This is a genomic window from Pseudomonadota bacterium (assembly GCA_023229365.1).
Lineage (GTDB): Bacteria > Myxococcota_A > Polyangia > JAAYKL01 > JAAYKL01 > JALNZK01.
Genome location: JALNZK010000003.1, coordinates 1 through 54729, shown reverse-complemented (window position 1 = coordinate 54729; position 54729 = coordinate 1). Strand labels below are relative to the sequence as shown.

Here is a 54729-nt window from a genome sequence, read left to right as displayed (position 1 = left end):
AAACTGAAAATGTCCCGCATTTAAGAGATTTGTTTACGAGTAACGGGATGGATATAGAGTTTGAAGGAACGGTTTTGGATGGCGAAATTGTAGTTGGAGATCAAAGTCAAAGTACTCGCGTGTCAAAAATTATGGGAGCCCTCCCAGAAAAGGCTATAAGACTTCAAAATGAGAATATCTGGGTAGATTACCGAGTATTCGACATTTTATATTTCAAGGGTCAAGATCTACGAGACCGTTCATATGAAGAAAGGAGAAGTGTCTTGGTGGACAATTTCTCTGCCGCCGAGAGTAAACACTTTAGTATAGTTCCGGCGATCACCGAAGACAAGGAAGAATATTTTAATACAATCGTGGCTAATGGAGGAGAGGGTATAATTTTGAAAAATACCAAATCTCCATATGCGAAGGATTGGATTAAAATTAAAAAAGAGGCCACGCATGATTGCGTCATAATGGGTTTTGAAGATCCAACCAAGATTACAAAGAAATCTTCCGGGGAGGAATCAACATCTAGATTATACGATAATGGTTGGATTGGGGCCATTAAATTTGGGCAGTTTTACGACGAAAAACTAATAGAATTTGGCACTTGCTCGGGAATGGACGACGCTCTTAGGGAAGAGATCAGTAACAATAAAGAGAGGTATCTGGGAAAGGTTATCGAAATAAAGGCGAATGACAGATTTCCAACAGGGCGCTTTAGACATCCGCGCTTCTTGAGATTTAGGTCGGATAAGAATGCAATAGATTGTGTCTATAATCCTAACGAGAGTTGATCTCAAATGACCTGTCCTAAAGTCGATAGAATTTGTAGAGATTGTAGATGGGATAAACCGAATAGTTATAACTATGGTTCGTTAGACAAGTGTTCTAACCCAAAAGTTTTTTATAACGAAGGAGAGTATAAAGAGATCCCCGAATCTTGTTATGTTTCTGGGAAGTCAGGACGAAAATGCAAACAATCAAAACTTTCCGAATATTGCAGATCTCTGCGCGTGGGACTAGATTATGGGTACCACGTTCCGGGCGTAGATATTTGCGGAAAAGAAGGTCTTTGGTTCGAACCCAAACCCGCGAAGAAATGGTGGCAAATTTGGAGGTAACTTAAATGTACGCCAGAATAGTTCTTGTCTGTCAGGCTTGTAGATCGCCTGACATTGAAATTATTAAATATACGAGTGAGAAACCAACCACAGACGTAGAGATTAAATATTTTAAAATACATTGTCCTCACTGCCATAATTATACCCATAGTGCCACAATTCTTTCGGGTCTCGACATTGTGAAATTGGAAGCGTGTGCGAAGGAGATTTAAAACATGGACCTTTCCAAAGTAAATTCCATGACCAAGTATCCTTCCATCCTCACTTATCATAAAATAGGTGAGGATCGTGGAAGACTACTTGATGAAGTGCAGGTTCCGTTTGATGGCGCGACAGCAATTCTCACGGAAAAGATAGATGGGGTAAACGGAAGAATTATTATATTCCCCGACGGATTATACATTATTGGTAGTAGGGAAGAATTGTTGTATGCTAAAGGTGATCTTATAGGGAATCCACAATTAGGAATAGTGGAGACTTTGAAGCCAATTGCGGAGAGATTAGCCCCTCGTCTTTGGGTTACTATATTCTATTTTGAAGTATACGGGGGAAAAACAACTAAAAATGGGAAACAATATACCGGAACTGGATTGTTGGGTGCTCGACTATTTGATGTTGCCATGATTGCAAACTCAGACGAAATTCTTGAGATGCCTGTAGAAAAAATTGCATCTTGGAGAGATAACGGAGGGCAGAAATTTTATGATGAATTTCTATTACAAAGTCTAGGACTTCCTGTGACTCCAAGAATCGGTGAAGATTTGATTCCGACTGGATTAGTAGATACCTATGATTGGCTCAAGACTAAGATTTCTAGGACGCAGGCCGCGTTAGATGATGGTGGTGGCGGGAGACCAGAGGGAATTGTTGTCCGATCTGCGGATCGGTCTAGGATAGCTAAGATAAGATTTAAAGACTACGAGAGGAGTAATTAATATGCCAACCAACCAAGAAATAAAGGAAATATACGCCAAGAAAGGCGCTACAAAAAAATCTCTACACAAAATCAACGAAGATGTGTTGACTGCTCAAGCCGATCTTAAAAAGTTAAGGGCACGTATTATTAACACGACGGACAAAAAGAAGTTGGGAACCAACGATAAGGAAAGAGAGGCTTATATAATCGATCAGACCTTGGCTGAAGTCCTTGCCCTTGAATCTTTGGAGGCTAAAAAGAGGTCTTTAGACCTGGAATATTCATTGGTCTCCGACGAGATAGAATGCCTCCAGTGGCAAATAAGAAATGAACAAGCCGCAGCGGATTGTGAAGCGCAAAGATTGGGAGTGATTTAAAATGATAGACGAGTCTACAAAGAATCGAATTGATACCATGAATTATGAGCAAATGCTTAGAGCGTGGAGGTTCGCTCCCATAGGAGCCGTTTTGTTTCAGGGAGAAGTCGGAGATTATTTTGCGGAAAGAATGAAACTTAAGAAGTCTCAATTATCTGATAGTGAGCAGGTCCGAGCGAGTAAGACTGTGGGATGGGTGAGGTAGAGATGTTAAACGGTTTAATAGGCGACGGTAATATCAGTAATGGGACTCTAACAACTGTTACCGTAATTCCTCTAGACCGTTTAATGTTATACTTGTGGGCGTATGATGAACGTTATGAAGAATATCCAGAACATACATACGAGGGAGAATTCGTAAAGAATTGGATTTTAGAATGTGCCTTGGGAGATGATTTAATAAACAAAGAAGAATTTGATAAGTATTTTACTGAGTTAGATTTCTGAGCGACAAGTTTATAACATCGTAAAGCTATCTTGAAGGCTGCCCGAATTTGAGGACGATTTAATTTAATTTAATTTAATTTATAGAGGTTAATCATTATGGATAATATTTTTGTACGAACGTCTAGTGGCCTACATCGACCTTGGGACCGCGCCGCTATTTCTAATCAACTTATAAAGGAAACCGCCGCGCTTAAAGAGTTCTTTGAAATTGATGGAATTTCTAGAGAAGAAGCAGAAGGAATAGCGATAGAAGTAGAAAGGAGAATTAATTTCAAGAAACACTCAATAATAAATTCTTCGTTGGTCCGAGAAATTGCGAATCAAATTTTACTTGAAAAAAGCCAAAAATCTAAAAACAAAGAAGACATAATGAGATATGATTCCTACAGAAAAAGATCAACACGGGTAGGATTGCCGGTATACGACGCCTTCATGATCGATGTGGGAGACCAAAATTCATTTGAGCGGAACGAGAACGCCAACGTTCAGGGAAATCCTGAAACGAGCCACAAGAAGAAGGCCGACAAGGTTTCAAAGGAACAATATTTGTTGCTTATGCCGCCTCAGTTAGCGGACAAACATTTAGGCGGAGATCTACACATCCACGACCTTGAATATTTTGGCACAAGACCTTTTTGCGCTGACTGGGATTTGCGTTATTTCTTTAAGACGGGATTTCTTCCCGACGGAAAAGGTATTCGTGCCGCGGTAGCTGGTCCTGCAATGAAACCTTCCGTGGCTATTCTCCATGCAGTAAAAATACTTGCCGCGGGACAAACAAATTGCGCGGGCGGACAAGGATTTTATAATTTTATACCATTTATTGCTCCATACATGCGCGGGCTAGAGTATAAAGAAATAAAACAGCTTATGCAAGAATTAATCTACGAGACATCCCAGGTCCAGGTCGCTCGCGGTGGCCAGATAGTATTTTCTTCTCTACAACTGTCTCCTGGTATTCCGGAAATGTGGCGCGATATTTCTCCAGTTTATAAGGGAAAAATTTGGAACAATCAGACCTATGGAGATTTCGAGACTGAGGCTCAAACCACTTTTAGGGCTTTAATGGAAGTAATGTTGGAAGGGGACTATCTTGGGAAGCCGTTTAATTTCCCAAAACCCGAAATTAATATGGAACCATTTTTTATGAACAACTCGGAATATGATGATTTATATAGATTATCAATAGAGTTGGCAGCGAAATTTGGAACTCCATATTTCGATAACCAGATGCCGGAATACCGAGGAGCGGGGAAGGGAATTTCTTGCTATCAATGTTGCGCGTATCAATTCTCGGATAATGAGGAAACGGATAACGAATTTGAAGACAAGTTAAACTTTGTTGATGGAAAACATTTTTCAATGGGTTCGTGGCAGGTAGTTACCGTAAACGCCCCTAGAGCTTCCTATAAATCTAATGGAGATGACAATCTATTATTCGAGAACTTGAAATCGATAATGGACGATGCTATTAAGGTTTTTAAGATCAAACAATCTTGGATGAAAAGGATTTTACAGGCGGATCGGCTTCCATTCCTTACCCAAAAATCACTAGATCACGAAAGCGGAAAACGGTTTCCAGATGCATATTTGCTAAAAGACCTTGTTTATACGATTGGCGTCGTGGGAATTAATGAAATGGTAAAGCATCATACGGGGTTTGCCTTACATGAAAGCAAGGATGCATATAGATTAGCTATTCGCGCTCTTTTGGAGATGAAAAATTATGCTAGAGAGTTAGAGAAAGAGAGCGGGATCAAAATTGCGGTAGCAAGAACGCCTGCCGAATCAGTGGCACAACGATTTGCGGTGGCCGATCTTCTTAACGAAAAATACAGACCTTTTACACAAAATATTGTCCAGGGAGATGTAAATGGGGCGTTGTCTCGTATAAACAAGATGAACGATTTACCAATATATTATACGAATGGCACAATGCTACCGCCAAATGCCGACGTTTCTCTTGTTGAGCGGATGAATTATGAACAAACATTTTTCCCTATCCTCGACGGTGGGAATATTTTCCATATATTCCTTGGGGAGAAAGATCCCGATCCCGAAGCGCTCTATGATCTCGTAAACAAGACTGCTCGGAATACTCAAATTGGCTATTTTGATGTTACTAGAGATATGACAATTTGCTTGGACTGCTCAAAAACAAACAAGGGATTAAGGCATGTTTGCCCAAACTGCGGCTCTAAAAATGTAGATTTTATCAGCCGAGTTACGGGCTACCTGCAAGCTGTGAGCGGATGGAATGCAGGCAAGAAAGAAGAGTTGATGGACCGAAAGAGATATTCAATTTAAGAGGAGACTGAAATATGAAATATAAACTTTTTTTTACAAAGAATTGTCCAAAATGTTCGTTTTTGAAAGATATCCTAATGAGAGCGGGAGAGTCTTTTGAAGTAGTAGATATGGGAACCCCCGAATCGCAAACCGAGCTATACTCCAACGGAGTTTTTACTATGTCTGCTCCGGTTCTACAGGTTGATGACAAATTTTATACCGTAAATGATATGTTCGATGGAGAGAAATTTAGGGGAATTAAAGGAGTAATCGAGCGTGCTAGTTAATTTTGGAGGGTCCCAACTCTCATGTTCGGATTCCAATCATTCCTCATTAATTTTATTTTTCCGAGGTTGTCCTTATAAATGTTTTTATTGCCACAACAAAGAGTTACAATCTGGGGAAAGTTTCGTAGACATTAGAGATATAACGAAACAAATATTAGATAATTATTTGATTTCAGAGGTGATTTTCTCCGGCGGAGAAGCAATGCTCCAGCCTGCGGCTGTAGAAGAAATTGCTAAATTTTGTCACCTAATAGGATTCAAAGTGGGGTTGGAAACATCTGGATATAATTCGGGAAAATTAGATCTTTTAATGAGGGAGAAATTAATTGATGAAGTTTTCCTGGATATGAAAACTTATGGAGAAGAGAATTATTTTAAACTTACTGGTGTTGAGGATTCTTGGGAAAATGCGGAAAATGTAATTTTGTTGTGCAAATGGTATGATATTCCACTACAGATCCGCACAACGGTTTTTCCAGATTATCCAGATTTAGAAAGTTTGGACGAAATAAAAGGATTAGTGGAGAGAAACGGTTTAAACTGGAAGAAACAGGAGGGAAGAATATCACTTTAACCCTTGGCTCCCTCTTTTCTGGTATAGGTGGATTCGAACTTGGATTTCAGAGCACTTCTAACCTTTTTAAAACCATATGGCAAATAGAAAACGATCCATTTTGTATTTCTATATTAGAAAAGCACTATCCAAACACCAAAAGATATACTGATATTAAAGAAGTTGATATTAATGAACTTGAAAAACCCAACATTATCTGCGCAGGAATGCCGTGTCAACCCTATTCTTTCGCCGGAAGACGCAATGGATCAAGCGACGATAGATACTTGTGGCCCCAAACCTTTAACGTTATTTGCGGTCTTAGACCAGACTGGTTTATCCTGGAAAATGTTAGAGGGCTGCTTACCGCAGAAAAAGGGGAAATCTTCGGGAGAATCTTATCAGACTTGGCCTCCATCGGGTATAATGCAGAATGGGAAGTGCTTCCGGCGAGAGCCTTTGGTGCGCCTCACAAGAGGGATCGGATCTTTGTCGTTGCCTACCCCGTCAGCAAGGGACTACAGAGACCTTTCTTTGAAGGAGGCATATGCAGCGTCGAGAAACAGGCATCAACCGAGTTTGGCAACCGAAGTATTGCTTGCGGGTCTTGGTGGTTTAAGAATATCCCAAATATACGAATGGGCGATGGGGTTCCCTTACGGTTGGCTCGACATAGAGTAAAATCCTATGGAAACGCAGTTTGTCCACCTGTAATTGAATTTTTAGCCAATAGAATTTTAGAAGTTATGGAGAGATTGTAAATGGTAAACTTTGATAGTAAATTTAATTCTGTAAAACAAGATTGGGAGACGCCAGATGAACTTTTTAATAAATTGGATGAGGAGTTTCACTTTAATTGGGATTTGGCCGCGAGTGAGTCTAACAAGAAGTGTGATCTTTTTTATTCCGAGACAGATAACGCCCTAATACAAGAATGGAAAGGATCTTGTTGGTTAAACCCGCCTTATGGAGATAAAAACGGAAAACTAAAGGATTGGGTAATAAAGAGTTATAAAGAATCTCAGAAATATTGTACTACAACCATTGTGATGTTGATTCCCGCCAGGACAAATACCAATTGGTGGCATGAATATTGTATGAAGGCCAAAGAAATTAAGTTTATCCGTGGTCGTCCTAAATTTAGCGGAGCGACGCAGGGACTGCCTCAACCATTGGCTCTTGTCGTGTTTGAGAAACACAATGGAGAGACTAGAATTTCCACATTTGATCTTAAGGGAGTATAATTATGTTGTCCTCTTACGCCTCTCGTCTCTACCTCCGCATTCAAGAGAAAAACAAAAAAGGAATAGTAACCGCAGATTCCCTATATGAGAATAAAACATATAAAGCAACGGAAAAGCTCGCCAACGCTATCCGAGAACTTCAAGCGGAACATTTATTAACTATAAAATCTGTATTAGATCATGGAAAATTCGCGTCTGAACTCGTCACGGCAGAAAACTATATAGAACATAGCAGGATAAAAGGGACGTTGAGGAAAGAGGACGATTCAGAGGAAGACTCCTCTGAGATTGAAAATCTTGCACCAATAAAACGCAAATATAAGAAGAGAACAGTGAGGAGAAGTGCGGTATAATGCCACAAATTAATTCTGACGGGACAATTACTATTCCAAAAGAAATTGTGAAAAATATGGAAGGTAAACCCGGAGACAACCTAGTTTTTGAAGAGTGGTTGGAACCAGACCATCCTAACAAACCAATCGAGGATTCGAAAACTTTTGAAGTTTCCGTGATGCTCAGATCTGAATGGGATAAATCGCAGGAGAACAGAGCGCTTCCGTTAAGAAAATTGGAGGAATGAGACGACATGACCAACATGGAATTTAAGTGGGACCTTCCAAGAGATGTTCCTGAGAAGGTAGTGTATGAATGTGGAGACTACAAGCCATTTGTGGAGAACTACAGGGTTCTTATAAAAGCAGATGGAGTTCTACCAAAGGAACATCTTCCCGAAGAATATCTTAGAGGTTATCCCCGAGTTTATAAGTCTGGAGAAGTAATTCTCTTTATGGATAAGTCTAGTTATAATTGTGATCTCTTTGAGGAGTCTAATTTTGTTACTTACAAGATTAAAGTCTGCAAGGAGGACGTACCTGCCTTTAATGAAGCAATTTCTATTAGCGACATGGAAGATATGATGAATATTGCTTATAAAGCAGGGAAGAGATTGTCTGAGATAAACAGAAGATTTAGAGAGAAAGAGGCAGCGAATATTAGAGAACTAGAGATTACGACGTATAGGATCTGAGGAAGATGGCTATTCTTATTTATCTCTCGGATAAAACTTATTTTCGGGATATTAATTATGATTCGGTAGACGATTTTCTTAAACATATAGGATTAGGTCCCGTTAGATGGCACGAATTAGATGATGGTAGTATTATTAATATCTCGCAGATTACGAGAATTGAGGATTATATCCAATGAGACTCTGTTCTAAACTAGATTGTGATAGGAGACAAGGTAAAGGCTTTAAGTGCCTTGTCTCTGTTTTTGATTGTCCCGGAGAGCGCTCAGAAGCTATGTTACTTTCGGCTGGAGTTTCGACAAAAGATATTGAGAGGATGAAGGAAGAGGGGTTATTAAATGAGGCAAATTCTGGTTAAAATAGATACGAACGACGTTGAGTTGTGCGAAAACTGTCAGTCGCTAGGATATGTAGACTTATATGGAACGGGTAAATTTAAAGATCCGTCTTGCGGAGTATTTAACGAGGATTTAAGCCTAACATCGGCTGGCGGCGCATATAGATGTAAAACTTGTATAGATGCAGACCAGGCCAATTTAAGATGCAGCCATTGCGGTTCTGTCAGAGGGAATTTCTGGGTCGAGGAATGCAACAAACCTATAGCGAGATGGCACTGTAAAGACTGCTCAAAAACTACTACGTTTACTCAGGGCGAGTCAACATGAAACGCGCTCTATTCGTAACAACCTATAAAGACGAAATGATTAATTTTGCAGCAACACTAAAGGAACGTGGATTTGACGTAAGTTTCCTGTCAAAGGACTACGCTACAAAATCTGATATTATTTCCGAATTAGACAGAATGATCTCTAATGCTAGAGCAGGTGACTCTTTAATACTTAGTATTTCTGGATAGGTGGTTTCATGTCCCTTTCATCCGATGTTAAAAACTTGGAAGATATTTGCACCGCTTACGGGAAGATCTTCTCTATTTTAAGAGAAGAGCTAAAAAGTCGAAATTTTGATTACTTTGAAGATTCCATATTTCTTCCAAAGATAGAAATCTTTAGATCTCTTAAAATTAATAAGGCGTTTTCCTATTGCCCGTTTCCCGAAGATTGCCATTATTATGAATTATGCGCCGAAAAGAATTGCAACGCTGATTTATGTGACAATGGGCGCCCGAGGAAGGGGTATTGAGATGGAAATTGCCGAAGAAGAGTTAGAAGTAATCAAAAAGAGAAGTTATAACCTTGGGGTAATCAGCGCTTTGTTGGATAATACTACTTATTATCTTCAAAATTTAAATAACTCACTAGATAAATCCCGTGAGGAACTTGATAAATTTAAAAAGAAGTGGGAGGAAGTGGATGGTATGGAAGGAATTAATCCATGAAATAAAAACTAAACCTTGGTATGCCCTAGCGATGGTTTTAAGTATGAGTGGGGCGTATTTAACGTCAGACCCTACGGCGCTATTCAGGGCTATCGGTTTCGGTGTGTGGTTGATTTCCAATGGGATTATTGCTATTGGGTTTTACAAGGATAGAAATTGGTTTATGGTGGCCACATATGTTTTCTTTGAAGCGATGAATATCAGGGGAGTGTGGAATAATTGGTAACAAAATTTGTGGGTATGGCTAATGATAGTCCGCTTTGTACGGCAGATACATATGATGAGGCCTATAGAGGGGCGTATGATATCGCAAACAAACTAGGATGGTTAGCGCCGGGTTCTAGATATGATGTTAGAATCTGGGTAGAAGAGGTACCACATATTTCAAGCCAGAAGGAATAAATAGTATTAAAACGTATGCCCTATAAATTAAGGTGATTCTAAATGAGCTATATGAGACCCGTTAGCCCTCTCGATTGGTTTTATGGAATAACGAAATCATATGTTATCGGAACCAATAAACCAAATTCTGAAGACATCAAAATAGAAGACTGGGGAGACAAATATGAAGACGACATATCCTTTATAGAATTAATTGGTACATTTATAGAGCGAGAGTGTGGGGATTCGGAATACGCCGATAAAGTAGTACGAATTCTTTCTAAAAAGCTTGGATACGACCACCTTCTCAGACCACGGAAACTTTCTTGGAAAGAATTCGACGCGGAGCATAAAATTTTACACGAAACGTTAGAATTTGGCGAGGTTGCAGCGTGTTCGCTTGAAACAATAAATGATGGTATTAAGGAGAATTTGTCGGACTCGGAAATTATTGAACTTATGATAGAACAAAGGTGTTTTGTGGATGCGATAAAGTATTATAGGAACGCTCCGGAGACGGTTTGAATGGTTAACATAACTTTAAATAATGAGGATGCCAGATTTCTAAGAGCGTTGTTATTCAAACACTCTGCGGTTGCCCTTGGACATGAGTCTTACACGACCCTGCGTTTACACGCTGAAATAGATCGGGCTATTGGAGGAGAAGAATGATCGGTATAACATTTAGTGACGAAGATGCTAAATTTTTAAGGGAATTGCTGCATTGGTATTCCAAAAAAGTACTATTTGGACCAAATTCCGAAATCGCCTATAAGTTATATACCGATATAGATATGGAGATCCGAAGAGACGAATAGGAGGTATCCATGTGCCCATATGTGAAAAATGTAAATCTTCCGTTCTTCACGACAATATAGAAAAACATCATATTATTCCTATTGCTATAATTAAAGCGATGAAATATTATTTCAACCCTACGGTTTCTAACAAAATGTGGGTTTGTTCCCATTGTCATGAAGAAATTCATCGATTGTTTAAACCTCACAAATTTTGGTGGAAGAAGTTAGGAGATAAAACATTAAAAATAAAAGGATCAGAAAAGTTAAATAGATTGATTGAGGAGATAAAACAGATGCAAATGGAGATTTGAGATGTCGTCCAAAGATCTAGAAAATGAAATTGAAGCCTTAAAAGCGGGATTTTGTGAAGAAATCATTGAGACAAAACATTTAAAAGCAGAGTTAGAATTTACGAAAAGCATTATCACGGCCCTGGTTGTTCGATTAGGAGAAAAAGTTTTTGTTTCTGACTCGGAACTTTTTCTTTTAAAAGAGTGTGAATTTTCTACATATAGACACGCCGAAAAACAAGGAATAATAATTGAGACGAGGTTCAGCAATGAATAAGGGAAGAATATACGCTTTAATATTCGAATTAATGGAAAACTCAGATAGCTCTAAAATCCTTCGCAAGAAACACAAAGAGGAATTGAAAGGAGCCCTTCAGGACGAACTAGACCGCCCCGAAAATAAAGGGAGAACTTATCCAATGGTTCTCAATGAATTCGCCCATAGAGAATTCCTGAGCCCTGGAGCGAGGAAAGCGGGGTATGGTTTGGAACATGTGGCAGATTTCTTAAATTGGCTGGAGAAGGAGATGGAGATGTGCTAGTTGCTTTTAGAGCGAAACCTGTTCAAGGAATTTGTGGAAATTGTGAATTGTGGAAAGAACTATATACTTTTGATCATGTAGGTAAATGTAAAATTAACGGGAAGACAACTGAGTATGCTCATAGGTGTGATGTTCCTGAAAAAAATACACATGACTATGATATTATTGGAAACAGAAAGAAGGCAAAAAGATGAAATACTTTTTAGACACCGAATTCATAGAAGCGGGTCCCGATTATCCCATTCAGCTTTTGAGTATAGGAATTGTTGCGGAAGACGGAAGAGAATATTATGCTGTAGTGGATCAGATTGAACTCGCATTAAGCCTTGCGGATGATTGGGTCTATGATAATGTGATAAAGCACCTGGATTTTAGTAAAGGGAAGAGAAGAAGGGTTATCGCTAAAGAGATTGTGGAATTTGTTAGTCAGAAGAGCAATCCCAGTTGGATTGGGTACTACAGTGACTATGATTGGGTTGTATTGTGCCAATTATTCGGACGCATGATCGATTTGCCCGTGGGATGGCCAAAGTATTGTTTAGATTTAAAGCAGATGGCAACAGAATGTGTAAATCCTGTATTACCCAATCTGCCAGATAAAATTGAACATCATGCACTGTGGGATGCTCGCGAGATTAAATATAGGTATGATTGGTTAATGAGTCAATATACTATTTCTTATATACAAGAGATGGAAGAAAGGGCGGAACATAATTGTTTTAGGTGACCCTAATGTGTTTAATTAATTTTCCAGCTAAATGTCCTAAATGCGGATATACTTGGATCGAGTTACTTATAGAAATGGATTATTCGCAAGCTTTTTGGGCCTGCAAAAGATGTGGACACGAATTTGATTAAGAGAGGATATACCATGAGGAAAATAATTGGAGCGCTTGTGTTCATTTTTATGATGAACATGGTCGATGGCACGCAGACGACGGTTGAAATAACTGAAACAACCACCCATATAGGAAATCATTTATATTCGGTTAAACCGGTCTGCGAAGTATACTCGTCGTGGGAACCAGGGATGGTGCGACTGTATCACGTAGTTGCTCCTTTTACAGAGAACTATGATAATACATTTGTAACGAGTACGGATAGTCTAAAAGAATTACTTAATAGTAAATGTTGGGTTAATGCAACTGAGCCTGAGATGTGGGTATATGCCACTCACATGAGCGGAACGCGAGCATTATATAAATTCTATAGAACTACTCAACTTGTAAGTGGAGAAGATTATGGTGGAGAAGGCATTGGAGACCACATTATTACTACTAATCCAGATGGGTTAATTGGATATACGTATATGGGTATATTGGGGTTCGTACCGTGGAAATGAAATTTGGAACGCCTCAAGGCTTCAAAGAGAGAGTTTTAGCTGTCCTTACAGATAGCTCTACCTCTCTACGAAATAAATTATCTGTATTAGGATTCACATTCAATCCATTGGGTCATTTCTGGGCTCGCGGAGGAGAGTTTCAACCTCACGTAATTAAAGTGTTGGAGTCTTTTGGGATACAACCTTCAAAAGCTGTATTAGAGGAATACAATCAAAAAACAGCGTTTAGACCCATTAGAATTTTTGAAGACAATTTTAAATATGAAATGTTACTTGACTATCAAAAAGAGGCTTTGGAGTTTACTAAAAATGCCCAATCTTGCGTAATAGCCCTATCAATAGGCCTCGGCAAGACACCGACCGCAATAGGGTATGCAGATTACTTGGGACAAAGAAATCTTGTTGTTTGCCCCGCTTCATTAAGAGGCCAGTGGTATGAAGAATTAAAAAAGTTTAATAATCTAGATCCAAGTAGAATAGTAATCGATGGATCAAGAGAGAAAAGAGAGAAGCAGTGGAAACTCGCAAAAGAGTGCCAATATGTTATCTGCTCTTATGACTTAATGAGACAAAAAACAGATCTTGATAAAGCTAAATTGTATTTAAACAGGAATGGATTATTAATATTTGACGAAGTTATGCGTATAAAAAACAGGGAGTCCAAGAGAACAAAAGCCTGCATAGATCTAAGAAGCAAGACGTTCTCTTGTATAGGTTTAACGGGACAACCAATTGATAATAATTTAGGAGAATTTTATACAATATTAAATATAGTTAGTCCGGGCTTTATCCCGTCTTATGAAAAATTTGCAGAAATGTTCCTTGTCAGAGAACTAAGACAAGGTTCTAACGGGAGATCTTACTGGCAAATCCGGGGAGAACGTAATGTAGACGAGTTCCGAGAACTTATTAAACCCCTTATGATCCGGAAAGAAAAACGCGAAGTATTAAATTTGCCACCAACTTCAATAATTACAAGAACCGTAGAACTCTCCAAGGAGCAGAAACGAATAGAAAAAAGACTCTTGGAACTGGCAAAAGAGGACCCAAATAATGTTCTTAAATACTTCACGTATAGCCGCGAAAATCTCATAAGCCCATCGCTCCTCCCGATAGCGGTTTTGGACGCACCGAGAGGTCTAGACTTGTGGAGTCAGATCGAGGGGAATAGCAATGAGTCTATTGAATATATTCCAAGCAAAGTTCAAGAACTATTAGAAGGCAAAATTAAACCAGAAGACATAGAATTAACACCAAGACTTCTAGAGGTAAAAGATATTTTGGAAGAATCGGGCAGAGAAAAAATCATTGTATTTTCAACCTATGTAAAAGCTCTGGAACTCGTAAAAAGGTGTCTTACAAATGAGGACTGCGCTATGGTTGCCGGGAGTTATGACACTGAAGACGAACTTGAGAAGTTCAGAGGAGATACTAGGATTCTCTTAGCTTCAGAAAAAGCCCAGGAAGGTTTAAATCTTCAATTTTGTTCATCAATGATTGTTATAAATTCTTCATGGACATTTAGCCGTATGGAGCAGCTCCGAGGAAGAATCGATAGGCGCGGCCAACTTCACCCTATGACTTTTTATGAATTAAACAGTAACAGTGTAATCGAGGCCCGCATAAATAAAATCCTCGAAAAGAAGGAGAAGTTATCAGAAAGAGTATTAGCGAGGGAGGTGATGAGATGAACGAAGGTTATAATCCGAAATATTATTTTGATAACGCAAGAACCCTAAAATGGGGAGAAAATATATCCGAGGTTAACCTAGAAAGTCTGGCGTGTGGAGAAGTTTTTACTCTATTAGGTCCCGATGGGGAACCTCACTCTAAAGTGTTAATGGACTCGCATAATCAAATAAGGGAGAAAAAGCTATGAAAGAATTCATCCAATTTTGGAACTTCAACAATGCACCAAAGGAGTTAAAAGAATTAATCTCAGAGGGAGACTACATTTCCTACATACCAAGAGACTACCCAAAAGATATGAGACTAGACTTGCGAGATTATACAAATATCTTAATTAAATCTGATTTGAAGAGATATAATGGGATCTTGGTAATAACCAGGACGGAACCTAAATTTCAACTACAGAACGTGGTGTTTAATGACCCTTAAGTGTTATTTCGTTAAACCCGATCCGGACGAATGTGAGGGGTTTTCTATTGTCGCTAAGACCGCGAGAGATGCCAAGAAGTTAGCTTGGAAATCGGGGCTAGACCTCTACGATTGGATAGATATAAGGGTTCTGTGGCAGCGAGACGTAGATGTTACAAGATTCAAAGAAGGCCACGTTGTTGAGCCTTTAGAAGGCTTAAAGATTGGATGTTATTCTTGGGTTGAAGAAGAGTGTCCGATGTGCAAAAGGATTGATATGTTGTCTTTCGAAGGCGATATAATTGGTTGTAGTAATTGCCTCGCAAACTATTAATACTAATCCCACATATTCTTTAATATGGCGTTAGATGTGTGGCACTACATAGAAGACCTTTCTAAATTTAAGTGTCCCGTATGTGGACACGTAATAAATAGAGAAGCCGGAGAATTATTTTCGGTATTTGCCGAACGTTGCAGTTCACACATAAGACATTTTTGTAGTAATTGAGGAGGGAGAGGGTATGTCCAAAGAAATCCGAAGTTGGTTTATCGATAAAATGGCGAAGGAGATCGCTACTAATAAAAATGGGGAGTATCATCTTTGTTATATGAGGGAGGCGGCTAAACTTAATATTGATTTTGAATCATTTTTTGAAATTATTAGAGGTTTTATCCTTGATAAATCCATCTGGAATGAAATAAGAAGTAGATCGGGATGCGCTAATACAAATTTCTCCTTTGAGATGAGCGATCACGGGTGCAGAGATCCTAATTTTAATGGCTATAAGTCTAAAGTAGATTCTGGAATTATCAAGGATGATTTTTCTTGGATGGTGACGGAAGATAGAGAGAAGTATTTAAGAGGAGATTAATTTATGGATGAAAAGAAACTAAAAACGGCGGTCGAAGAGGCTAAAAGATTCTTAGATCGGGTAAAAGAACTCCAGAACGAACAGAAAATAACGGTAAGGTATTTTGTTGGAGAAAAGGAATATACACATATTCCGTCCTGCCCCAAAGAATCTGGTGCGGTTAGAAGGGCTTCTATGGACCTCTCGCGGGCGCTGTCGGCGTTAAGGAAGTACTAACATGAAAGAAATCATGGAACGTCTGCGAAAAGGAATCACCGTAGAAGAATTGTATGAGTCTTTCAAGAGCCAAACCGAAGGGGTGATGCCCGGAAAATGGCAGTTTGTCGGTATTCAATTTTATTTTGTAGACGAGGAACGAGATATTATGGCGTCGCCTGGAATTTATTCAAAAGACTTCGATAAAGAGTATTATGAGAATGACGACGACGGGGAGGAGTGAAAATTGTATCGCTCTCTATGGAAGATTCTTCCCTATTTTGTTCTGGTCCGTTGGTTAAAATCTAGATCTGATGCCGAATATGCGACTCTTATAATTACATCTTATGGAAGTAATAAAAAGGAGAAAAAAGGCAAAATAAAAATATTCGATAAAGGAGAATACCTTTTCATTGAAGAGGTATCGGAACTTCTCCAAAAGAGATCTTCAATTGCGAGAGATTTAATGACAATTGATGACGAATTGTCAAAATATGGAGCATAATCCATGTCCTTCCAAGTTTGCGATATAGTTCTCATAATTAAAGGAGAAGATTTCGATGGAAATAGTCTGGCAGGGAAGCGGGCTAGAGTTAACAACATTTTAACTCCGAACTCGAAGGACGTATACATTAAAGTCCTAGATACTAATCAATATTTATTTTATCCCAAAGAGTGGTTAAAAGTGGTGGAGCGTGCGCCATGACCATACTTGCGGTGTGCGATACATTTCCCTCCCACATGGTTATCTCAATTTGTGATGAGGTCGGTATTTTAATAGATTCTATTTATATGAATAAACCTTGGACTCAAGAAGATATTGATGCCGATTTAGGTAAAATTTCTCTGTATTATGGAATTGAGAGATGGATTTCTTCTGGCGAAAGAAAGATGATTGAAAGATCGGAAATGATAAGGAGGTAATTAATATGAATCTTGTTTTGATTGGGATGATCCAAATAGTGATTGGGATGATTTTTAATGTGATTTCAATATTTTTACACCAAAGGTCTAATTTTCTCGTCGCTGTTGCTGTTGCTGCGATTTTTATAGTTACAGGGTTGTTTGAAATGCTTATGGGAGTGTTATTCGGATGATTCTAGAACTTTCTTGCATTAAAATGGCTCTATGGTTTACTGGGTCCGCTTCCATAAGTTTTATTGCGGGTATATTAGTTCCGAATAAAAGAGAATTTTGCGCTGACGTATTTGCCCTTAGCATGTATTTAATTTTTATATTTATTGCTATGTCATTCGTCTTAAGTCTTTTTAATTCGTCTATTTCTTTTGTGGGGTGAACCAAAAGAGAGGTGTAAAATGTCTGTTTCTCACAAGTTGATTCTAAACAATCTGATTGTTTCAATTTTTAGAGAAAAAGATGTAATATTGGTAGATTCATTATACAAGAGACCGCCTTGGACGCAAGAAGAAATCAATAAAATTATTATTAAATATGAGGAATGGGATGAAGCTATCTAAAATGTATATGGTAAAATCGGGAGATTTTAATGTAGCGTGGTTAACCGCAATAAATAATGTCTTAAAATCAAATACGGATGTTATATTCGGTTCTGTGGAGGAACCTAAATATATAAAAGACTCCTGTCAAGTAATAGAATTAACGGGAAATGCTATAGATCAGATGTCTAATGGAGTTTTACATCCAGATTTTTCTTTTAAATCTATTGACCAATATAAACGAGAATTTGATGTTGATTTTCTCGCTGGATATAACGATTGGCCCGAAGAAAAGAAGTTTACATATTTGTACATAGAAAGGATAGTTCAATATAAAAGCGAAAATAAAACCGTAGACCAACTAAAAGTATTAAGAGACCAACTAGAAGATCAGATAAACAATAGGATTGCCTCTAACAGGTCTCAGGCGATTACATGGGAGCCAGAAGCGGATGTTGTAAATAACGCTTCACCCTGCATGCAGCGCATATGGTCCCGCTGGATCGGAGAGGAAAACGAAGTTAACTTCGCGGATCTTCATTTAGATTGGAGGTCTCGGGATCTATTTAATGCGTGGCAACCTAATCTAATCGCGATTACCTGGATGATGAATAAATACGTGTATGGACCCAACAACTGTAAAATATATAGATTATTAGATAAAAACGATTCGTTACATATCTATAGAGGGGACGTAGAATCGGCAAAAGGAATTGTTGAGAAAAGATTGCCTTACGTGATGAGATATTAGTGCCGCCAGGATTAAATAGTAGTAGAGACAAGGTGTAGGTATGCCGAGAATAGAACCCGTCGAAGGAACATCAAGACTTGATATTGCGATTATGATCGCTGTTGCGGGCCATGTGGGGCAGTTAGATAAAGTTGGACTTCCTTATATACTTCATCCGTTATATGTAATGCTCCAAATGAAAACCGAACCCGAAAGAGTGATTGCGGTCCTTCATGATGTACTCGAAGATTGCCCGCAGATAACCATCTCTGATATCACAGACAGAATAGATATGACAGAAGAGGAAGTGAGTGCGTTAGTAGCTCTTACTCATATTAAAAACGAGCCGTATGTGGACTACCTTAAGAGAGTCCTCGCCGCAGGTAAAATAGCGGTTAACGTAAAGTGGGAAGACGTGGCGCACAATTCAAGCGACTGCCGAATGAGAGGACTTCCGCCAGAGACGGCGGACAGAATGAGAAAGAAATATGCTGTTGCTATTGATATGTTATGGGAGGGAAGATGAAAAATAACGAAGTCGTCGCCTTAATTATAGGTGTCGTAGGATTCCTAATTTTAAGGGTTATTTATCTAGGAGATGCAATTCCGTCTCCTAACGGATTATTTGATCTTAGACCTTGGAGTTTCGGATTAGGAATAGTTTTTGTTGCTGTATTTGGATTCTTGATGGGTTGGGAGAATAGAAAATGATTACTAGATCTGGATTTGTATCAAATTCGTCATCTTCTTCCTTTATAATCAGTGGAAAGGGAACGGATAAATTTGATTTAATAAACAGGTTCAAAGAGGAGATGACCAATTGGATTGAAAAGGTGGCAAATAGATTTGAGGAGCATGGGTTAGAAGAGTATGACGCCAGAGGGAATCTAAAAGAGGTCCGGATTACAATAACCAGCGAATCGGATGATAAATTCGAATCTTCGTTGACTCGGTTAGAAAACTTAGAATTAAAAACCATAGAAATCGGAAGGATATACATAGGTGATCGCCGTGATTACTAGATCTGGATTTGTGTCTAATAGTAGCTCCACCAGTTTTATTATTGAGAATAAAACTAAAGAGAGACTCCATCTTTGTGAGTTCGTAAAAGAAAACTCACGTCTTATAAAGAAATATGAGGAAGAATATTCTCCAATTGTGGGAAAAGAATTTCGGAAAAGTCATAAGGACGAGAAGATAAATCTCAAGACTCTCGAAGACGTAATCTCTCTTATGTGCCAAGAGGCAAAAGAACTAGAAGAATCCAGAGGAATGTATTGGTCCCCGAAAAAGACCAAAGCTCTCGCGCCAGGAGAAAATTCTGTCCAGTTCGGAGATGAGCAGGGAACTCTCTTGGGAGAAATTTACGATTATATCCTTCGCGACGGCGGAGAGTCCAAGAGATTTAAGTGGAGATTTGACTTTTATAATAGGTGAAAGCGGAGCGAATATGAAAGAAAGAGTTGGGTTCGTAAGTAATTCTTCTTCCTGTTCTTTTATCTGCAATCTTTGCGGAAAGATGGAAGAAGGATGGGATTGGGATGAGATACCATCGATGGGAGATCTATTAAGGTGCGAAAAAGGACACTTACTTTGTAGAGAACATTTCTCTTTCAAGAAAACAAAACCTGATCCACAAAGAGTTGCGTCGAAGTTTTGTCCACTCTGCCGAGCAAGCGCAAACTCTTTAAAGGAGTACCTGCTAAAGAAGTCTGGTAAAACTGTAGACGAGATTATCGAGGAGATTTGCAATAATGAAGGTTAGACAAGGATTTGTGAGTAATTCTAGTTCGTCCTCTTTTATAGTAAAATATAAAGGAGTAGAAATATCCTTAGAAGTATACGAGGAAGAAAGAGAAAAACTGGAAGAAATGTTAAACAAAATGGTTGAAGCCAAAATCATAAAAGATTTTAAAGAGGGAAATATTTATGATAGTTAGATTGGGATTTGTGTCGAACTCAAGTTCAAGTTCGTTTGTGTGCGCAATATGTGGTGAAGAAGAAGCGGGATTCGAGGTAGGACCCTCCGATTTTGATATGGTTGGATGTGAAAACGAGCATTTATTCCATGAATTTTGTTTGTCCTCAGAAATTAAAGTTTTAATAAACGAAATAAAAGATAAAGACGAATGGGAAGGAGAAGTTCCATCTACTTTGTGTCCCGTATGTAATCTTCTGGCTTTTGACTCTGAAGAAGTTTTAAAATACATATTCAAATCTAGAAATGTAAGTTACAACATAGCGCAGGATGAGATTAAAGAAAAATTTAAGACGTATGCGGAATTGAAGGAGTATATAAAAACATGAAGACTAGAGACGGATTCGTATCTAATAGTAGTTCTTCCAGTTTTGTTGTAAAATTTAGAGATGAGGAAGAACCATTGTATTTAGAAACAGAGGAATTTGGTACTGGATGTGAGATGTATGAGATTAATCATGAAATGGTGTCAAGGTTAATAAATACATTAATCAATATTAAAATACGTGCCAGAGAATTAAAGGATCAAAGATTAATTGAGTTGACCAATGAGTTTACAATAGCGAGGTAGGTCGCGAATGTCCATTAAATCCGTCCGTACACCATCATACAACTACGATTTTGATGATATTACGGGAAAGTTTAGTAGATGGGGCCTAGACAAGAACGATGATCCTCAGTTTTCACCGATAGGGCCAGAACTCATAGATTGTGAGGTCTCCACCATCTGTCATGGGATAAATGGAAAACCATGTTCTCACTGCTATAAATCAAATACAGGTATTGGAGAGAATATGAGTCTTGAGACTTTCAGGAACATATTCCACAAATTGCCAAATTCAGTTTTGCAAATTGCCTTTGGACTTGGAGATCTGAACGCGAATCCCGACTTATTGGAAATATTTTGGTATTGCAGAGATCATAATGTAGTACCAAACGTTACCATAAATGGCTGGGGATTAACCGATGCCTGGGTTTTTAAATTAGCGGAGGTTTGTGGAGCCATAGCCGTTTCAAGATATGACGACAAAAATGTTTGCTACTCTGCTGTCGAGAAATTGGTTGCCGCAGGATTAAAACAAGTTAATATCCACCAATTGGTAGCGGAGGAGACCTACGCGAATTGTCTAGAAACCGTCCACGATATTGAAACAGATCCTAGACTCAAAGATTTAAATGCCATCGTATTTCTTTCCCTTAAAAAGAAAGGCCGGGGAGAAGGTTACACCCGGATGAGCCAAGAGAGGTTTAATACGCTAGTAAGTTATTGCCTCGATAACTGGATCAGGTTCGGGTTCGACAGTTGCTCATCTGGTCGGTTTCTCCGGTATTTGGACAGACATCCGAAATACGACATCATAAAGAAACAGATGAAACAGAGTATTGAGCCGTGTGAGTCTACGCTGTTTAGTGCGTATATAAACGTAAGAGGAGACGTATTGCCCTGTAGTTTCTGCGAAGGGAGATTAAACGAAGAAAATCTTCTTAAATGTGATGGACTGTTACAGGACGTATGGTACGGCGAAGAGTTTAAATGGTTTAGAAAAGTACTGATTGCGAACGAAAGAGTTTGTCCGATATATGAGGTGTAACCGTGGAACCCTACATGAATGGGCAGTTTGACGAGGAGTACTACCTTAAAACAAGTCACACCCACACCTATCCCACCAAGCCTCCCGTAGATCGCGTCTATTTAGAACTGGTCCAGAAAGATCTTTATGAGACCATTAAGAAGGCAGAAGAATCTTGGGACCCGAACGTATCCCTTGCGGGAATCGCGATATTATCTAAATATGAAAAACTTGTAGATTTGATACAGGATATTAAGGAGTATGGTTTAAGTGGTAGATAAAATAAAACCTGGAGGATTTACGTGGACATCTGGAGAAGATATTCACAATGAAGGTAAGCACTATATACATATGAGTTTGTATGTTGGAGGTTTGTCTTCAGAAGATCGAGACGAATTATTTGAATGGGTGAAAACTAAATTTGATATCAATAAGAAAGAGGTTTAATATTATGGAAGATAAAGAATATAGGATTACAGATAATGGTTTATCTCTCCTAGAAAATGCTCTTAAATATTTAGAGGAACAAGAGAACGAACCGATGGATTGGAAAATCAGGCTGATGATCCTAAAAGTTAAGGATAAAATAGAGTGGTTCCTTGGAAACGAGATTGAAGAGGTGAGGGTCTAGTATATCGGGAGACTATCAATTCTAGATCTATCCACCCACTAGACCATTAAACCCATATTATTTTAATGATTTAAATAGTTTGCGATAGGAGAGATATGCCCATAAAATGTATTAAACCCTGGAAGGATAAGGATAAAAAATACTATGCCTTTGACACGGATAGTCCGGGTAACTATGGAATAGGAAGATCGGTGCCGGAAGCAGAGAAAAGTTTATTAGAGAGGCAGGAGATAAAGGATATAGTACTTCGAGATTTTAATGACTTAGAGGTTTTCTCTGACATGGAAACCAGAGAATACATGGCGGGGCTTATATCAAGACATTGGGACGAAATAAGTAAAATTAGAGAGGAGATACGAGAAAATGAGTCTTAAATTAAAGGACATAATATGGGAAATTACACTTAGATGTAACAAAGGTTGTAAATACTGTGGTTCGAAGGATGTTTTGAGGGAAGACCATCCGACTTTGGAACATATGATTCATATCGCGCACGAAATTGGCTCCTACGGAGTCGATGTAGTCACCCTAAGTGGAGGAGAACCCGGAGGGCTTTCGTCCAATAAATTGAATAGAGTAGTTGATGTTTTAAAGTCTTACAACTGCGACGTAAGAATTATTACAAATGGTACATTTTTTGCTCATAGTAAAGAACTACTGGAAAAGTTTACCATAATTGGGTTATCTGTGAACACCCCAAGAGACCATTTATACCCAATGTATCTTCCGAAAATTCCACACAACAAGATTGTTATGGTTACAAATTTCGGAACTCATAACATTTGGGAATTCGATGCGTTAGCCGAGATTGCTAAATCGTTTAGATCTTGGCAGATTCAGTTAACTACGGGATCGGAGTTTATGTTAAGTTCTGAAGGGATTTCTTACTTGAGAAAGAAAATTCGCGAATTAGAGGGCGTAAAATACATCCTAGCAGATAATCTACAGGATGAACATAAATGCTCCGCAGGAATTGTTTCATGTGGGATTACGGTGGATGGAGACGTAATTCCTTGTCTGAGCGAAAGAACATCAGGAAGCATATCGGTTCAAGGGAATTTATTTAAGAGGTCTTTAAAAGATATATGGGAAACCGAGTTCAGAGACATAAGGTTCGGATCTGGTTGGTCGAAGTCCTGTAGGAATTGTGTTTCGTATCCCAAAATAGATGAATGTACGCCGACTATTGCACCCATAGAGAAAGTAAAGCACGGTCAACATCCTAAACCACAGATAACCCCAGAAGAAAAGGAAGAGATAAAATTAACGACAGAAGAGGTCCAAAAGATTTTTGAAGAAGTAACTTCTTCTACTAAGCGCAAGCCGCGAGATTCCTATGGAGGTTGCTTTGGCGGTAATGTGATGTCTTACGGAGTTACAGATTGGAATATAGCGGCACTTAGTTGTTGGGAATCGGAGGTGTGGAAATGATAAAACTTTGCAAAGAATGTAGATGGTGTAAAAATCCAGGAGAATTTGCTGAATGTCGCGCTCCTCAAAACAAGAAAAATATAAATAAACAGACTGGGTTTGAAGAAGAAAGAAGATATAACTATTGCAGCACCCAAAGGTCGTCTCTCCTTGGTGGTTGGATTTCGTGTCGCCTTGATGGCGCGTGTGGCGTTGAAGGTCGGTGGTGGGAATCTAAATGAAATGCTTCAACCAAGAAAGATGGAACCTTTTGTCAAGAAATCTAAAGGTTGCGGTTGCATGTAGGTACTGCTATCTTCCATATTTTTCTAATTTAGTAGTGCAGACTGGATTGAGTAAAACGGATGTTCATTTTGCGCTGGAACATCTTACCGATTTAGGAAAATTAGATGAATCCTGGGAACGTGTGAGTGCTGGATGGGCATTATGTTTTCGCTATAACGATCGGCATGACAACGATTTTATAGATATGCTAATCGAGGAACTTCTGTGATTGAAAATATACTGATGACCAATAAATATAAATAGTATCGATCTCATATTTAAGATATCCTCATCCCAAGCGGATGTAATATGGATGTGAGTTTTAAATGGCAAGTCTCAATGGATTTTCAGTAAAAGTTCCCGAGTGTTTAAGTGAAACTTCGGAGAGCTATGTAATAATGCGGCACAGACAACAGTATTCTTTAAAACTTTCTAATCATCACAAAGAGGACGGTCATGGAAAACCCTGTGATGTAGAAATCTATATCGACGATGAATTCTGCGGTATCTACAGAATCGAGAGTGGGCAAAGCATGATCCTTGAAAGGCCAGAGCATTCTAATCAAAGATTTACTGCCTATAGAATTGATTCAGAAGAGGCTAAAATCGCGAAGATTGACCATAACAAATCTATGGGATTAATTCGCGCGGTATTTAGACCTGGGAATAAGATATGTGTTCCTATAATTCAACATCCAATTGTCGTAGATCCTTGGCCTTATATCACAAAAACCCCAGAAAAACCTTGGAATCCGCCCAGAGTTTACGCCTATGCAGTCTCGGATTGGGATACGGTATCATCTTTCTCTTGTGAGACGAATAGTGGTGGATCTTCCGCGGTAACATCTAGTGACGCCAAATTTTCCTCCGATAACTGTTCCTATGCCTCTCGCAGTTTAATCAGCGGAGGAACTGGACTCTCTGGGAAAAGCAACCAAAAGTTTAATGAGGTGGACGCACTGGAGTACACAGAACCTGCGACATCTATATATTTAAGAATCGCGTTCAATAAAGAAGAGTCATCTGATATTAAACCTCTAAAGAAGGTATATAGTACGAGGGTGCCGAACCCTCTTTAAAAATTTTTGGGGACAAGGCAGATGCGCCAGATTCCAGATCTAGAAATAATCGGTTCGAATTATGTCTCATACAATAAAGAATACAAAATACTGGTCTCATCACGCACCAGCTAAATGGCGTCGCGCAGAGAACAAAGCGTTTAGGATTCGCGAGCGACAATATTTTAAGAAGTTTGGAGAGATTTTTACAGTAACAAAAGATAGGGGTTATACATATTGGTGACCGAGGATTTTGGTGCAGCAAAGGTCTATATTCACAATTACGGACCTTATTTGGGAGAAAAAGTAATTATAGACGCAGGAGAAGAAAACAGTATATCTTTGGATTTTCAAGCAATCCGACAATTAATTGATGATCTCCAGAAAATAGATGTTAGCTATTATTTAGAAAGAGATCGCGTCAAAGAAGAGATGTTGGAGGAATTATGGAAAGAGGTCGATCGATATCCGACAATAAAAGATGAATTAATGGAAAAATTTCAACTCGAAGTGATGAAGTTCTACAGAAGAGAATATCCATGATCCGTTCCCGTTTCGACAGGTTCGATGCCTGTCCAGATTGTTTTTCTTGGAAAGTAAAACAATATTTGAGCCACAGGAAGGAGAATTTGAGGAGGTTTAAGGAGACTGAAATTAAAAACAGAGATGGAGATATTAATTGGACCGAGATAATTAAAGACCCGATGGGTTACGCGGTAGAAATGTGGTATGATTATTTAGACTGGTTAGACCCGCCATATAATGAATATGAGGATGATTACTATTAGATGTATAATTTGCTCCGACGCGCATGGAAGCCCTCACCTTATTACTAATGTTTTAAAACATTCTAGATATGACAAAAATACAGATAGACTTGTATTTTGTGGAGATCTGGTTGATATTGGATATTCAGCGTTAGAATGTATAGATATCCTACAAAGAAATAACGCAGAACTTTTAATTGGGAATCATGACGCTGCCATTATATTAAATAAACAGATCTGGCCTCAGAATATGATAAATTATGAGGAACAAGAAAAAATTATTAAAATCCAGAACGAATTTAAAATGGCTGCGGTACATGATGGCGTATTAATTACTCATGCGGGACTATCTGATGTATATTTTAGTAGGCAAAATGATGTGGGTCTTATCAAAGAAACTCTAAATAGAACTCCATTGGTTAACTTATGGTCTGGAGATAACATTTTGTGGTTCCGGCCTGGAGAAGGAGTTAATCCTCACCCTGAAATAGTGCAGGTAGTGGGGCATACACCTCCTTCATGGTGTCGTCCCATAAAAGATTTCTATATGATTGATCCGTATTGTAAAGTAGGATTTGATTCTGGAAGATTTAGGTATGCAGTTATAAAAGATGGGGTAGTTGAGATTTTTGATTCGAATGAGAAACGAGATCTCTATAGCGAATGTTATGAATGGAAGGGTGGATAAAATGGGAAGAAGGCCTCGTGAGGCATCCGATAAAAGGACCGAATATGAGCCAGCCGAATTTGATCCTAAGTTGGCCAGAATTTTTCCAGAAACGTTTAAACATATTTGTTTTATCATAGATCTTGGTATGATAGTTCTTGGAGTAACGATGGCCATTGGTGGAGCGATTTTATTGGGAGTGTTTAGATGAAAGAATATGAGCCCGAATTGGGGCAAATCTTTTATGGTCAGGAACCACAAAAATTTGAGTGTCCTGATCATATAGCTGCGGCATTAGAATATCTTGCTCAGTTTTTTTACAATAAGAAAATCTCTAACGGAAATCCATTTAGAAACACTGGTGCGCGATGGCATAATTCTATTTTTGAGGTTAACGCCCACGACTGGAATGAGGAAAATAATCAGCTATTTAATTTCAAATACAAAGATATTGAAGTTTCTTGGTATAAATATTTGGGGCGGGGAATGAGTATAAATCGCGAAGTATCGAAAGAGGAATGTTGGGAAATGCTGAAGGAATGCGTGGAGTCGATTGTGGGAGAGTAAAACTTTGACCAGAACCAGAAGGATTTATAACAAACGCCCTATAATTGGCGGTCCCGGATACTGTGGTTGGATTTCTTCGCAGAAATTAAAAGCAGAAGATTTAATAGATCCTATCGCGAACGACCTTCTTTGGCCCACTTGGATCGGATACCATCCCTATGCCGCTTGGGGTCGAATGAGGGGTTGGAAAGATTGGCGCATGAGGGTCAAGAGAAGGCAAGAATGGAAACGTGAATTAGCTCAACTAAAACGCTTCGAGGGCGACACATATTATTTCTTGTGGAATTGGGGTTACGAAGAGGTAATGGAGGGTTTGTTTGGAGAATTCTTAGCGGAACAAGCCTTAGCTTCGTACACAAACCAAGATTGACCGTAATCTATAAATACCATTAGAACAATAATTCAAAACGTCCCAAGGGAAATTCGTCTCCATTCTTCCCTCCGTGCCTCTGTTTCTGAAAAAATGAAACCTACGGCGGTCCGTTTATGTCTCCTCGCGGGCCTATAATTCGCGCCCTTGGGACATCTCTCCCTATTTAGCGAGGATGATTGTTATATATATCAATTTCTTAGTGGCTTCTTGGCCTCGCCAAAGACCAAGGTCTTTTTTTGCATACTTTCCGATAACTATTTATTCTAATACCGCTCTTTTTACATAGGTGATCCCAAATTCTCACAAAAGCACTAGGCAGAAAAGCCTATCACCGAATTCCTCACCTACTAGGATCTCACGCTGAGAAAGGAGATTTCTTTGTAAATGAGGGAATGGACAGAATTTGTACTCGTAAACTGCGCGACAAGAAGGACAAAATAATTCTACAGGAGAAATGCGACGGATCGAGCTGTGCTGGCGCACGAATTGATGGAATATTAACACCAGTAACACGAAAAGGCTGGCAAGCAAATACGTCTAAATTTAAGCAGCATAGATTGTTTTCTGACTGGTTCTATAAGAATCAGGACGAATTTGAATTCTTAGAAAATAATCAAAGATTATGTGGAGAGTGGATGGCGCAGGCTCATGGAACAAAATATGAATTACAACATGAACCTTTCGTAGCGTTTGATCTATTAGGTCCTGGCGGAGCTAAAACATTAGATGTTTTTAATTCGATTGTCCCGTCCTTCTTCCCCAGACCTTATGTTCTCCATGAGGGAGGTCCGATAACTACTCAAGAGGCGGACATTTTACTTGGTGAGTTTGGTCATCATGGAGCGCTGGAACTCGCTGAGGGTTGTGTTTATAGAGTCGAAAGGGAAGGAAAGCTTGATTTCATGGCGAAATATGTTAGAAAGGAAAAGAAAATTGGTCAGTATTTAGGAGACCATGAAGAGGTGTGGAATCTTGGATTGGAGAGGTGGTTATGATAGAGAAATTCGTGGTTAGATTTATATTTATTATTGTAATTTATGTTGGATTAGATATTTCAATTAATAGGGAAAACTCGTATACGGAAAGGATAATAGCTGCATCTTTTTCGATGTTTGCGGCTAATTTGTTGTTGGAGACGGTATAAATATCACCTCGGACTCTGCGGAGTCACTCGGTACGCACGCCTGAAAGACGGCGTGCTATGATGGTAGGCTGAAACGCCTACCAGAAACTATTTATTCTAGCAATCCATTGTAATGGTATCAAACAAGAGGAGCATAAATTCATGACAGAGAAATTTAATATAGAAGCCGCCCTAAACAAGGGCGTTGAAGCTACAGGACTCGCTATAGATACGTTTAAGGATAAGTATGCGGCAAAATTTAAGGTTTTAAAGGACGCGGGTACAAAGCCCTTTAATCTGAATGTTGGAGGAGTTGCAAAAGTTCTTTCTGTAGAAGAGATGGCTATTAATCAGGTTATTTCTTGTGAGAAGGCGGCTTCCAAGGGAGATACAGAGGTTTTGTTCTACTTGGAGCAACAGGACGATGCCAAGCTCACCAAGAATAACAAGGCGTTTTCCAATCTATATATTATTGTGCCAGTTGGAAACAATACCGATATGTTCCACAGCGAGGCGCAGACCGAAGGATGTGTAAGGATTCGGGTTACCCATTGGAACAACAAGTCTTTTAGGCCGGGATTTTATAGAGGTAAGCTTAATAAGTCTATTAGGGATGGGTATACAAACTATGGGATCAATGATATCGGTACAACCGAAAGGACTTTTACGGTTCCCGCAATCGCTCAGGGATCTCCATTTAAAATCCTAGTAGCATATGAGCCCAAACCCGTAATGAGAAACGTAAAGGACGCAGATGGACAGGTTACAAAGGGAGAAGATGGAAAGATCGTAAAAGAGCCTCTCTACAAGAAGACTAGGGATGGTCAGATCTCCGCAGAGCCTCTTATGTCTCGTTCGATGGAGATTCTCGTTTTAAACTCAAACGGAACTACCGAGGTTCGGACTGTTTCTACAATATTCGATGAGTGGATGGCCCATAAGGTGGATTTTGGGGCCACGTACAAGGGAGTTCTTAGAGAAAACGGGCCATACTGGAACCTTAATAGTAAGCCAAACACTTCCAATGAGAAGATCACAATAGATGACAGTATGGCGTGCGAGATCCTGGCGGATCTAAATGGAGTTCGTAATTTCGCAGGTAAGTTTGTGAAATTGCAGCCAATGTTTGGGGACGCAATTGTAGAAGTTAAGCAGAATCCAGAGAAGGGAACTAAGATCGGATACACTACGATTTCAGATATGAGTGCTAATTCCATTAATATTATCGGAGATGCGGCTATATTTGACTCTGTAACAGGTCCAAAAGGAAACCTCGCTGGAATCGTACAGGTAATCGGAAAGGTGTTTATAAACAAGGAAAGAGATACTCCCGGAATTAGGGTGTACGCCATAAAGGATATCTCTTCTGGGATGCCTAGCGAGCCGATAAAGATTAATGAAGAGCCTACCGCAGCGGAAAACACTGCGGATGCGTGGTAACCGTAGGATTCGTTTCAGAATCCGAGGTCTTATTTTTAGGAGTCTTTATGTTATCTGTTTCTATCGTAGACGACATGACCGAATTTGCGGTAAAAAAGTATCTTAAGCTAATTATTCAATCCCTGAATTCGTTAGATGATGAAGAGTTTTTCGGTCCAGAGGGTTGGAGAAAATTTATGGGATTTGAGGGAGAATAAAAAAAATGCTAATTGATAAGACGAATATTAACAAGTATTTGATACCGATTATTTCTTGGATATCCCTTTTGACGTTTTTGTTATTCGCGGTTGAATGTTATATAGGGAACATTAAATATATGATATTTTTCGGCGTACTTGCTATAATCATAGAACTCGACCAAATTTACCTTAAATTAATACAGATAACGGAGAATAAAACATGTTAGACCAACAATTTATCGATGAAATTAAGGCATGTGCCGAGAAGTTGAGAAATACTTCTCAGGCGTTGTATGATAAAGCACAGGAAATGACCGCTTCTGAATCCGATAAGGATATTGCTCAGAAGATCGTCGCTATTGAAGGTTACCTCGAGCTTGTCGGCGGAGGAAAGAGAGACGTTAATAAGGCGCGGAAGGCAATTGCTCAGGAATTGAATGTTTATGCGGGGATAGGGGAGTAGATGCTTTCTCATTCTCAAATTGGAACTCTCAGAAGGCTTCTGATGGTTCCTTGGAATTCGTGGTGGAATGGTTTTGTTCGAGACGTAACGGCCCGCCTGGGATAGGAGATTTAAATGTTTATTCCTAATAATCCTATTTTGCTCCCGATGCCAAAATCCGTACAATGCCCCAAATGTCAAGAACCTTGGTTTTGGAGGACTTGGTATCAAGGTAGTGAAAAGACAGCGTGTTCTAAGTGTAAATCTACCGTGACACCCATCGAGATCGAGCCTCTGGGTAATCGTCCGAGACTTATAAAGTGTCCGAAATGTAGTGGGTTGCAATGGTACATTGGAGGAAAATCCAGAACTACTTGTACGGCAAATGGGTGCGAAAAAAGGAACATAATTGTACATGCGCTAACAAGAGAGGAACTGTCTGATCTGATTAGTCCGTTTTTAAATAACGAATTTGTTCCTCCGGAAGAAGAGAAATATTACATGGAAAGATTGGAGGAAATATAAATGTTCCTATTCTCTCTTTTTAAGAAAACTCCTCCGTTTACAGATATTGAAAAGACCATTCCTCGACGAGAGTTGATCCAAAAATCTATAGAAATATTGGATACCCTTGAGTTTAAGATAGAAGAAAATTACAGCGAGATTCTTCCAAGAAATCATCTATGTATAATTCAAAATATAAACAACGATATTTTAAACGCGGGAAAGGCGCTGAAAGTTTTAAAACTCCTGAAGCAAAGCGGAATAAATATTCGGTTATGGAAAACCGAAATAAAAGATCCTTACCTTTGTATATATTATAAATATGAGGCCGATAAATTCTTTGTTCGCTTCCCTTGGGATCATCCCACATACATTTCTCCTATTAGAGCGGTCGAAAGGTTTATTAAGGAATGTAAACATGGAATAGAACTAGCAAATAAATCAAAATCACTTCTTGATCAACAGATCGATTTAACAAAAGAGGAGGCTGAATTTCTTGGTGTTTTGTCCTAAAATAAACGATGAATGTATTCTGGGAAAATGTATGGCCTATATTCCGAAAAAAGAAAGTTGCATGATGAGGGAGAATTGTGATTCATTAGTAAGAATTGCGGTGGCCCTAGAAAGGATTCTGACGACTAGATATGGTAGATGAGGTCTGAAAGACCGAATATTAGGAGAGATTTTTATACCCGACAAGTTTACGACAGAAGAAGACGATATCTTAAAAGAATTTTATGGAAAGATCCCTGTTAGAGGAGTTAAAAGAAACTCTATTCAAAATAAACTCTGGGGCCGATCGGAATCTCAAATTGAAAAAAGAATTGATGAATTGGGACTGAATGGAACTAATTTAGAGTATTTAAAACATTTTAGTTCGGAAGATATAGAATATCTTAAAAGAAGTTACGCTACGACCTCTTGGGAAGAAATGAGTTTTGTGCTGGGGAGGAAAAAGGAAGGAATAATACTAAAGGCAAGTAGTTTAGGACTTCGGAGAAAAAGAAACTCTAGTTGGTCTCCTGAAGATATAGATTATTTGAAAAATAATTATCTCACAATGACAGCGGGAGAGATAGGGGAACATCTAGGGAGAAAGGACCATTCTGTATATCATAAAGCTAAAAGGCTAAATTTGGAGAAGAGATGAGTATGGAGCGAAATAAAATTTATTGTGGCAATTCTTTGGACGTTTTAAAGACTTTTCCAGACAAAGTGTTTCAATGTTGCATAACGAGTCCGCCATTTTTTGGCTTAAGATCGTACAATACCGGAAAATGGATCGGAGGATCGCAAGATTGCGTTCACGATACAATTCCAGCGAGGAACGGGAGAGGTGGATCTGGACCCAATGCTAAAAACACAACAAATAGTTATCCGTCCGAGTTCCCATCCCCAACATGTTCTAAGTGTGGAGCCACATATGAGGATTTTCAACTCGGATTAGAGGCTACGCCAGACGAATACGTGACTAATCTCGTAGAAGTATTTAGAGAGGTAAAAAGGACTCTGAGAGACGACGGAATCCTATTTTTAAATTTAGGAGATTCTTATTGCGGCGCGGGGTATAGCAATCATAAAAACACGGGCGGAGTTAACAGAACAAACGGGAGGTCTAAACATGACCGTTCTTATGCTCTAAATGCGTTCCCGTGTGACACTTCCGACAGAGGAGAACCAAGTTTCCCAGATCGTGATCATTTTTCTGAAAGTCCATGTGGTGAACGCATAAATTTTTGGTGGAACCACATTTCTGACAACACTCTCCGTCTCGCTCATGAACAAGTTGCCTTACTTTGCCAGCAAAACCTGGTGAATAAGGTAAAACTGCCCGACCATCTTCCCATCGAGGATTTTTCTCTCCGGAAACAGATTCGGCAATCATTAAACGCCAGTTTGGATCGAGCGCAAACGCTAATCCCCGCAATCGAGCAGATTCTTTCATTTCAGGAGTCCAAGCCAAACGAATACGTTCCGCCACTTCTGGGCGAGTTGAAGCCGAAGGATACGCTTTTGGTTTTCCTGTCGTTACTTCGCTCATTAGCCGTTTGTGCTCGGGAGTTCGAACGTAAGTCGGTCGGATCTTTAGAAACGCCTTGTGACACTCGGGACACCTTTTCGTCCTTCGAGGAACTGTGCGACCACATTCGATGCATTTCCAGATACTATTCGCTTGTTTCGTCATGGTTGAACCTTCCATATATTCAGCCATATAATACCACAAACTATATAAATATATCTATTAAACCCAAAGATCTCATCGGAATTCCCTGGCTCGTAGCTTTCGCTCTTAGAGACGACGGCTGGTGGCTCCGGTCAGACATTATCTGGGCCAAGGGAGTGAGTGGACAAAAAGAACTGACTTCTCAGATCTATAATGCTGGCATAGAAATTGGAATTGATCAAAATAAAATAGAAGCACTCATTGAGAACCTGGGATTATATGTGGGGAATTCAATGCCTGAGTCGGTAGTTGATCGCCCATCAAAAAGTCATGAATACTTGTTTATGTTCACGAAAAGTAAGAAGTATTTTTATGATGGAGAGGCGGTGAAGGAAGGACGCAAAAATCCAGAAGACACTAGACCGGGAAAATCAGGGAATTACACGACGGGCAAACTATCTGGCTCTGCAAGAGAAAATACGCCAAATGGACAAACGTCTCGTGGGCGTCTCAGTCAATATTGTACCAGTAAGCGCAACCTCCGTTCGGTTTGGACCCTTGTAACGAAGCCCTTTAAGTCGGCGCATTTTGCGACATTTTGTGAAGAATTACTTCTAAATCCTATCAAATCGTCCACTTCCGAAAAAGGTTGCTGTCCCGCATGTAATGCTCCATACAAGAGAATTCTTCTTAAGAAACCAATGGTTATTCGAAAGACAGATAGAATGGCGCAAATGGGAGAATTTGGAAGGACTCAAGCTAGTGGAACTATGCTATCTCCCGCAGAATCTAAAACCGTAGGATGGCAACAGACCTGCTCATGTATTCTGGACTGCGCCTGGGGAGATCCTGAACCTTGCTTGATATTAGATCCATTTATGGGAAGTGGGACTGTAGGCGTGGTTTCCAAGAAGTTGGGCCGGGATTTCGTGGGGATAGATCTGAACGCAGATTATTGTAAAATGGCGGAAGAACGGATTAATTCTATTTAACTAGCTATAACTTTTTTGGGAGGACTTTATTTGTTACTTAGCGGAGCAAAACCATATAAAAATAAAGATTGGTTGGACAAACAAATGCGACTAGGAAAAAGCCAGAGACAAATAGCGATAGAATGCAATTGCGCTGTTGGGACAATAAATCGATGGATAAACTATGACAAGACCAGGGGAAAAGAAGAAGAATATAGATCCCAAAATCATAAATCAATAATTGAGTATCAAAGAAAATACAACGAAAAGCTAAGAAATAAGCTATTCGATATATTGGGTTATGAATGTGTTATGTGCGGAGAATCAAACAAAAAGTATTTAACCTTCGACCACATAAACAATGACTCTAAACACGACAGAGAAGTTTATGGGGAAAACTACGTTTACGGGATGATTCAATATTGGAATAAAACGGTTTGGCCCGAAGAAACCGAAATTAGAAGGAGATTGCGGGTTTTGGATTACAATTGCAATTGCGGAGTGAAGCGGCGCGGGTATTTTAATTTATCAAAGTCGGAGATATCTTTGTCTCAAAAACGCCAAATAAAACTTTGGAAAGCGGCCTATGAATTCTTTGGTCCTTGTAGAGTCTGTGGCGATCAAAGTTTAATACATCTTTGTGTTGGACATATAGGACATAATGGGGCTGAAATGAGGCGCAATGGGGAAACGGATTCAACCAAATTATTATCCAAATGGAATAAAATGGGGTGGCCCAAAGAATTAAAAGAAACATATTCTCTAGAATGTTTTAACGATAATTGCAACCGATTTAGTGAAAGCGAAGGAAAAATTATTTAGGTGATGATTTAAGTTGGATCTAAAAATTCTATCTCAAGAAATCAAATCGTGTAAAAAATGTGGACTCTGCGAATCAAGAAAAAACGTTGTCGTCGGACGCGGTTCGCAGACTCCGAAAATAGTAATTTTGGGGGAAGCTCCGGGTGAGGCCGAAGACGCCGCAGGGAAGCCATTTGTGGGCCGCTCTGGAATGTTACTGGATCGCTGCATATCGGAAAATGGGATTAAAGATTTTTGCATTCTCAATATTTTAAAATGCCGCCCGCCAGAAAACAGAAAACCAACGTCAGAAGAGATCGCCGCGTGCAAGCCCTGGCTGGAGCAACAGTTAGAATTGCTAAATCCAGAACTCATCGTGTGCCTCGGAGCTACCGCTCTAAACTTCTTCTTCCCTGCCAAAAAAATCTCGGAAGCGATTGGACAAACCCTAAAAGACGATAGCGGCAGAAGGTTTGTCGGATTATATCATCCGTCTTACTGCCTGCGCGGAGCTGTAAAAATTGAGGATTACGTGAAATCCTTCGAGCGTGTAAACTTTTTTCTTGAAGATGGATCGACACGTATTGAAGCTCCAGCAGAACAATCAATAACCGATCCCCTTCCAAGTCCTCTGAGATCTCCAATTCCGAATGGACCTCAGTCAACCAAACCTTTTCCGTTGGGAATGCAAAGATATGCGCCTTTGCACGTACACACTGAACACGGATCTGTGGGAGATGTTTTCCGTACAGAAGATGAATTAGCAGAAGATTTGTCGCAGAAAGGCTTCAAAGCGTGTGCCATAACAGATCACGGATCTCTTTCCGGTCTCCCTTACTTTCAAAATGCCCTGAAGAAAAAAGGAATTAAACCCATTATTGGACTAGAAGCCTATATAGAGGAATCTGAGAAAAAACAAAGTCATCTCGTTCTTCTTGTTAAAAACGAGATTGGATATAAGAATCTACTAAAATTACATACGATTGCAAAAGAACATGTCCATAAAGTTTTCAATAAAGTATTCCAAAAGATTCCTCTAGACGAAGTTTGTAAGCATTCAGAAGGTTTAATTTGTAGCACCGCATGTATTAGTGGAACGGTAGCCCAAAGATGGAAAAGAGGAGATGATCCTGAGCCTATAATACAAAAACTTCAAGCGGCGTTCGGAGAAGATCTTTATATGGAACTAATGCCGAATCGAATGGAGGAACAAATAAGATTTAATGAATATATAATTAATATAGCAAGAAAGTATAATATTAAACCAATAATCACTACCGACTCCCACTACAACTCTCCAGAGGATAAACATTATCACGATCTCGTAAAAGCGAACGAATGGAGAAAAAAGATTACAGATAAAATTGGGTTCTCTGATGACACATTTTGTAATTTAACTTGCGACCAAATAGAGTCCTTGTTGAAATCGAATCACCCAAAAATATACCCCATAAGAGAAGAGTTATTTGCTAATACTTTAGAGGTAGCTAGCAAATGCACTTTTGAATTACCGTCAAATCTAGGGGATACTTTGCCTGGAAATGAAGAGAAAGCCCGACAAAAGATTTTAGATAGAATAGATGTTGAAGGTTATACCAAAAAGAACGGATATGATCCACAAATAGTAAACGAAAGAATAACAAAAGAAATAGATCTCCTTACATCTAGAAAATTTTTTAATTATTTTGATAAAGTTATGCATATGACAGACTACGCAGATTCCCATAATATTCCAAGGGGTCCAGGAAGAGGATCGGTTGGCGGTTCTCTACTTGCATATTTATTAAAAATTACACGAGTCGATCCACTAAGATTTAATACTTTATGGGAGAGATTCCTTTCACCTACACGGACTCCTGATATTGATATGGATTTCAGCGCCGAGAAAAGGGGAAGTATAATTGGAAGTCTCAGGCTCAAATATGGACCAACCAACGTGTCCTATATTATGACGTTTAACGAGTGGTCTGATAAATCCGCAATTAAGGATGTAGCCAGAATTTATGACGTTCCCCTTTCCGAGGTAAATAAATTCAACAAAGAACTCTCCACTAAGACCGCAGAGAACCTTAAAATCGAAGATATAATTCTTACTTCAGAAACCGCCGCAGAGTTCGCGAAAAAGTACCCCCAAGTAATAGATGCATCTATAAAACTCAAAGGCAAAATTAGACACGTAGGACTTCATGCCGCAGGAGTAGTAATTTGTAAGGATCTAGAAAGCACTATCCCAACAGAAATATATGACAAAGGAGATATCAAAAATTGCCTCGCCGCAAGTTTTGAAAAGGATATGTTGGAAAGTTTGGGTATAATCAAGTTCGATGTCCTAGGAATCTCCGTCCTAGATGTCATCGACGGAGCGTTAAAATCCTCTGGATTAGAATGGGATGTTTTACCAGAGGATTATGCTGATCCTAAAATATTTGAACTTCTTAAGTCAAGTAAAACCGCTGGAATATTCCAATTTGGTTCTCAATTAGTGACAGACTATTTGAGGAAGCTAAATCCCGACAAGTTTAATGACTTAGTAGCCGTGAATGCTTTGTGTCGTCCAGGACCTCTTAACTCTGGGATGTCATTTGATTATGTAGATCGAAAGGGAGGAAAAGAGTGGAACTACGATCATCCAACACTTGAGTCGATCACGAAGGACACCTATGGAATTATTTGTTATCAAGAACAGATTATGCAAATCTACCATCAAATTGGAAATTTCTCTTTGGTGGAAAGTGAGCGGGAAATGAAGCTGGTGGCAAAGTCAAAGGGTCGAGAAGCGCTTAAAGAAAGTGAAGATAAAATGCTCCGGGGCGCGTTATCAAATGGCTTCACAAAACCACAATTTGATAATTTATTCAACAAAATTCTTGAATTTGGACGCTATAGTTTCAACGAAGCACATTCTATTGAATATTCTATGCTAGGATACTGGACAGCATGGTTAAAATTATATTATCCCCTAGCTTTCTATGCCTCTCTAATTAACGTAGAATCCGATGAAACTCAGTCTTTATCCTTTGTAAAAGAAGCGATGGATTCTGGAGTAGAAATCAAACCTCCAAGCGTAGAATCTCCATCAGAATTAACTACGTTCAATAAAGACAAAAATATTATTTACTTAGGATTAAACAAAGTCAAAGGAATCGGACCTGAAGAAATCAAAAAGGTCTTGGCGGCTGGAGATGACTTTGATAAGATAAAGAAAATTAAAAAGAATGTTTACCAAACGCTCGTAGAGGTCGGTTATTTAGATTCAGTAGAGAAGAATCGCAAACAATTATTAGGGGGAAAGGAACTCACTAGGAATACGCTGTGGAGGTGGTCTACAGAACCGAATACAAGCGACGACTGGTCTGAGGAGGAAAAGATGTTTAGGCTCAGAAAGTCCTTGCCCTGGCCTAGATCGTATGATGAACTGCCAAAAACTCAATATGATTTACATAGGAAGCCTTTAAACTACTTAAAGTCTGAGTCCGTAGAAAACAAAGCAATATTGTCTGTTGGATGGGTTTATGATCATAAGGCGTTTAGTAGTAATGGGAACACTTCGTATGTTTTGAATTTTGAGGACGGCACGTCGAGAGTTACATTAAATTTGTCTGCGGTAGTTGCGAGGAGACATAAAGAGATTGTGGACACGATAGTTAAGGGAGAACAAAAGAATCCCTTGGTGTTTTGTTTAAATCCCTATTACATGAACAGAGGCCATATAGAAGTTAGAGAGGGAAAGTTACAAATACTATGGATGGGTAATGTAGAAGATGAAATGTCTAAGAATGTACTGAGAGGATTGGAAGGTGGATTCGATACACTAGGGGCCAAAGAGTTCTTGATAACAAATATAAGTTATGGGACCAGCAAGGCTGGAAACGCATTCTCCTCAATAGAATGCGTGGATAATGTAGGTCAGATAACCTACGGAGCCATGATGAGCCGCGGAGGATTGTTGCCTATGTATGGATCGATTATTAGAGGAAAGTGGAATGCGACCGCAAAGGGTACGTTTTGGAATGGAGAATAAATATATTGTTTGCAAGCAATTGTTGAGTTGATAATCTAGGTAAACTAGGTACGTGTTAATGGCTAACACGTCGCAAGTATTGACTAGAGGGCATTAGAACATGCAGCAGCACCAGAAGCTACAAGAACGTACCGCACGCTTCCCTAATGCGGACCACCTCTCTATTTGCCAAATAGGACGCCGTTATCCGGCTAAGCTTTTTCTGCAATCTCGAAGGGAAATGTTACGCGGGTTTAACCCGTAGGAGACATAATATGTCGCAACAAATACCCGTATTAGATTCAAGAATGGTTCCGTTAATGCCTACATCACCGGCACACGCGAGGAAACTGCTCGATAACGGAAAGGCATCCGCCTACTGGAATAAATTAGGAATATTCTGTATTATATTACACAAAGAGGTCGTACCCGATAACCAGAAGTTAGTAGTTGGTATTGACCCTGGATCAAAGTGGACCGGGTGGAGCGTGGTAGGGCAACATAAGACGGTACTCAATGGTATGCAGGAAGAGCCCATTCACGTTAAGGGCGCGGTCGAGAGACGCCGTAATCTACGAAAATCTAGGAGGCATAGAAACTGTTGGAGAAGACCCGCCAGATTTAACCGAAATAGAAATAAAAAGTGGTTGCCGCCTTCGACCCTAGCTAGATGGAATTCCAAGGTACGAATACTAAAACAGATAAAGAGGGTGTTACCTATCACAGATGTTTGCGTGGAAGATATAGCGGCTAAGACCAGGAAAGGGGCTCGAAAGTTCAATGTGAATTTCTCGCCTTTAGAAGTGGGAAAAGCGTGGTTCTACCAAACAATTCGGGATATGCGGCTGAAGCTAGAATTATTTAGAGGTTACGACACTAAGATGCTCCGCGATACGTACCGACTGAAGAAAACTTCCGTTAAATCCAGGAAGGTGTTCGAATCTCATGCAGTGGATGCTTGGGTTATGGCTGCTAGTATCTGCGGAGCAGGCCAACCTACCACAAAAGATTTAAACTATTGGACACCTATAGTGTTAAATAGAAGACAATTACATATGTTTCAATTCACAAAAGGAGGGACTAGAAGACCCCAAGGCGGGACGCGATCAATGGGATTTAGCAGAGGAACCTTGGTTCGGCATCCTAAGTGGAAATTAACCTATATTGGTGGAAGTTATAAGGGTAGAATTTCCCTACACAGTGTTAGAACAGGAAAACGGATTACTAAAATTGCGAAGTCAGAAGACCTAAATATATTAACAAAAGTAACTTGGCGGGGAACTCGCACAATTCCCCTTTCCGCGCACCATAATTAGCTAATATGTATATTACGAGGCATAAAGAGGGGAAAGTGATATGTCCGAAAACTTATATAAAAGAATAGAACAAATTAAACAGGAAATGACCGTTCCAAAGTACCACATACTGATAGATGCATATATCCAATCCGAGCAATCTAGATATATGAATATGGGACATAATCCGGGAAAGGCCGTAGAAATGGCCGTTACACATTTAGATGATATTTTAAGGAGAGAAAAGTAAAATGTCCGAAGAAATAAGATTTTATTTAAGAGAGGAGCCTTATGGATTCCTGTCTAATTTTTGGAGAGAACCAATAGATTTTGGATATGGAACCAAACCGGATACTTATCAAACGAACGAACATTATTATCAATCTCAAAAAGCAAAAAGTTACGCGATGAAAGAATGGATACGAAGAGCACCAACCGCTTACGCCGCCATGACCGCGGGCAGAAATTTGAGACCCGAAGAAATGGTTCAAAAGTGGGAGACAAAGAAAACGGAGGTTATGTTGGAAGGATTGAGAAAGAAGTTCCACTACAATAATACCCTGAGATACTTGTTACTATGGACTGGAGATGCAATTCTTATTGAGGATTCGCCAACTGATATGTTCTGGGGCGGAGCGCTTCCCGGAAGTCAGAATATGCTAGGAAAACTTTTGGTGCAGGTAAGGGATGAGATAAAAGAAAACGTAAAGAGAAGATTAGATACTCCAATGTACGGAGACGGATTATGACTCAAAAAACCATTATCGAGAGAAAAAAAGAAGTAAGAACCGTCGTGCCAGCGGTGAACGAAGTAATTACTATAGATGTCCCTAGAATTGTCTGGGACTGTGATTTTTGCGCCAGAGGATCGGGAGACAGAATGCCCTCATGTCTGGGGTGTGGAAAACATGCTTGCAATTTTTGCCTTCAGAAAAATAAAATCTTTGAGGAATATGAGTTTGAAGTAGGTGATGCCGGATATAGTGGAGACTCTTACTCGTGTTATGATTATCCCGCGTCGGACGATTATAGAGCTGGATACTTTTATCTATGTCCAGACTGTAGAAAAACTCCGCCAGAAAAGATTCAAGATTTAATGAGTCATATGAAAGGTCTTGCTGAACTTGAAGTGGTAGTAAAAGAAATCACGAACATTATTCTAGATGATATAGAGAGGTTAAGGAAATGAGTTCCGACATATTGGAGACGGGCGATTGGGTACAACTCGCATATCCACCCCTTTTAGTGTTCCAAATAAAAACAATTAGATTTAGTACATGGAGTAAAAAAGCGTATTGCACGGACAAAGAAGGGCATGAATATTATGCAGAAGATCTACGAAAAATCACGAAGGAAGAAATCGAGCAACACAAAGAAGAAACCAAAACTATGAATACTAAAGACTCCGAATCTGAGATACACGAAATTGCAAATCAGATCTCGTTCTTCCTTGGAAAGCATAATACGAGTCTTGATAATCTCAAAAGGCTCCACCAAAAGTTTTATGACCTAGAAGACTGTATGAAGAGTATACTGTGGGACGAAGAAATTAAGAGGAGAAAGGAAGAGATGCCCGACTATATGGTGGAGTTTACGGTTAAGACCACCTTTACAGGTAAAATGGTTGTGAGCGCTCCAGATCCAGATGAAGCAGACAGAAAGATAATAGAAGAGGAAGATATGGAATATGACAATTATCTAGAAATTACGGTTCCGACCATTAAAGTTCTTAAAGTAGAGAAAATCGGAGATGACAAATATTATGACTACTAAATTCCTTTATAAGCAAGTAATAGTTGTCCGAGAAGATCTTAAAATGTCGCCGGGGAAACTGGCGGTTCAGGTAGCTCACGCGAGCGTGGGAGTGATATGTAACGGATCTGGAGTATATCGAGCAAAAGCAACGCTGGAAAATTGGTTTGCCGAAGGATTTCGAAAGATAGTTCTTAGGGTCCCATCGGCGAAAGAAATTATAGCGCTCGAAGGAAAGTGTGCGGAACACAATCTTCCGTTCTATACGGTTTATGATTTCGGCCTGACAGAACTGGACCCCAACACTCTTACCTGCATAGGAATCGGACCTGATTTAAACGAGAATATCGATAAAATTACGGGGAGATTGGGACTATGGAAATAACTTTCTTTTCAATCGGATGGGGCCTATATGGAACCTTATATTTTTACCTCGCCCTATCTTGTGCAAAAGAACATTTTCGCTATGTTCCGTTACATGTGATTCTTTCATCTCTAGGGTATTTTGCCTCTATGACAGAAATGGGGATGTATAGATGATGTACTACGTTAGCCCAACTTACGCAGCCCGTTTAAGGGCTCAGGAAGAATTTGAGTGTTCCAATTGTGGAAACTGTTGTACTCAGTGTACGCCCATAGATGTCACTATGGAAGATTTAAAAAGGATCGCAGAATACTTTGGGAAGTCGATGAAAGTCGCAGCAAAAAGACACTGTAGAATTAATCCTGAAAATGGTTCGCTAATTATTAAGCACGATAGACCTTGTAAATTTTATAACCTTAAAAACAAGAAGTGTAAAATATATGAGGTTAGACCGGAAATATGTCGGTTGCATCCGTTTTTATCGTCGGAGCCAATAGAATCGAGAGAATTTATTGTACCATTACACTGTGAACCTGCGTGTGGAGTTTACGAGAAAATGAAGGAGAGGGGAGAAATAAAATGAAATACTTACTAATATTTATAATACTAATCGGCCTGTCGTGCGCCGATAACGGATCGATTGCGATCACGCGAGTTGACGGTGAGTATGTCAATATACTCGATAATCAACTTGAGGACATGATTGAATTTGATCTGGCAGAAAATAATTGGAATGTAATTTTAAGCGTGGACTCATATATTTGCGACAATCACGCGATGGTCAATGCGTTGAAATTATTAAATTGCTCAATGATTACCAATACGACCGATCTCGAAATAGTCAAGATGGTTGAGATCGAATATGTAAGACGACAAAACGAAATAGCAGAAATAAAACGCGAGCAAGAACAGGCGGCGCGTGATCTGGTAAATCGGACGCATGTGAATACATATGAGTGGATTAAGGGAGAGGCATAAAATGATAGTCAATTTCAAGTGTTGGCATTGTGGTACGGCTCAGCGCGTTGAGGCTCAACCGATACCATTAGACCAAACTGGAGGCCAATCAGGCTTCTACGAGTTTGATATAGACTGCCCCAATCGTGGAAAGAATCTTGAAACCGTGTTAAAGGAGAGACAATGAACGACGATTGGTTAACAAGAAATTTACCAGAATCATTTTTCACAGAAGCGGGAAGACATTCCGCCGAAAAGTTTAAATCATTGTTCAAGGAAATTCCCGATGAGTATAAACCTTTAGCCTATGCTATAATCGTATTATCCGCAGAAACTGCGCCAGAAATGAAGCGCTGTCAAGAGTTCCGACAAATTTTATTTTTGACTTATAAAAGTCTGTTAGAAGAAAACAAGATTGACCTTAAACTTCCTCATTATTGGTACGCAGACGGAGTAATGATCAACCCTGAATGGATCGTAAGGATTACTAATGGTATAATCGGGTGGATATGTGACGACAGCGTAGAAGAATGTTTGATGGAAGGAGAATGTAGATATTTTAAGAGGGGAGAGAAGATATGAAATTTTTATCTAATATTTTTCGGTCAATTCCTCGCAGTATTAATATATCTCTTCCAAAATCCGATCTAGACCTCTTGAAAAAGAAATGTCAAACAATGGCGGTAACTCCCGAACAATATGTGGCCAACCTAATAGCGATTCACGTAAGGCCGAAACAAGATAAGGGTTTTCGGATGATAACAAAAAGAGGACTCCTTATTGACTCGGGAGAAAAATCTATAGATGAATACTTAAGTAAAATGTTAGAGGACGACGGAGAGAAAACATGAGTCAATTGAAACGTTATGCCTGTCAGACGGCGAAGACAGTTGTTGGAGCATCGGTAATTATCTGTATCGTAATTGTGGCTGGCATATTAGCAAAATTATTAGAATACCCCGAAATATTACGCGGATTATTTTGTTTAATATGGACATTAATATTTCTAATGATATCGCTTTTTATTGGACATGAAATTTTTAGGAAATATGACATATGCCAGAGGTTTAAGTGAATCTAGAGCAAGCGATAGAATGTCTGTACCACATAGCCTATCATCCACATGGAGACGAAAAACATATTAGAGAAGAGGCGAGATATGCCCTCAGAGAATTGGGCGAAGATTTAGAAGAGGCAGAAAAAGAAGCAACAAAAGATGTAGACGAGCCTAGTAGATTTTAAACTTTTTTTTAAGGAGTGTTATTTATTATTAATAATTTCGACACCATAGACCCCAATTTTATTAAAGATTTATTGGCTTCCGATTTGAGTACCTGGATTGTGGCGCGAAATTTACGACTCAGTGGGTATACGGTTACGTTGCCGCCGATTGGGATAAGACCGGATACTGGACGGATTAGGGAGTATGCGGACTCTGGAGACTTGGTGGTTAATGGAAACGTTATTGAAGTGAAACATAGACCGGATTTACAGTTTGGTGGGTTGAAGGAGTTCCCTTATAATTCGGTAATCGTGGACGTGGCCCACCATTACGATGGGTTGGTGGTCAAGCCTCGTTATTATGTTATCTGTAATTCGACGCTGAGTGGGGCGATTATTGTATCGGGGAAGACTTTTGGTAAATGGACTGAAAGTACAAGGTGGGATAACAAAAGAAAAAGGATGAGGACGTTTTACCTCGTAGATACTCGACTTTGCAACTTTTGGGATTTTGGCGAGAGGCCGAGATTTGGATTTTAATAGTTTTCTCCCATTTTAAACTATATAATCAGACTGCGGCGGAATAATAGATAACTTTATATACTATTAGAATAGTTATTATATAATGACTGAAAATAATAGAGATGAATATTTAAAACAATATACCAAAGACCACAAAGAAGAAATACGAGCAACTAAAAGAAAATCATATCATAAACTAAAAAACCAACCAGAGAAGGTTGCGTATAAAGAAAAGTATTACGAAGAAAACAAAGAAACAATTCTCGCACGGAGCAAGGAATGGAAAGAGAAAAATAAGGATTACGTTAAAGAACAATCAAAAGAATATAAAGAAAAGAACAAAGAAATTATTAAAATTAAGAATAAGGAATACAAAGATAAAAATAAAGAATCAATTAAAATTAAGAACGCAGAATACCGGGAAACCCATCGGAAAGGGATAAAAAGAATAAGCAAAATAAAATATGCAGAAAAGCAAATAACCTTTTTAGATGGAAAATATACAAAGAAAAGTAAAATACCCAAAGAAGACATTATAAATCTCTTGGGAGGAAAGTGCGCTCAGTGTAACATAACCGATTTAGATACGTTAACGGTTGATCACATCAACAACGACGGGGCAAAAGATAAGAAAGAAATGAACCTCAATAGCAGTATAAAACAAGTTAAAAAGCTAATAAAAGAAGGATGGAGTTTAGAGCAATTAAAGGAAAAATTTCAGGTCCTGTGTTGGAATCATAACTGCGCAAAATCGTATAGGGGATATTTTGATCTCTTAGATACGGAATTAACCTATAAACAAAGATGGAGACTTAAACTTTTGAGAGAAGCGTATGACCTTTTTGGGCCATGTAAAACGTGTGACGACACGAACCTTAAATACCTAACGATTTCTCATGTTCATGACGACGGGGCTGAAAGAAAACGAAACGGAGAAAAATGTGGCACCGACTTGTTAACTGAATTTAGGAAAATAAACTGGAACGAGTCTATAAAAGAAGATTTTTGTTTAGAGTGTTTTAATTGCAACTGCTCACGACAAGTTAGAAAACAGAGAAACAGTTCACAAAGGGGAATAAATCTTACCTCGCCACCACATCAGCCATAGCTTGAATAGGATCGTCCCCATCCGCGACCTTATCTAACACTTTTGAAACCGCAGGATCTACTTTGGGTTGGGCCTTTTGTCCTAAATCTTTTTCTGACTCAAAATTTTCTTGGAGCCGAATTCCAATTACAGAACTATTTATCCAATTCCTGTACTCTTGTTGACTGATATCCCCACTTCCTCTGGCCGCGATCATAATTTTTAATTCATTTTGTGTATCTTTTGGTTCGATTGGGGCCGGGATCAGCTCGTAGCGATATCCTTTCTTTTTAAATCCATTAATATCAAGCCAATTATTTCCAAATTTGCTGGCTTCTCTACAGAATTTTAACCTACCAGATTGAATATACGCAAAGAAAGTTGACATTTTTGCGCTGGCCGAGCTGTTATCGAGTAGCGCCGACTTCCCTTCCCCTCCATCTGAAAGCGCCGAAACCGGAAAAACTATCTTATACATCTCACGAGTTGCGAAATTATAGAAAGAAAGTATGTCCTGACGGTCGTAATAGTGAGGACGATTTAAACTCATATTGGAAGGAATCGGTGTATTCTCAAACGAATTATTACCTTCTAATATGTTCTTTGCAATATCTGATGTCCCCGGCATATTTTCATCTGTAATAACCAGATCTTTGGGATTAATCTGTTCATTCATGACAACATAAATTAGGTCGTAGCTGTAAGCAGCAAGATCAATATATGGTAAAAGGTACTCTAATATGCTTTCATCTATGAACCTAGATCCCAATGGAGATAAAGAGAATACTTGATTTTTATCCAAACTGATTATTTTCCCAGACTTAGTACCAGAACTTATAGTTTGGTCAAAGTTAAGTCCCCCTTCATTATCGTAATACATTCCTTTCCAGCGAAGGGCCGTGCTAATTATTTTATCATTTTTGGGTCTTATAAACGAGTCATAAGGTCTTCTTTGCATAGCAGTATAATTTACATATCCAGAATTGGAGTCCTTTCCCCAAGCGAGTTCTGAGACTCCACGACCACCTCTAAAACCATCCGAATCTGCAACCTGAGCCCAAGAGAAGAAATCTATATCTTCTAGGTTCTCTGCAATATCGTGACTCATTTCCACGTCTACTTTTCCTTTCGGATCATAGACATTATGATAAAATGGTTTAGAAAATTTTAATTGCGTATCGGTTCCAGACAGAGCTTGGACCAAAGGATTCATGGCAGCGAGTATTAAATCCTTGTTAGACACTCGTTGATTAAGGATTCCTTTCTCTAACTTAGATTGAATATCGCCTTTAAAATCAGACATCTTTCTTCCAATCTCCGTTAGCAATTAAATACGTATTTTAAAATTATGAATTAAATATAATTACAAATTCACGATATAATTCTACATCCCACTTAACACTTCGTACATCTCAACCCGCAGAGCCAAATTACTCCACCATTCTAAATATTCTTTATAATATATCGAATCGAAATCGAGAATCTCAATAAAGCAAACTTCCTCAATCTCTCCTGAGTCATCAACAGATAATTCGCTCCTCCATCGGCTACATCCTCCCTATACCATCCAACCCTTTGTTGAGACATAATGATCCCAATTTGTATAAATTAAACTTCTGTTAGCATCTTGCAAATCTAAGCCTTGCTCGGCTTCACCAATGGTCACTTCGTCGTACCACCATTTTATAGCAATATTACTTCTACATAAAATGAAGTTTCTGTAGGTACTCAAAACCGACTCGTCTCTCTTCTTGTGCCATTGAACTTTGATAGGTTCTCTCATATCATGATCACTCCCACTGAGATATAGAGTCTTAATAACATTTAAGGGTTTCCCTAAAATGGACAATTTTAAGGTTTCCCCTACAAAAGAAATCCTAGTTTCAAATTCCATTTTAAAATTATGAATTAAATAAAAACCGAAACGTTTATATAGTATCAAATATATTATTTATTTTAATGTCTGAATATACTAAACAAATTACCGTTCATCTTAACTATTTAGTCCAAGAAAAATTAGATAACACTACCGATCTTAACGCTTATGCCGATAAAGTATTATCTGATTATTTTGGTATAAATTACGATGAGGCGTATTCGAATTGTACGGGACCTAATAAATGGGGTATTAATAAGTCTGGAGAATAATGAAATTTAAGGATTGTATATCTGAAAACGGATGGATATCTCCATTAAAAGCGAATCCGTCTGGAAAAATAAAAAGAAAAGGGCCAAGGACATTAACATTAAATCTCGTTCTTTTACAGAAAATTTCAGAAATTGTCCCCGAAAACAAAAGATCTGCTTTAATTGATTATATACTTTCTTCTCATTTTGGTATTAAATATGAAGATGCATACCCTGAATCGTATGCAAAAAGTTGTGGGGAACTTAGATATTGGGACTCTACCGGATATTACAAGTCATTAGACATTCAATATCCAGGAAGATTTTCAACAAAAACAAAAAGACGAAAGCAATTTTCTTACAAGGAATTTATGTTAAAGATAAAGGAGTGATAGATAGTGGTTTTAGATGGTGTGATTCTTCAAGATATACAAAGGACGATTGAGCGCGGACGGAAGATGGGAATACTGAAAGAAGGGGACACGAAACCTGATATGGGAACAATATTGTACATCGATATGGTATGGCGGACATTAAATATTAGTCACGATTTAGATACCGATAAAATAGACTTTGAACTTCAACATAAAAAAATGCTTCAGTTTGGGAATCTAAATAAGATTCTGGCAACTTACGAACAAATAAGAAGTAAGAAGGAAGCCGGAAAGGTTGAAGAAGGGTTGTTTGCTAAGATCGTTAAAGAGTCTATAGCAACTGACAAGAAAAAGGAAGCGGAAATGCAGAAGAAATTTGAGGCCATCGCTGTGAAAGTGGCTCGTGGAGAGCAATTAACGGAGGAGGAACAGATTATTTTCGATGCGGGATGCGAATCGGCTCTTGCATAACGAACTGTTAGATTGGAGCTAATGGTTCGATTCTTTTTTTTTTGAACTATCTGGAATTTCCAGATAGTTGAACTTATCGACGTTTCCGATATGTTCATCCGAAAGTTATAAATACTATTAGAACGTTACGGTATTTAACCTTTTCTGGAGAATGATTTTTGATGGACAATATTAAACAAGATGAAGTTATGACATTTAAGGCATCGACCGTGATCAAAAGTAGACTAGAAAAACTCTCCAAACGAGAGGGAGTTTCAGGCGCGGGGTTCCTTCGCGACATGATTAATCGTGAGTATAAGAGGGTGTTTGGAGAGGGGGAGTAGATATGGAGGTTGAGGAGTTGAGTTATGAAGAGTTGATAAAAGAAAAAAAAAGGAAGAAAAACGAATACCAAAAAATATATAGAAAATCAAGCGATATTATTCTAGAGAAAGGAAAAATCCGAAGAAAAAAATATTATGATAAGACTAGGACAGCCAGCATCTTATACAGCAAAAACTATAGGATACTCCACGAAGAAGAGACCAAGCGATCTAGAAAAGAATTTAACCTAAAATTAAAAATATCCGCTTTCAATAAAATAGGAGGCCCGCGTTGCATAATTTGTGGAGACCAAAATATAAGTCATTTAACAATTGATCACATAGACTCAACCGGAAATTTAGATAAAAAGAATGGATTATATTCAGGAAAATTATACTCCGCCATTGTTAGTGGATATTACAAAAACACAGAAAATCTTAGGGTACTTTGCTATAATCATAATTGCTCCCGATCGAGAGATTACCTCGATATCCCAAGAGAAAAACAAAATGTATACCAAAGATATCGGACCAAACTTTGGAAAGAAGCGTTTGATTTCTTTGGTCCATGTTCCTGCGGTATTTCTGAATTGAGGTTCCTCACTATGTCTCATATACACAACGACGGTGGGGAACAAAGAAGATTGGGGAATCATCCGCGAAGTGGGATCGGATTAATAAAACGTTTTAGGAAATTGGGCTGGCCCCAATCCATTAAAGAAGATTTTTGCCTCGAATGTTGGAATTGTAACTGTGGCCGAGGAAAATTATATTAATCTCCCCATCAGATTTCTCCTAGCCCCAAAATTATTAAACGGGAGGTCCGTTCTTTGAGATCCATTCGCGCCGCGCGACAGGAAGTATCCACGATAGTACTTGGGGATTTTATCCCTGTCTGTTTTTATTTTTATTCGTCTTACGTTGTCCCCGTTTCCGGCGTCTAAGACATTGACCGTAACCAGACCACTCGACGTGAGGGGCTCGCCATGCCCGTCTTTACTATGGATTGCCTTTAATCCGTTATTCTGAATTGCAAGAAATCCTCTTTTTTGCCTGTCGTCGTCCAACAACAGTAAACTTGGTTTTCCCAAGTGTTTCTGTAAAGAGATAGCTAATTTTCCTTTTAAGCTATGAGTAATCTTAACCTCAGTTAATCCAGGAATTTCCCCTTGTTCAATCGCAGATGTTAATACCGAATTAGTGTTGTCGCCCCATATCCTTTGAATATTAAAATGCTCTACTGCATCTCGTATATATTTAAACTGCGATGGCTTGCTTGGTGTAGTATAGCTGTAGTCCCACTTATCCATAAATTTACTTACTAATTGTGTTAAAACTCCATTATTATACGCAAAAACTGTAAAATGTGCTGGGTCTCGGGATTTGGCAGGATCATACGCACCATATATTTTATAACCAAACCAATCGTCAGGATTGAAGGTATTATATCTTGCTGGGTCTGCGTAGTTAACCAACAAACTTTCCTTTCCCAATCGGATACTCTCATCGATTCTATCTTCTTCAAAGAATGAATCCGAAATTGACCTCGGACACACTAAAAATTCCTGGGCCCACTCTTGAGGAGCCATTATGGTTCCCTGCTCTTCCAAATACTTTAAAGAAAACATTTCGGGCCAAAGAGCCTTCTTTTCTTCTCCGGATCTAAAAGTCCTAGTTTCCCAGTCATATGAAGTAATCGCAGGTTCTAATCTTACGTTAAATCTTACAGACTCTTCATCATCTTCGCTTGTTTTATAAAATTCCTTTTGATACCAAAGATCGGCGTAAGACTGAGGAGTTCCGATTAGATGAAGTTCTCCGATACCAGGCAATGGCATAGGAAGCACAACTTTTCTAAACAATCTATTTATCTTTTTGATGATTTCTGGCTCTACAGAAACCACATTTTGCCTATCTTCATCCGTATAAAAATCATCTACGAGGATATGAGTAGGATGCAGACCTCTCAAAGCTCCCAAAATACTATAACAATTAATACTAATATGGGGAGCCTTCGACAGCGATCTTTCATTAGCGTCTCTCCATCTATATTCGGCTTTTGATGTGGCCGTGGAGTACTCATCATATAGCCCTTCTGCAAAGAAAAAAGAGTTACTTATTAATTCTTTAAGTTTTCCTACGTGTGCCCCAGACAAATCCTGATTATATGAAATATATGCAATGTCAAGATTTTTTTTATCTTTTTTATTTTTCCAAATTAACCAAGCAATGTAAGAATAAAATCTCAAGCTTTTGTAATGCAATCTGGGGCCACAATACATCGTTCTCTTATTATTTTGTAAAAAATCGCAACTTCTTTTTATATATTCTCCGCCCACATATTTACCATATTTCTCCTTAATAGCCAAAGAAAAAATTTTCTCCACAAAAAGATAAAACGAATTATAAGTTTCTTCGTACAACCTCCCGGCTGCATCCATAGTTTCGTCGTCTAGAACTTTAGCGACAGAAGCATCTAAGTCCAGCCCGCGTCTTTCATCATCTTTTTGACAAATTTGCTTCCCTTCGTCAATATATTTGTATCGCAATGTTGTGGTCTCGGATATGGATCTTTTGGAATTGGTTTTTCTCCCGTTACAGAGATCTCGCCCTTAAGAATGCTTATAATCCGTTTTTCATGAGATGTCTTATAGAGAAGGTCTATTTCATCCCTCACCAATAAGGTACACTCATAAAAAGGATCTATAACCTCTGATGGTCGGAGATCATACAATTGGGCTATCAGTAGCTTCTTCGTCCCCATCGGGCTTTTCAGGAAAGGTTTCTATCTCATCATTTTCCTTTGTCGTTTCGTCATCCGAAGACATCCATCCAGACTTACGAAGCACAATAAAGAACAAGGTCAACTGAGGAGTAAAGATCTTAGTATTATCTTCGGCATTCTTGTAGAATCCTTGACTCTCCAGAATCTTAGCATCTAATACAGGATTAAAGTCGTCATAGTACTCCTGATCTGTCCCAGGAGATTGATCATTGTCCACCAGAAGCCTTTTCCTATAATCGTTAGGATTCCTTATGGAATAGATCAGGATAGGCTTAATAACGCTATTAACGTACTTGTAGTCCTCCTCATTCTCTGTCCAGGGTAAAATTGCCTCTCCCTCTTTCTTGCCGAACAAAATCTTCATTACCTTCTCAAGTTTAGGAGCATATCTAAGGTAAAGATCCTGTCCAGGCTTCATCAACGTTATCTTTGTGTCTGCGTTCAGTTGCAGATCTTCGCGCTGCGAAAAAAGCATTTTATTCTTCATGGTATTTATCATCCTCTTAAAAGAAAACATATTTTACAAATTATAATTAGTTTTATACTATTTAAAGATTTCTATTGGTTTAAAAAAAAGAAAAAATAACATTAGGTGAGAAACCTAATGTGTTGCAGTTGCATCGTATACATAGAAACGAGCGGGTCCCCAAGTATAAGTGCTGTCGTACATGAAGCCCTCAATGGTAGTAGGCTGGATGTACCCATCTTGGTCTCTATTCAACGTTGCTGAATCGATAGTTCCAAGAAGTTCAATGGAAAGCATCTTGTTATATCCGGTAGAAACCACGTCTCCGCTGTCCAACAGGAAGGACAGTCTCTTAGAGATGAGGGTTCCAGCCGCAGGTGCGGAACCGGAAGGATTGTTCCAGAACGCTTTCATCATCGCGTTATTCTTCCACTGTACATCCAGAGTACCGATGATATTATAGGTGGTGGGCTGCAAAGTAGTAGGATAGTTCTCCGAGATAACGACGCCCTTTCCAGGTGCAAAATCCCAAGTGAAACTAGCGCGGGCCTTGTTTACCTGAGCGGCCTGTCCAGAGGACGATCCATCTATCTCGAAAGTACGTGCCGAGGCTCCGAACGGGGAAGAGTCGGTTAGTCCGCCGGGATACGCAGGTTCGGTTGTTGGATACTCGACGTTTCTTCCAAGGAGCCCAACATTGTAGGCGAACGCATCGGCAGTTATATCGAAACTGAGTTCCTTAACTTTAGTTCCCTTCCCCACTTTTGTATTGTCGCCAGCGTCTTTAACGAACACAGATAAAGACTTTTGATCGAACGTCCTCTGAATGGCGTTGTATGTGAGAGTATCGGTTTCATCAAAGGTTGTTACGTCGCCATTCCAAGACTGAACAGAACCTGAAGAATCTGCATTGTTGTAAATCTTTACGGCGTTGTTGAGATAGGCGGGGATCGCGGCCTGATCTGCTACTGCGGCAGCGTTATGTGCTCCATGATCATCGGTGAGTACATCAGAATTAAGGACCGCGCGAGCTGTTGCATCTTGAGCAACAAACACTATTCCTGCGGCATCGGAAGCCCAAGTTCCAGTATCAACACGGAATCCAATAATAGTTCCAATAACTGCGGCGGCATCTCCACCTGTTTTAGCGGAAAGCTTAGAGCCAACCTCGAATATCGCGGTTCCGGTCTTGAACTTTATACCCATTATAGGCATACCCATCCATCCGGAAATTGGGATTGCCGTGCCTGCGGTAGCGTCTTTAACGGTAACGAATACCTTCTTCTTCCCCGTAGTAATTCCGAACTCGGAGAAGTCCTGCATCTGATCCATAAGACAAGCCTGTAATGCGGTAGTGTGAACTCCAACTACGCCTGCATTAGAGGTGTTTCTTACTGCATCCATCTTGTGGCAGTAATAACCAGAAACCGCTCCAAACGCAGGGGTCGTTACAAGGGTATCTGTAGTGTAATCAGTCCCGCCAGGGCAAGTGTAAAGATCCTCGTTTCCTCCAGAATCGAACGTTCCTTGGACACCAATAAGCCAGAGAACATCCCCTACAACTCTTGCGACTTCTGCACGAGCCTTAGAAGTTGCTCCAAATATTTTGTCTCCTTTCTTAAACAGAAGACCTCCCGCAGCCTCCAAAGTAATCTTATACACCTGTTTAGAATACCAAGGATTTCCGAAGCCTACGCCCAAAAATTCAGGGACACCATTAGACGGAGAGAACTTAAGTCCGGGAAGATTACCTTCAGTGTGCCAGTATCCACGAATCTCATTTCTCT

Annotated in this window: 81 protein-coding genes and 1 pseudogene (1 of these 82 only partly in view); 77 read left to right on the top strand and 5 right to left on the bottom strand. The window is 39.2% G+C overall.

Annotation, left to right across the window (positions count from 1 at the left end; all coding sequences use genetic code 11):
- From M0R80_03840 to M0R80_03475, 74 genes and pseudogenes are all read left to right on the top strand, one after another.
- Positions 1 to 779: the 3' portion of a hypothetical protein gene (locus M0R80_03840; GenBank protein ID MCK9458746.1), read on the top strand. 187 nt of this gene lie to the left of the window's left edge; the window shows 779 of its 966 coding nt (coding positions 188-966); the start codon falls outside the window, past its left edge; the stop codon is at positions 777 to 779.
- Positions 780 to 1321: 542 nt separating this feature from the next.
- A complete protein-coding gene (locus tag M0R80_03835; protein MCK9458745.1) occupies positions 1322 to 2041 on the top strand; it encodes an RNA ligase family protein in 720 nt (239 codons plus the stop codon).
- A 1-nt stretch (position 2042) separates the two neighbouring features.
- Positions 2043 to 2399, top strand: a complete 357-nt coding sequence (locus M0R80_03830; GenBank protein MCK9458744.1) for a hypothetical protein — start codon at positions 2043 to 2045, stop codon at positions 2397 to 2399.
- A 192-nt stretch (positions 2400 to 2591) separates the two neighbouring features.
- Positions 2592 to 2846, top strand: a complete 255-nt coding sequence (locus M0R80_03825; GenBank protein MCK9458743.1) for a hypothetical protein — start codon at positions 2592 to 2594, stop codon at positions 2844 to 2846.
- A 96-nt stretch (positions 2847 to 2942) separates the two neighbouring features.
- Positions 2943 to 5153 carry an anaerobic ribonucleoside-triphosphate reductase gene (nrdD, locus tag M0R80_03820; protein MCK9458742.1) on the top strand — a complete coding sequence of 737 codons (2211 nt, stop codon included), beginning with the start codon at positions 2943 to 2945 and terminating at the stop codon, positions 5151 to 5153.
- A gap of 14 nt (positions 5154 to 5167) precedes the next feature.
- Positions 5168 to 5422: a glutaredoxin gene (locus M0R80_03815; protein ID MCK9458741.1), complete on the top strand. Its 255-nt coding sequence runs from the start codon at positions 5168 to 5170 to the stop codon at positions 5420 to 5422.
- Positions 5412 to 5996, top strand: coding sequence for a radical SAM protein (locus M0R80_03810; protein ID MCK9458740.1), 585 nt, complete (start codon positions 5412 to 5414; stop codon positions 5994 to 5996). The genes M0R80_03815 and M0R80_03810 overlap by 11 nt, the downstream gene beginning before the upstream one ends.
- A 740-nt stretch (positions 5997 to 6736) precedes the next feature.
- The gene (locus M0R80_03805; protein MCK9458739.1) at positions 6737 to 7219 is read left to right on the top strand and encodes a phage N-6-adenine-methyltransferase; all 483 of its coding nucleotides are present in this window, start codon (positions 6737 to 6739) and stop codon (positions 7217 to 7219) included.
- Between the two features lie 2 nt (positions 7220 to 7221).
- Complete coding sequence (locus tag M0R80_03800; GenBank protein ID MCK9458738.1) at positions 7222 to 7572, top strand: hypothetical protein; 351 nt, start codon at positions 7222 to 7224, stop codon at positions 7570 to 7572.
- The gene (locus M0R80_03795; protein ID MCK9458737.1) at positions 7572 to 7799 is read left to right on the top strand and encodes an AbrB/MazE/SpoVT family DNA-binding domain-containing protein; all 228 of its coding nucleotides are present in this window, start codon (positions 7572 to 7574) and stop codon (positions 7797 to 7799) included. The genes M0R80_03800 and M0R80_03795 overlap by 1 nt, the downstream gene beginning before the upstream one ends.
- Before the next feature lie 6 nt (positions 7800 to 7805).
- Complete coding sequence (locus M0R80_03790) at positions 7806 to 8246, top strand: hypothetical protein (GenBank protein ID MCK9458736.1); 441 nt, start codon at positions 7806 to 7808, stop codon at positions 8244 to 8246.
- A 661-nt stretch (positions 8247 to 8907) separates the two neighbouring features.
- A complete protein-coding gene (locus tag M0R80_03785) occupies positions 8908 to 9102 on the top strand; it encodes a caspase family protein (GenBank protein MCK9458735.1) in 195 nt (64 codons plus the stop codon).
- 285 nt (positions 9103 to 9387) lie between these two features.
- Positions 9388 to 9582 (top strand): hypothetical protein, encoded by a 195-nt coding sequence (locus M0R80_03780; GenBank protein MCK9458734.1) that lies wholly within the window; start codon positions 9388 to 9390, stop codon positions 9580 to 9582.
- Entirely contained in the window at positions 9557 to 9808 is a 252-nt protein-coding gene (locus M0R80_03775) for a hypothetical protein (GenBank protein MCK9458733.1), read from the top strand. The genes M0R80_03780 and M0R80_03775 overlap by 26 nt, the downstream gene beginning before the upstream one ends.
- 218 nt (positions 9809 to 10026) lie before the next feature.
- The gene (locus M0R80_03770) at positions 10027 to 10488 is read left to right on the top strand and encodes a hypothetical protein (protein MCK9458732.1); all 462 of its coding nucleotides are present in this window, start codon (positions 10027 to 10029) and stop codon (positions 10486 to 10488) included.
- Positions 10489 to 10792: 304 nt separating this feature from the next.
- The gene (locus M0R80_03765) at positions 10793 to 11074 is read left to right on the top strand and encodes an HNH endonuclease (GenBank protein MCK9458731.1); all 282 of its coding nucleotides are present in this window, start codon (positions 10793 to 10795) and stop codon (positions 11072 to 11074) included.
- A 1-nt stretch (position 11075) separates the two neighbouring features.
- Positions 11076 to 11330: a hypothetical protein gene (locus tag M0R80_03760; GenBank protein ID MCK9458730.1), complete on the top strand. Its 255-nt coding sequence runs from the start codon at positions 11076 to 11078 to the stop codon at positions 11328 to 11330.
- On the top strand, positions 11323 to 11595 hold the full coding sequence (locus M0R80_03755; protein ID MCK9458729.1) for a hypothetical protein: 273 nt from the start codon (positions 11323 to 11325) through the stop codon (positions 11593 to 11595). The genes M0R80_03760 and M0R80_03755 overlap by 8 nt, the downstream gene beginning before the upstream one ends.
- Positions 11589 to 11789, top strand: coding sequence for a hypothetical protein (locus M0R80_03750; protein MCK9458728.1), 201 nt, complete (start codon positions 11589 to 11591; stop codon positions 11787 to 11789). The genes M0R80_03755 and M0R80_03750 overlap by 7 nt, the downstream gene beginning before the upstream one ends.
- The gene (locus M0R80_03745) at positions 11786 to 12322 is read left to right on the top strand and encodes a 3'-5' exoribonuclease (GenBank protein MCK9458727.1); all 537 of its coding nucleotides are present in this window, start codon (positions 11786 to 11788) and stop codon (positions 12320 to 12322) included. Before M0R80_03750 ends, M0R80_03745 begins: the two co-directional genes overlap by 4 nt.
- A 144-nt stretch (positions 12323 to 12466) precedes the next feature.
- Positions 12467 to 12937, top strand: coding sequence for a hypothetical protein (locus tag M0R80_03740; protein ID MCK9458726.1), 471 nt, complete (start codon positions 12467 to 12469; stop codon positions 12935 to 12937).
- Positions 12934 to 14628, top strand: a complete 1695-nt coding sequence (locus M0R80_03735) for a DEAD/DEAH box helicase (GenBank protein MCK9458725.1) — start codon at positions 12934 to 12936, stop codon at positions 14626 to 14628. Before M0R80_03740 ends, M0R80_03735 begins: the two co-directional genes overlap by 4 nt.
- Complete coding sequence (locus tag M0R80_03730; protein ID MCK9458724.1) at positions 14625 to 14816, top strand: hypothetical protein; 192 nt, start codon at positions 14625 to 14627, stop codon at positions 14814 to 14816. Before M0R80_03735 ends, M0R80_03730 begins: the two co-directional genes overlap by 4 nt.
- Positions 14813 to 15055 carry a hypothetical protein gene (locus tag M0R80_03725; protein MCK9458723.1) on the top strand — a complete coding sequence of 81 codons (243 nt, stop codon included), beginning with the start codon at positions 14813 to 14815 and terminating at the stop codon, positions 15053 to 15055. Before M0R80_03730 ends, M0R80_03725 begins: the two co-directional genes overlap by 4 nt.
- Positions 15045 to 15368, top strand: a complete 324-nt coding sequence (locus M0R80_03720) for a hypothetical protein (protein ID MCK9458722.1) — start codon at positions 15045 to 15047, stop codon at positions 15366 to 15368. Before M0R80_03725 ends, M0R80_03720 begins: the two co-directional genes overlap by 11 nt.
- Before the next feature lie 187 nt (positions 15369 to 15555).
- Positions 15556 to 15906, top strand: a complete 351-nt coding sequence (locus M0R80_03715; protein ID MCK9458721.1) for a hypothetical protein — start codon at positions 15556 to 15558, stop codon at positions 15904 to 15906.
- 3 nt (positions 15907 to 15909) lie between these two features.
- Positions 15910 to 16122 carry a hypothetical protein gene (locus tag M0R80_03710; protein ID MCK9458720.1) on the top strand — a complete coding sequence of 71 codons (213 nt, stop codon included), beginning with the start codon at positions 15910 to 15912 and terminating at the stop codon, positions 16120 to 16122.
- Between the two features lies 1 nt (position 16123).
- Positions 16124 to 16345 (top strand): hypothetical protein, encoded by a 222-nt coding sequence (locus M0R80_03705; protein ID MCK9458719.1) that lies wholly within the window; start codon positions 16124 to 16126, stop codon positions 16343 to 16345.
- 3 nt (positions 16346 to 16348) lie between these two features.
- A complete protein-coding gene (locus tag M0R80_03700) occupies positions 16349 to 16606 on the top strand; it encodes a hypothetical protein (GenBank protein ID MCK9458718.1) in 258 nt (85 codons plus the stop codon).
- A 197-nt stretch (positions 16607 to 16803) separates the two neighbouring features.
- Positions 16804 to 17025, top strand: a complete 222-nt coding sequence (locus M0R80_03695) for a hypothetical protein (GenBank protein ID MCK9458717.1) — start codon at positions 16804 to 16806, stop codon at positions 17023 to 17025.
- A gap of 5 nt (positions 17026 to 17030) precedes the next feature.
- Entirely contained in the window at positions 17031 to 17198 is a 168-nt protein-coding gene (locus tag M0R80_03690) for a hypothetical protein (GenBank protein MCK9458716.1), read from the top strand.
- A gap of 367 nt (positions 17199 to 17565) precedes the next feature.
- Positions 17566 to 18309, top strand: a complete 744-nt coding sequence (locus M0R80_03685) for a hypothetical protein (protein MCK9458715.1) — start codon at positions 17566 to 17568, stop codon at positions 18307 to 18309.
- 40 nt (positions 18310 to 18349) lie between these two features.
- Positions 18350 to 18814 carry a hypothetical protein gene (locus M0R80_03680; protein MCK9458714.1) on the top strand — a complete coding sequence of 155 codons (465 nt, stop codon included), beginning with the start codon at positions 18350 to 18352 and terminating at the stop codon, positions 18812 to 18814.
- A complete protein-coding gene (locus M0R80_03675; protein MCK9458713.1) occupies positions 18811 to 18999 on the top strand; it encodes a hypothetical protein in 189 nt (62 codons plus the stop codon). The genes M0R80_03680 and M0R80_03675 overlap by 4 nt, the downstream gene beginning before the upstream one ends.
- On the top strand, positions 18996 to 19310 hold the full coding sequence (locus M0R80_03670; GenBank protein MCK9458712.1) for a hypothetical protein: 315 nt from the start codon (positions 18996 to 18998) through the stop codon (positions 19308 to 19310). The genes M0R80_03675 and M0R80_03670 overlap by 4 nt, the downstream gene beginning before the upstream one ends.
- Entirely contained in the window at positions 19291 to 19725 is a 435-nt protein-coding gene (locus tag M0R80_03665) for a hypothetical protein (GenBank protein MCK9458711.1), read from the top strand. The genes M0R80_03670 and M0R80_03665 overlap by 20 nt, the downstream gene beginning before the upstream one ends.
- Before the next feature lie 13 nt (positions 19726 to 19738).
- Positions 19739 to 20053, top strand: coding sequence for a hypothetical protein (locus tag M0R80_03660; protein MCK9458710.1), 315 nt, complete (start codon positions 19739 to 19741; stop codon positions 20051 to 20053).
- A complete protein-coding gene (locus tag M0R80_03655) occupies positions 20043 to 20228 on the top strand; it encodes a hypothetical protein (GenBank protein ID MCK9458709.1) in 186 nt (61 codons plus the stop codon). Before M0R80_03660 ends, M0R80_03655 begins: the two co-directional genes overlap by 11 nt.
- Complete coding sequence (locus M0R80_03650; protein MCK9458708.1) at positions 20218 to 20595, top strand: hypothetical protein; 378 nt, start codon at positions 20218 to 20220, stop codon at positions 20593 to 20595. The genes M0R80_03655 and M0R80_03650 overlap by 11 nt, the downstream gene beginning before the upstream one ends.
- The gene (locus tag M0R80_03645) at positions 20592 to 20837 is read left to right on the top strand and encodes a hypothetical protein (GenBank protein MCK9458707.1); all 246 of its coding nucleotides are present in this window, start codon (positions 20592 to 20594) and stop codon (positions 20835 to 20837) included. The genes M0R80_03650 and M0R80_03645 overlap by 4 nt, the downstream gene beginning before the upstream one ends.
- Before the next feature lie 7 nt (positions 20838 to 20844).
- Positions 20845 to 21858 (top strand): SPASM domain-containing protein, encoded by a 1014-nt coding sequence (locus tag M0R80_03640; GenBank protein MCK9458706.1) that lies wholly within the window; start codon positions 20845 to 20847, stop codon positions 21856 to 21858.
- 2 nt (positions 21859 to 21860) lie between these two features.
- Complete coding sequence (locus M0R80_03635; GenBank protein MCK9458705.1) at positions 21861 to 22118, top strand: hypothetical protein; 258 nt, start codon at positions 21861 to 21863, stop codon at positions 22116 to 22118.
- On the top strand, positions 22108 to 22284 hold the full coding sequence (locus tag M0R80_03630) for a hypothetical protein (GenBank protein MCK9458704.1): 177 nt from the start codon (positions 22108 to 22110) through the stop codon (positions 22282 to 22284). Before M0R80_03635 ends, M0R80_03630 begins: the two co-directional genes overlap by 11 nt.
- Positions 22285 to 22288: 4 nt before the next feature.
- On the top strand, positions 22289 to 22468 hold the full coding sequence (locus M0R80_03625) for a hypothetical protein (GenBank protein MCK9458703.1): 180 nt from the start codon (positions 22289 to 22291) through the stop codon (positions 22466 to 22468).
- A 95-nt stretch (positions 22469 to 22563) separates the two neighbouring features.
- Positions 22564 to 22842 carry a hypothetical protein gene (locus M0R80_03620; GenBank protein MCK9458702.1) on the top strand — a complete coding sequence of 93 codons (279 nt, stop codon included), beginning with the start codon at positions 22564 to 22566 and terminating at the stop codon, positions 22840 to 22842.
- Positions 22832 to 23899: a radical SAM protein gene (locus M0R80_03615; GenBank protein ID MCK9458701.1), complete on the top strand. Its 1068-nt coding sequence runs from the start codon at positions 22832 to 22834 to the stop codon at positions 23897 to 23899. Before M0R80_03620 ends, M0R80_03615 begins: the two co-directional genes overlap by 11 nt.
- Before the next feature lie 99 nt (positions 23900 to 23998).
- Positions 23999 to 24184 carry a hypothetical protein gene (locus M0R80_03610; protein ID MCK9458700.1) on the top strand — a complete coding sequence of 62 codons (186 nt, stop codon included), beginning with the start codon at positions 23999 to 24001 and terminating at the stop codon, positions 24182 to 24184.
- A gap of 34 nt (positions 24185 to 24218) precedes the next feature.
- Positions 24219 to 24392, top strand: coding sequence for a hypothetical protein (locus M0R80_03605; GenBank protein MCK9458699.1), 174 nt, complete (start codon positions 24219 to 24221; stop codon positions 24390 to 24392).
- 97 nt (positions 24393 to 24489) lie between these two features.
- A complete protein-coding gene (locus tag M0R80_03600; protein ID MCK9458698.1) occupies positions 24490 to 25242 on the top strand; it encodes a hypothetical protein in 753 nt (250 codons plus the stop codon).
- A 219-nt stretch (positions 25243 to 25461) separates the two neighbouring features.
- Positions 25462 to 25764: a hypothetical protein gene (locus tag M0R80_03595; protein MCK9458697.1), complete on the top strand. Its 303-nt coding sequence runs from the start codon at positions 25462 to 25464 to the stop codon at positions 25762 to 25764.
- On the top strand, positions 25761 to 26009 hold the full coding sequence (locus tag M0R80_03590) for a hypothetical protein (protein MCK9458696.1): 249 nt from the start codon (positions 25761 to 25763) through the stop codon (positions 26007 to 26009). The genes M0R80_03595 and M0R80_03590 overlap by 4 nt, the downstream gene beginning before the upstream one ends.
- Positions 25996 to 26676 carry a metallophosphoesterase gene (locus M0R80_03585; GenBank protein ID MCK9458695.1) on the top strand — a complete coding sequence of 227 codons (681 nt, stop codon included), beginning with the start codon at positions 25996 to 25998 and terminating at the stop codon, positions 26674 to 26676. The genes M0R80_03590 and M0R80_03585 overlap by 14 nt, the downstream gene beginning before the upstream one ends.
- On the top strand, positions 26669 to 26866 hold the full coding sequence (locus tag M0R80_03580; protein ID MCK9458694.1) for a hypothetical protein: 198 nt from the start codon (positions 26669 to 26671) through the stop codon (positions 26864 to 26866). The genes M0R80_03585 and M0R80_03580 overlap by 8 nt, the downstream gene beginning before the upstream one ends.
- Entirely contained in the window at positions 26863 to 27222 is a 360-nt protein-coding gene (locus tag M0R80_03575) for a hypothetical protein (GenBank protein MCK9458693.1), read from the top strand. The genes M0R80_03580 and M0R80_03575 overlap by 4 nt, the downstream gene beginning before the upstream one ends.
- A gap of 765 nt (positions 27223 to 27987) precedes the next feature.
- Positions 27988 to 28590: an RNA ligase family protein gene (locus tag M0R80_03570; protein ID MCK9458692.1), complete on the top strand. Its 603-nt coding sequence runs from the start codon at positions 27988 to 27990 to the stop codon at positions 28588 to 28590.
- 290 nt (positions 28591 to 28880) lie between these two features.
- Positions 28881 to 30158, top strand: coding sequence for a hypothetical protein (locus tag M0R80_03565; GenBank protein MCK9458691.1), 1278 nt, complete (start codon positions 28881 to 28883; stop codon positions 30156 to 30158).
- Between the two features lie 399 nt (positions 30159 to 30557).
- A complete protein-coding gene (locus tag M0R80_03560) occupies positions 30558 to 30800 on the top strand; it encodes a hypothetical protein (GenBank protein ID MCK9458690.1) in 243 nt (80 codons plus the stop codon).
- Positions 30801 to 31304: 504 nt separating this feature from the next.
- Positions 31305 to 31796, top strand: coding sequence for a hypothetical protein (locus M0R80_03555; GenBank protein ID MCK9458689.1), 492 nt, complete (start codon positions 31305 to 31307; stop codon positions 31794 to 31796).
- Positions 31797 to 32115: 319 nt separating this feature from the next.
- Complete coding sequence (locus tag M0R80_03550) at positions 32116 to 32433, top strand: hypothetical protein (protein MCK9458688.1); 318 nt, start codon at positions 32116 to 32118, stop codon at positions 32431 to 32433.
- A gap of 2 nt (positions 32434 to 32435) precedes the next feature.
- Positions 32436 to 34037, top strand: a pseudogene (locus M0R80_03545) (site-specific DNA-methyltransferase).
- A 288-nt stretch (positions 34038 to 34325) separates the two neighbouring features.
- Positions 34326 to 34439 carry a site-specific DNA-methyltransferase gene (locus tag M0R80_03540; protein ID MCK9458687.1) on the top strand — a complete coding sequence of 38 codons (114 nt, stop codon included), beginning with the start codon at positions 34326 to 34328 and terminating at the stop codon, positions 34437 to 34439.
- A 30-nt stretch (positions 34440 to 34469) separates the two neighbouring features.
- On the top strand, positions 34470 to 35240 hold the full coding sequence (locus tag M0R80_03535) for a hypothetical protein (GenBank protein ID MCK9458686.1): 771 nt from the start codon (positions 34470 to 34472) through the stop codon (positions 35238 to 35240).
- Positions 35241 to 35253: 13 nt separating this feature from the next.
- Entirely contained in the window at positions 35254 to 39240 is a 3987-nt protein-coding gene (gene dnaE / locus M0R80_03530) for a DNA polymerase III subunit alpha (GenBank protein MCK9458685.1), read from the top strand.
- A gap of 254 nt (positions 39241 to 39494) precedes the next feature.
- Positions 39495 to 40535, top strand: a complete 1041-nt coding sequence (locus tag M0R80_03525; GenBank protein MCK9458684.1) for an RRXRR domain-containing protein — start codon at positions 39495 to 39497, stop codon at positions 40533 to 40535.
- Positions 40536 to 40765: 230 nt separating this feature from the next.
- On the top strand, positions 40766 to 41263 hold the full coding sequence (locus tag M0R80_03520) for an NADAR family protein (GenBank protein ID MCK9458683.1): 498 nt from the start codon (positions 40766 to 40768) through the stop codon (positions 41261 to 41263).
- The gene (locus tag M0R80_03515; GenBank protein MCK9458682.1) at positions 41260 to 41703 is read left to right on the top strand and encodes a hypothetical protein; all 444 of its coding nucleotides are present in this window, start codon (positions 41260 to 41262) and stop codon (positions 41701 to 41703) included. The genes M0R80_03520 and M0R80_03515 overlap by 4 nt, the downstream gene beginning before the upstream one ends.
- Entirely contained in the window at positions 41700 to 42287 is a 588-nt protein-coding gene (locus M0R80_03510; GenBank protein MCK9458681.1) for a hypothetical protein, read from the top strand. Before M0R80_03515 ends, M0R80_03510 begins: the two co-directional genes overlap by 4 nt.
- Positions 42277 to 42651, top strand: coding sequence for a peptidyl-tRNA hydrolase Pth2 (gene pth2 / locus M0R80_03505; protein ID MCK9458680.1), 375 nt, complete (start codon positions 42277 to 42279; stop codon positions 42649 to 42651). Before M0R80_03510 ends, pth2 begins: the two co-directional genes overlap by 11 nt.
- Positions 42652 to 42802: 151 nt before the next feature.
- Positions 42803 to 43213, top strand: coding sequence for a YkgJ family cysteine cluster protein (locus tag M0R80_03500; GenBank protein MCK9458679.1), 411 nt, complete (start codon positions 42803 to 42805; stop codon positions 43211 to 43213).
- Positions 43210 to 43608, top strand: a complete 399-nt coding sequence (locus M0R80_03495; protein MCK9458678.1) for a hypothetical protein — start codon at positions 43210 to 43212, stop codon at positions 43606 to 43608. Before M0R80_03500 ends, M0R80_03495 begins: the two co-directional genes overlap by 4 nt.
- Positions 43609 to 43770: 162 nt before the next feature.
- Positions 43771 to 44169 (top strand): hypothetical protein, encoded by a 399-nt coding sequence (locus M0R80_03490; protein MCK9458677.1) that lies wholly within the window; start codon positions 43771 to 43773, stop codon positions 44167 to 44169.
- Positions 44166 to 44438 carry a hypothetical protein gene (locus M0R80_03485; GenBank protein ID MCK9458676.1) on the top strand — a complete coding sequence of 91 codons (273 nt, stop codon included), beginning with the start codon at positions 44166 to 44168 and terminating at the stop codon, positions 44436 to 44438. Before M0R80_03490 ends, M0R80_03485 begins: the two co-directional genes overlap by 4 nt.
- A 220-nt stretch (positions 44439 to 44658) precedes the next feature.
- On the top strand, positions 44659 to 44829 hold the full coding sequence (locus tag M0R80_03480; protein MCK9458675.1) for a hypothetical protein: 171 nt from the start codon (positions 44659 to 44661) through the stop codon (positions 44827 to 44829).
- 604 nt (positions 44830 to 45433) lie between these two features.
- Positions 45434 to 46438, top strand: coding sequence for a hypothetical protein (locus M0R80_03475; GenBank protein ID MCK9458674.1), 1005 nt, complete (start codon positions 45434 to 45436; stop codon positions 46436 to 46438).
- Here the strand turns inward: M0R80_03475 and M0R80_03470 are convergent.
- Together M0R80_03470 and M0R80_03465 are read right to left on the bottom strand one after the other, a co-directional pair.
- The gene (locus tag M0R80_03470; GenBank protein ID MCK9458673.1) at positions 46413 to 47720 is read right to left on the bottom strand and encodes a hypothetical protein; all 1308 of its coding nucleotides are present in this window, start codon (positions 47718 to 47720) and stop codon (positions 46413 to 46415) included. The two genes, M0R80_03475 and M0R80_03470, sit on opposite strands and share 26 nt — an antisense overlap.
- A 255-nt stretch (positions 47721 to 47975) precedes the next feature.
- On the bottom strand, positions 47976 to 48311 hold the full coding sequence (locus M0R80_03465; GenBank protein ID MCK9458672.1) for a hypothetical protein: 336 nt from the start codon (positions 48309 to 48311) through the stop codon (positions 47976 to 47978).
- 253 nt (positions 48312 to 48564) lie between these two features.
- On the opposite strand from M0R80_03465, the gene M0R80_03460 reads away from it, so the two are divergent.
- The 3 genes from M0R80_03460 (at position 48565) to M0R80_03450 (ending at position 50467) form a co-directional block, all read left to right on the top strand.
- Positions 48565 to 48936: a hypothetical protein gene (locus tag M0R80_03460; protein MCK9458671.1), complete on the top strand. Its 372-nt coding sequence runs from the start codon at positions 48565 to 48567 to the stop codon at positions 48934 to 48936.
- 6 nt (positions 48937 to 48942) lie between these two features.
- Positions 48943 to 49389, top strand: coding sequence for a hypothetical protein (locus tag M0R80_03455; GenBank protein MCK9458670.1), 447 nt, complete (start codon positions 48943 to 48945; stop codon positions 49387 to 49389).
- Positions 49390 to 49714: 325 nt separating this feature from the next.
- Positions 49715 to 50467: a hypothetical protein gene (locus M0R80_03450; GenBank protein ID MCK9458669.1), complete on the top strand. Its 753-nt coding sequence runs from the start codon at positions 49715 to 49717 to the stop codon at positions 50465 to 50467.
- Here the strand turns inward: M0R80_03450 and M0R80_03445 are convergent.
- The 3 genes from M0R80_03445 to M0R80_03435 form a co-directional block, all read right to left on the bottom strand.
- Positions 50459 to 52240, bottom strand: coding sequence for a hypothetical protein (locus M0R80_03445; protein ID MCK9458668.1), 1782 nt, complete (start codon positions 52238 to 52240; stop codon positions 50459 to 50461). The two genes, M0R80_03450 and M0R80_03445, sit on opposite strands and share 9 nt — an antisense overlap.
- A gap of 177 nt (positions 52241 to 52417) precedes the next feature.
- A complete protein-coding gene (locus M0R80_03440; protein ID MCK9458667.1) occupies positions 52418 to 52963 on the bottom strand; it encodes a hypothetical protein in 546 nt (181 codons plus the stop codon).
- A 114-nt stretch (positions 52964 to 53077) separates the two neighbouring features.
- Positions 53078 to 54729, bottom strand: a 1652-nt coding sequence (locus M0R80_03435) for a hypothetical protein (protein ID MCK9458666.1), incomplete at its 5' end; no start/stop codon positions are given.

Excerpts from the sequence above, each read along its gene's own strand:
- M0R80_03835 (MCK9458745.1), top strand. The coding sequence starts at position 1,322 with ATGGACCTTTCCAAAGTAAATTCCATGACCAAGTATCCTTCCATCCTC.
- M0R80_03830 (MCK9458744.1), top strand. The coding sequence starts at position 2,043 with ATGCCAACCAACCAAGAAATAAAGGAAATATACGCCAAGAAAGGCGCT.
- M0R80_03825 (MCK9458743.1), top strand. The coding sequence starts at position 2,592 with ATGGGTGAGGTAGAGATGTTAAACGGTTTAATAGGCGACGGTAATATC.
- nrdD (MCK9458742.1), top strand. The coding sequence starts at position 2,943 with ATGGATAATATTTTTGTACGAACGTCTAGTGGCCTACATCGACCTTGG.
- M0R80_03815 (MCK9458741.1), top strand. The coding sequence starts at position 5,168 with ATGAAATATAAACTTTTTTTTACAAAGAATTGTCCAAAATGTTCGTTT.
- M0R80_03805 (MCK9458739.1), top strand. The coding sequence starts at position 6,737 with ATGGTAAACTTTGATAGTAAATTTAATTCTGTAAAACAAGATTGGGAG.
- M0R80_03800 (MCK9458738.1), top strand. The coding sequence starts at position 7,222 with ATGTTGTCCTCTTACGCCTCTCGTCTCTACCTCCGCATTCAAGAGAAA.
- M0R80_03795 (MCK9458737.1), top strand. The coding sequence starts at position 7,572 with ATGCCACAAATTAATTCTGACGGGACAATTACTATTCCAAAAGAAATT.
- M0R80_03790 (MCK9458736.1), top strand. The coding sequence starts at position 7,806 with ATGACCAACATGGAATTTAAGTGGGACCTTCCAAGAGATGTTCCTGAG.
- M0R80_03785 (MCK9458735.1), top strand. The coding sequence starts at position 8,908 with ATGAAACGCGCTCTATTCGTAACAACCTATAAAGACGAAATGATTAAT.
- M0R80_03780 (MCK9458734.1), top strand. The coding sequence starts at position 9,388 with ATGGAAATTGCCGAAGAAGAGTTAGAAGTAATCAAAAAGAGAAGTTAT.
- M0R80_03775 (MCK9458733.1), top strand. The coding sequence starts at position 9,557 with ATGGTATGGAAGGAATTAATCCATGAAATAAAAACTAAACCTTGGTAT.
- M0R80_03770 (MCK9458732.1), top strand. The coding sequence starts at position 10,027 with ATGAGCTATATGAGACCCGTTAGCCCTCTCGATTGGTTTTATGGAATA.
- M0R80_03760 (MCK9458730.1), top strand. The coding sequence starts at position 11,076 with ATGTCGTCCAAAGATCTAGAAAATGAAATTGAAGCCTTAAAAGCGGGA.
- M0R80_03755 (MCK9458729.1), top strand. The coding sequence starts at position 11,323 with ATGAATAAGGGAAGAATATACGCTTTAATATTCGAATTAATGGAAAAC.
- M0R80_03745 (MCK9458727.1), top strand. The coding sequence starts at position 11,786 with ATGAAATACTTTTTAGACACCGAATTCATAGAAGCGGGTCCCGATTAT.
- M0R80_03740 (MCK9458726.1), top strand. The coding sequence starts at position 12,467 with ATGAGGAAAATAATTGGAGCGCTTGTGTTCATTTTTATGATGAACATG.
- M0R80_03735 (MCK9458725.1), top strand. The coding sequence starts at position 12,934 with ATGAAATTTGGAACGCCTCAAGGCTTCAAAGAGAGAGTTTTAGCTGTC.
- M0R80_03730 (MCK9458724.1), top strand. The coding sequence starts at position 14,625 with ATGAACGAAGGTTATAATCCGAAATATTATTTTGATAACGCAAGAACC.
- M0R80_03725 (MCK9458723.1), top strand. The coding sequence starts at position 14,813 with ATGAAAGAATTCATCCAATTTTGGAACTTCAACAATGCACCAAAGGAG.
- M0R80_03720 (MCK9458722.1), top strand. The coding sequence starts at position 15,045 with ATGACCCTTAAGTGTTATTTCGTTAAACCCGATCCGGACGAATGTGAG.
- M0R80_03715 (MCK9458721.1), top strand. The coding sequence starts at position 15,556 with ATGTCCAAAGAAATCCGAAGTTGGTTTATCGATAAAATGGCGAAGGAG.
- M0R80_03710 (MCK9458720.1), top strand. The coding sequence starts at position 15,910 with ATGGATGAAAAGAAACTAAAAACGGCGGTCGAAGAGGCTAAAAGATTC.
- M0R80_03705 (MCK9458719.1), top strand. The coding sequence starts at position 16,124 with ATGAAAGAAATCATGGAACGTCTGCGAAAAGGAATCACCGTAGAAGAA.
- M0R80_03695 (MCK9458717.1), top strand. The coding sequence starts at position 16,804 with ATGACCATACTTGCGGTGTGCGATACATTTCCCTCCCACATGGTTATC.
- M0R80_03690 (MCK9458716.1), top strand. The coding sequence starts at position 17,031 with ATGAATCTTGTTTTGATTGGGATGATCCAAATAGTGATTGGGATGATT.
- M0R80_03685 (MCK9458715.1), top strand. The coding sequence starts at position 17,566 with ATGAAGCTATCTAAAATGTATATGGTAAAATCGGGAGATTTTAATGTA.
- M0R80_03680 (MCK9458714.1), top strand. The coding sequence starts at position 18,350 with ATGCCGAGAATAGAACCCGTCGAAGGAACATCAAGACTTGATATTGCG.
- M0R80_03675 (MCK9458713.1), top strand. The coding sequence starts at position 18,811 with ATGAAAAATAACGAAGTCGTCGCCTTAATTATAGGTGTCGTAGGATTC.
- M0R80_03670 (MCK9458712.1), top strand. The coding sequence starts at position 18,996 with ATGATTACTAGATCTGGATTTGTATCAAATTCGTCATCTTCTTCCTTT.
- M0R80_03660 (MCK9458710.1), top strand. The coding sequence starts at position 19,739 with ATGAAAGAAAGAGTTGGGTTCGTAAGTAATTCTTCTTCCTGTTCTTTT.
- M0R80_03655 (MCK9458709.1), top strand. The coding sequence starts at position 20,043 with ATGAAGGTTAGACAAGGATTTGTGAGTAATTCTAGTTCGTCCTCTTTT.
- M0R80_03650 (MCK9458708.1), top strand. The coding sequence starts at position 20,218 with ATGATAGTTAGATTGGGATTTGTGTCGAACTCAAGTTCAAGTTCGTTT.
- M0R80_03645 (MCK9458707.1), top strand. The coding sequence starts at position 20,592 with ATGAAGACTAGAGACGGATTCGTATCTAATAGTAGTTCTTCCAGTTTT.
- M0R80_03640 (MCK9458706.1), top strand. The coding sequence starts at position 20,845 with ATGTCCATTAAATCCGTCCGTACACCATCATACAACTACGATTTTGAT.
- M0R80_03625 (MCK9458703.1), top strand. The coding sequence starts at position 22,289 with ATGGAAGATAAAGAATATAGGATTACAGATAATGGTTTATCTCTCCTA.
- M0R80_03620 (MCK9458702.1), top strand. The coding sequence starts at position 22,564 with ATGCCCATAAAATGTATTAAACCCTGGAAGGATAAGGATAAAAAATAC.
- M0R80_03615 (MCK9458701.1), top strand. The coding sequence starts at position 22,832 with ATGAGTCTTAAATTAAAGGACATAATATGGGAAATTACACTTAGATGT.
- M0R80_03600 (MCK9458698.1), top strand. The coding sequence starts at position 24,490 with ATGGCAAGTCTCAATGGATTTTCAGTAAAAGTTCCCGAGTGTTTAAGT.
- M0R80_03590 (MCK9458696.1), top strand. The coding sequence starts at position 25,761 with ATGATCCGTTCCCGTTTCGACAGGTTCGATGCCTGTCCAGATTGTTTT.
- M0R80_03585 (MCK9458695.1), top strand. The coding sequence starts at position 25,996 with ATGATTACTATTAGATGTATAATTTGCTCCGACGCGCATGGAAGCCCT.
- M0R80_03575 (MCK9458693.1), top strand. The coding sequence starts at position 26,863 with ATGAAAGAATATGAGCCCGAATTGGGGCAAATCTTTTATGGTCAGGAA.
- M0R80_03570 (MCK9458692.1), top strand. The coding sequence starts at position 27,988 with ATGGACAGAATTTGTACTCGTAAACTGCGCGACAAGAAGGACAAAATA.
- M0R80_03565 (MCK9458691.1), top strand. The coding sequence starts at position 28,881 with ATGACAGAGAAATTTAATATAGAAGCCGCCCTAAACAAGGGCGTTGAA.
- M0R80_03560 (MCK9458690.1), top strand. The coding sequence starts at position 30,558 with ATGTTAGACCAACAATTTATCGATGAAATTAAGGCATGTGCCGAGAAG.
- M0R80_03555 (MCK9458689.1), top strand. The coding sequence starts at position 31,305 with ATGTTCCTATTCTCTCTTTTTAAGAAAACTCCTCCGTTTACAGATATT.
- M0R80_03540 (MCK9458687.1), top strand. The coding sequence starts at position 34,326 with ATGGGAAGTGGGACTGTAGGCGTGGTTTCCAAGAAGTTGGGCCGGGAT.
- M0R80_03525 (MCK9458684.1), top strand. The coding sequence starts at position 39,495 with ATGTCGCAACAAATACCCGTATTAGATTCAAGAATGGTTCCGTTAATG.
- M0R80_03520 (MCK9458683.1), top strand. The coding sequence starts at position 40,766 with ATGTCCGAAGAAATAAGATTTTATTTAAGAGAGGAGCCTTATGGATTC.
- M0R80_03515 (MCK9458682.1), top strand. The coding sequence starts at position 41,260 with ATGACTCAAAAAACCATTATCGAGAGAAAAAAAGAAGTAAGAACCGTC.
- M0R80_03510 (MCK9458681.1), top strand. The coding sequence starts at position 41,700 with ATGAGTTCCGACATATTGGAGACGGGCGATTGGGTACAACTCGCATAT.
- pth2 (MCK9458680.1), top strand. The coding sequence starts at position 42,277 with ATGACTACTAAATTCCTTTATAAGCAAGTAATAGTTGTCCGAGAAGAT.
- M0R80_03500 (MCK9458679.1), top strand. The coding sequence starts at position 42,803 with ATGATGTACTACGTTAGCCCAACTTACGCAGCCCGTTTAAGGGCTCAG.
- M0R80_03495 (MCK9458678.1), top strand. The coding sequence starts at position 43,210 with ATGAAATACTTACTAATATTTATAATACTAATCGGCCTGTCGTGCGCC.
- M0R80_03490 (MCK9458677.1), top strand. The coding sequence starts at position 43,771 with ATGAACGACGATTGGTTAACAAGAAATTTACCAGAATCATTTTTCACA.
- M0R80_03485 (MCK9458676.1), top strand. The coding sequence starts at position 44,166 with ATGAAATTTTTATCTAATATTTTTCGGTCAATTCCTCGCAGTATTAAT.
- M0R80_03475 (MCK9458674.1), top strand. The coding sequence starts at position 45,434 with ATGACTGAAAATAATAGAGATGAATATTTAAAACAATATACCAAAGAC.
- M0R80_03470 (MCK9458673.1), bottom strand. The coding sequence starts at position 47,720 with ATGTCTGATTTTAAAGGCGATATTCAATCTAAGTTAGAGAAAGGAATC.
- M0R80_03465 (MCK9458672.1), bottom strand. The coding sequence starts at position 48,311 with ATGGAATTTGAAACTAGGATTTCTTTTGTAGGGGAAACCTTAAAATTG.
- M0R80_03460 (MCK9458671.1), top strand. The coding sequence starts at position 48,565 with ATGAAATTTAAGGATTGTATATCTGAAAACGGATGGATATCTCCATTA.
- M0R80_03450 (MCK9458669.1), top strand. The coding sequence starts at position 49,715 with ATGGAGGTTGAGGAGTTGAGTTATGAAGAGTTGATAAAAGAAAAAAAA.
- M0R80_03440 (MCK9458667.1), bottom strand. The coding sequence starts at position 52,963 with ATGAAGAATAAAATGCTTTTTTCGCAGCGCGAAGATCTGCAACTGAAC.